52 protein-coding genes (2 of these 52 cut by a window edge) are annotated in these 56663 nt (G+C 65.2%); 21 read left to right on the top strand and 31 right to left on the bottom strand.

The window, feature by feature from the left end:
- The 5 genes from ACVWYP_RS18585 to ACVWYP_RS18565 all read left to right on the top strand — a co-directional run.
- A protein-coding gene (locus ACVWYP_RS18585) for a 5-carboxymethyl-2-hydroxymuconate Delta-isomerase (protein ID WP_304499329.1) crosses the window boundary here: on the top strand, positions 1 to 128 show its final stretch. The gene continues 271 nt to the left of window position 1, outside the view; the window shows 128 of its 399 coding nt (coding positions 272-399); its start codon lies beyond the left edge, outside the window; the stop codon is at positions 126 to 128.
- On the top strand, positions 121 to 1665 hold the full coding sequence (gene hpaE / locus ACVWYP_RS18580; RefSeq protein ID WP_453946096.1) for a 5-carboxymethyl-2-hydroxymuconate semialdehyde dehydrogenase: 1545 nt from the start codon (positions 121 to 123) through the stop codon (positions 1663 to 1665). Before ACVWYP_RS18585 ends, hpaE begins: the two co-directional genes overlap by 8 nt.
- 109 nt (positions 1666 to 1774) lie before the next feature.
- Positions 1775 to 2758, top strand: coding sequence for a 3,4-dihydroxyphenylacetate 2,3-dioxygenase (gene hpaD / locus ACVWYP_RS18575; protein WP_304499328.1), 984 nt, complete (start codon positions 1775 to 1777; stop codon positions 2756 to 2758).
- 176 nt (positions 2759 to 2934) lie between these two features.
- Positions 2935 to 3804 carry a fumarylacetoacetate hydrolase family protein gene (locus ACVWYP_RS18570; RefSeq protein ID WP_304499327.1) on the top strand — a complete coding sequence of 290 codons (870 nt, stop codon included), beginning with the start codon at positions 2935 to 2937 and terminating at the stop codon, positions 3802 to 3804.
- 24 nt (positions 3805 to 3828) lie between these two features.
- Positions 3829 to 5457, top strand: coding sequence for a thiamine pyrophosphate-dependent enzyme (locus ACVWYP_RS18565; protein WP_304499326.1), 1629 nt, complete (start codon positions 3829 to 3831; stop codon positions 5455 to 5457).
- A 5-nt stretch (positions 5458 to 5462) separates the two neighbouring features.
- Here the strand turns inward: ACVWYP_RS18565 and ACVWYP_RS18560 are convergent, their stop codons facing one another.
- The 11 genes from ACVWYP_RS18560 to ACVWYP_RS18510 all read right to left on the bottom strand — a co-directional run bounded on the left by ACVWYP_RS18560 (position 5463) and on the right by ACVWYP_RS18510 (position 15059).
- Complete coding sequence (locus ACVWYP_RS18560) at positions 5463 to 6677, bottom strand: MFS transporter (protein ID WP_304499325.1); 1215 nt, start codon at positions 6675 to 6677, stop codon at positions 5463 to 5465.
- 42 nt (positions 6678 to 6719) lie between these two features.
- Positions 6720 to 7373 (bottom strand): DNA oxidative demethylase AlkB, encoded by a 654-nt coding sequence (gene alkB, locus ACVWYP_RS18555; protein ID WP_304499324.1) that lies wholly within the window; start codon positions 7371 to 7373, stop codon positions 6720 to 6722.
- Positions 7374 to 7386: 13 nt separating this feature from the next.
- Entirely contained in the window at positions 7387 to 8130 is a 744-nt protein-coding gene (locus ACVWYP_RS18550) for a 2OG-Fe(II) oxygenase (RefSeq protein ID WP_304499323.1), read from the bottom strand.
- Positions 8131 to 8379: 249 nt separating this feature from the next.
- Positions 8380 to 9066, bottom strand: coding sequence for a DUF2848 domain-containing protein (locus ACVWYP_RS18545; RefSeq protein ID WP_304499322.1), 687 nt, complete (start codon positions 9064 to 9066; stop codon positions 8380 to 8382).
- A complete protein-coding gene (locus tag ACVWYP_RS18540) occupies positions 9059 to 10408 on the bottom strand; it encodes an amidase (protein WP_304499321.1) in 1350 nt (449 codons plus the stop codon). The genes ACVWYP_RS18545 and ACVWYP_RS18540 overlap by 8 nt, the downstream gene beginning before the upstream one ends.
- A 93-nt stretch (positions 10409 to 10501) precedes the next feature.
- Positions 10502 to 11221 carry an ABC transporter ATP-binding protein gene (locus ACVWYP_RS18535; RefSeq protein WP_057015727.1) on the bottom strand — a complete coding sequence of 240 codons (720 nt, stop codon included), beginning with the start codon at positions 11219 to 11221 and terminating at the stop codon, positions 10502 to 10504.
- Positions 11211 to 11939: an ABC transporter ATP-binding protein gene (locus ACVWYP_RS18530; protein ID WP_038386390.1), complete on the bottom strand. Its 729-nt coding sequence runs from the start codon at positions 11937 to 11939 to the stop codon at positions 11211 to 11213. The genes ACVWYP_RS18535 and ACVWYP_RS18530 overlap by 11 nt, the downstream gene beginning before the upstream one ends.
- Positions 11929 to 12849: a branched-chain amino acid ABC transporter permease gene (locus tag ACVWYP_RS18525; RefSeq protein WP_038386389.1), complete on the bottom strand. Its 921-nt coding sequence runs from the start codon at positions 12847 to 12849 to the stop codon at positions 11929 to 11931. The genes ACVWYP_RS18530 and ACVWYP_RS18525 overlap by 11 nt, the downstream gene beginning before the upstream one ends.
- Positions 12842 to 13765 (bottom strand): branched-chain amino acid ABC transporter permease, encoded by a 924-nt coding sequence (locus ACVWYP_RS18520; protein ID WP_092083307.1) that lies wholly within the window; start codon positions 13763 to 13765, stop codon positions 12842 to 12844. The genes ACVWYP_RS18525 and ACVWYP_RS18520 overlap by 8 nt, the downstream gene beginning before the upstream one ends.
- Before the next feature lie 45 nt (positions 13766 to 13810).
- Positions 13811 to 14446, bottom strand: a complete 636-nt coding sequence (locus tag ACVWYP_RS18515) for an ABC transporter substrate-binding protein (protein ID WP_456684309.1) — start codon at positions 14444 to 14446, stop codon at positions 13811 to 13813.
- The gene (locus ACVWYP_RS18510) at positions 14430 to 15059 is read right to left on the bottom strand and encodes an ABC transporter substrate-binding protein (protein WP_456684125.1); all 630 of its coding nucleotides are present in this window, start codon (positions 15057 to 15059) and stop codon (positions 14430 to 14432) included. Before ACVWYP_RS18510 ends, ACVWYP_RS18515 begins: the two co-directional genes overlap by 17 nt.
- Positions 15060 to 15289: 230 nt before the next feature.
- Here ACVWYP_RS18510 and ACVWYP_RS18505 point away from each other — a divergent pair, with 230 nt between their 5' ends.
- From ACVWYP_RS18505 to ACVWYP_RS18490, 4 genes are all read left to right on the top strand, one after another.
- A complete protein-coding gene (locus ACVWYP_RS18505) occupies positions 15290 to 15703 on the top strand; it encodes a Zn-ribbon domain-containing OB-fold protein (protein WP_016841161.1) in 414 nt (137 codons plus the stop codon).
- A 4-nt stretch (positions 15704 to 15707) separates the two neighbouring features.
- A complete protein-coding gene (locus ACVWYP_RS18500) occupies positions 15708 to 16847 on the top strand; it encodes a thiolase C-terminal domain-containing protein (protein ID WP_304499320.1) in 1140 nt (379 codons plus the stop codon).
- A 109-nt stretch (positions 16848 to 16956) separates the two neighbouring features.
- Positions 16957 to 17871 (top strand): SDR family oxidoreductase, encoded by a 915-nt coding sequence (locus ACVWYP_RS18495; protein WP_028338734.1) that lies wholly within the window; start codon positions 16957 to 16959, stop codon positions 17869 to 17871.
- 170 nt (positions 17872 to 18041) lie between these two features.
- A complete protein-coding gene (locus ACVWYP_RS18490) occupies positions 18042 to 19154 on the top strand; it encodes an SMP-30/gluconolactonase/LRE family protein (protein WP_141339454.1) in 1113 nt (370 codons plus the stop codon).
- A 139-nt stretch (positions 19155 to 19293) separates the two neighbouring features.
- Here the strand turns inward: ACVWYP_RS18490 and ppc are convergent, their stop codons facing one another.
- From ppc to ACVWYP_RS18475, 3 genes are all read right to left on the bottom strand, one after another.
- Positions 19294 to 22101 (bottom strand): phosphoenolpyruvate carboxylase, encoded by a 2808-nt coding sequence (gene ppc, locus ACVWYP_RS18485; RefSeq protein ID WP_304500248.1) that lies wholly within the window; start codon positions 22099 to 22101, stop codon positions 19294 to 19296.
- 243 nt (positions 22102 to 22344) lie between these two features.
- Entirely contained in the window at positions 22345 to 23889 is a 1545-nt protein-coding gene (locus tag ACVWYP_RS18480; protein WP_304499319.1) for an acyl-CoA synthetase, read from the bottom strand.
- Positions 23890 to 24032: 143 nt separating this feature from the next.
- On the bottom strand, positions 24033 to 24845 hold the full coding sequence (locus tag ACVWYP_RS18475) for a crotonase/enoyl-CoA hydratase family protein (RefSeq protein ID WP_028338738.1): 813 nt from the start codon (positions 24843 to 24845) through the stop codon (positions 24033 to 24035).
- A 100-nt stretch (positions 24846 to 24945) separates the two neighbouring features.
- On the opposite strand from ACVWYP_RS18475, the gene ACVWYP_RS18470 reads away from it, so the two are divergent.
- Positions 24946 to 25821 (top strand): SDR family oxidoreductase, encoded by an 876-nt coding sequence (locus tag ACVWYP_RS18470; RefSeq protein ID WP_225641612.1) that lies wholly within the window; start codon positions 24946 to 24948, stop codon positions 25819 to 25821.
- 252 nt (positions 25822 to 26073) lie between these two features.
- The gene (locus ACVWYP_RS18465; RefSeq protein WP_304499318.1) at positions 26074 to 27654 is read left to right on the top strand and encodes a fatty acid--CoA ligase; all 1581 of its coding nucleotides are present in this window, start codon (positions 26074 to 26076) and stop codon (positions 27652 to 27654) included.
- Positions 27655 to 27847: 193 nt separating this feature from the next.
- Here the strand turns inward: ACVWYP_RS18465 and ACVWYP_RS18460 are convergent, their stop codons facing one another.
- Positions 27848 to 28321 (bottom strand): GFA family protein, encoded by a 474-nt coding sequence (locus tag ACVWYP_RS18460; RefSeq protein WP_304499317.1) that lies wholly within the window; start codon positions 28319 to 28321, stop codon positions 27848 to 27850.
- A 27-nt stretch (positions 28322 to 28348) separates the two neighbouring features.
- Positions 28349 to 29623: an acyl-CoA dehydrogenase family protein gene (locus tag ACVWYP_RS18455; RefSeq protein WP_028338741.1), complete on the bottom strand. Its 1275-nt coding sequence runs from the start codon at positions 29621 to 29623 to the stop codon at positions 28349 to 28351.
- 220 nt (positions 29624 to 29843) lie between these two features.
- Between ACVWYP_RS18455 and ACVWYP_RS18450 the strand changes: the two genes are divergently transcribed.
- Positions 29844 to 30623, top strand: a complete 780-nt coding sequence (locus tag ACVWYP_RS18450; RefSeq protein WP_028331766.1) for an enoyl-CoA hydratase-related protein — start codon at positions 29844 to 29846, stop codon at positions 30621 to 30623.
- A gap of 273 nt (positions 30624 to 30896) precedes the next feature.
- Here the strand turns inward: ACVWYP_RS18450 and ACVWYP_RS18445 are convergent, their stop codons facing one another.
- Genes ACVWYP_RS18445 through ACVWYP_RS18435 form a run of 3 tightly spaced genes read right to left on the bottom strand, consistent with a single transcriptional unit; the run spans position 30897 to position 33103 of the window.
- On the bottom strand, positions 30897 to 31271 hold the full coding sequence (locus tag ACVWYP_RS18445) for a DUF6285 domain-containing protein (protein ID WP_304499316.1): 375 nt from the start codon (positions 31269 to 31271) through the stop codon (positions 30897 to 30899).
- A 60-nt stretch (positions 31272 to 31331) separates the two neighbouring features.
- Positions 31332 to 32315 carry a phosphotransferase family protein gene (locus ACVWYP_RS18440; protein WP_304499315.1) on the bottom strand — a complete coding sequence of 328 codons (984 nt, stop codon included), beginning with the start codon at positions 32313 to 32315 and terminating at the stop codon, positions 31332 to 31334.
- A complete protein-coding gene (locus ACVWYP_RS18435) occupies positions 32312 to 33103 on the bottom strand; it encodes an enoyl-CoA hydratase/isomerase (RefSeq protein ID WP_018270541.1) in 792 nt (263 codons plus the stop codon). Before ACVWYP_RS18435 ends, ACVWYP_RS18440 begins: the two co-directional genes overlap by 4 nt.
- 151 nt (positions 33104 to 33254) lie before the next feature.
- Here ACVWYP_RS18435 and ACVWYP_RS18430 point away from each other — a divergent pair, with 151 nt between their 5' ends.
- The 5 genes from ACVWYP_RS18430 (at position 33255) to ACVWYP_RS18410 (ending at position 37499) form a co-directional block, all read left to right on the top strand.
- Positions 33255 to 34037: an SDR family NAD(P)-dependent oxidoreductase gene (locus ACVWYP_RS18430; protein WP_035630930.1), complete on the top strand. Its 783-nt coding sequence runs from the start codon at positions 33255 to 33257 to the stop codon at positions 34035 to 34037.
- A 451-nt stretch (positions 34038 to 34488) separates the two neighbouring features.
- Entirely contained in the window at positions 34489 to 34866 is a 378-nt protein-coding gene (locus ACVWYP_RS18425; RefSeq protein WP_035630932.1) for a VOC family protein, read from the top strand.
- A gap of 160 nt (positions 34867 to 35026) precedes the next feature.
- On the top strand, positions 35027 to 36301 hold the full coding sequence (locus tag ACVWYP_RS18420) for an acyl-CoA dehydrogenase family protein (protein ID WP_304499314.1): 1275 nt from the start codon (positions 35027 to 35029) through the stop codon (positions 36299 to 36301).
- Between the two features lie 296 nt (positions 36302 to 36597).
- A complete protein-coding gene (locus ACVWYP_RS18415; protein WP_304499313.1) occupies positions 36598 to 37212 on the top strand; it encodes a flavin reductase family protein in 615 nt (204 codons plus the stop codon).
- An 11-nt stretch (positions 37213 to 37223) separates the two neighbouring features.
- Positions 37224 to 37499 carry a GNAT family N-acetyltransferase gene (locus ACVWYP_RS18410; RefSeq protein ID WP_304499312.1) on the top strand — a complete coding sequence of 92 codons (276 nt, stop codon included), beginning with the start codon at positions 37224 to 37226 and terminating at the stop codon, positions 37497 to 37499.
- A gap of 68 nt (positions 37500 to 37567) precedes the next feature.
- Here the strand turns inward: ACVWYP_RS18410 and yghU are convergent, their stop codons facing one another.
- Entirely contained in the window at positions 37568 to 38443 is an 876-nt protein-coding gene (gene yghU / locus ACVWYP_RS18405; protein WP_028338750.1) for a glutathione-dependent disulfide-bond oxidoreductase, read from the bottom strand.
- A 278-nt stretch (positions 38444 to 38721) separates the two neighbouring features.
- Between yghU and ACVWYP_RS18400 the strand changes: the two genes are divergently transcribed.
- Both ACVWYP_RS18400 and ACVWYP_RS18395 read left to right on the top strand, forming a co-directional pair.
- Positions 38722 to 39855, top strand: a complete 1134-nt coding sequence (locus ACVWYP_RS18400; RefSeq protein ID WP_304499311.1) for a nitronate monooxygenase — start codon at positions 38722 to 38724, stop codon at positions 39853 to 39855.
- 147 nt (positions 39856 to 40002) lie between these two features.
- Positions 40003 to 41517, top strand: coding sequence for an acetyl-CoA acetyltransferase (locus tag ACVWYP_RS18395; protein ID WP_304499310.1), 1515 nt, complete (start codon positions 40003 to 40005; stop codon positions 41515 to 41517).
- A 183-nt stretch (positions 41518 to 41700) separates the two neighbouring features.
- Here the strand turns inward: ACVWYP_RS18395 and ACVWYP_RS18390 are convergent, their stop codons facing one another.
- The 6 genes from ACVWYP_RS18390 to ltnD all read right to left on the bottom strand — a co-directional run bounded on the left by ACVWYP_RS18390 (position 41701) and on the right by ltnD (position 51322).
- A complete protein-coding gene (locus tag ACVWYP_RS18390; RefSeq protein ID WP_304499309.1) occupies positions 41701 to 42903 on the bottom strand; it encodes an efflux RND transporter periplasmic adaptor subunit in 1203 nt (400 codons plus the stop codon).
- On the bottom strand, positions 42890 to 46069 hold the full coding sequence (locus ACVWYP_RS18385; RefSeq protein WP_225160710.1) for an efflux RND transporter permease subunit: 3180 nt from the start codon (positions 46067 to 46069) through the stop codon (positions 42890 to 42892). Before ACVWYP_RS18385 ends, ACVWYP_RS18390 begins: the two co-directional genes overlap by 14 nt.
- Positions 46070 to 46450: 381 nt before the next feature.
- The gene (locus ACVWYP_RS18380) at positions 46451 to 48142 is read right to left on the bottom strand and encodes a methyl-accepting chemotaxis protein (protein ID WP_304499308.1); all 1692 of its coding nucleotides are present in this window, start codon (positions 48140 to 48142) and stop codon (positions 46451 to 46453) included.
- Positions 48143 to 48311: 169 nt separating this feature from the next.
- Positions 48312 to 49601, bottom strand: a complete 1290-nt coding sequence (gene otnK, locus ACVWYP_RS18375; RefSeq protein ID WP_304499307.1) for a 3-oxo-tetronate kinase — start codon at positions 49599 to 49601, stop codon at positions 48312 to 48314.
- Positions 49598 to 50380, bottom strand: coding sequence for a 2-oxo-tetronate isomerase (otnI, locus tag ACVWYP_RS18370; RefSeq protein ID WP_304499306.1), 783 nt, complete (start codon positions 50378 to 50380; stop codon positions 49598 to 49600). The genes otnK and otnI overlap by 4 nt, the downstream gene beginning before the upstream one ends.
- A gap of 12 nt (positions 50381 to 50392) precedes the next feature.
- Entirely contained in the window at positions 50393 to 51322 is a 930-nt protein-coding gene (ltnD, locus tag ACVWYP_RS18365; RefSeq protein WP_259171330.1) for an L-threonate dehydrogenase, read from the bottom strand.
- 178 nt (positions 51323 to 51500) lie between these two features.
- Between ltnD and otnC the strand changes: the two genes are divergently transcribed.
- Both otnC and ACVWYP_RS18355 read left to right on the top strand, forming a co-directional pair.
- Positions 51501 to 52157: a 3-oxo-tetronate 4-phosphate decarboxylase gene (gene otnC / locus ACVWYP_RS18360; RefSeq protein WP_304499305.1), complete on the top strand. Its 657-nt coding sequence runs from the start codon at positions 51501 to 51503 to the stop codon at positions 52155 to 52157.
- Positions 52158 to 52190: 33 nt separating this feature from the next.
- Positions 52191 to 52472 (top strand): hypothetical protein, encoded by a 282-nt coding sequence (locus ACVWYP_RS18355; protein ID WP_304499304.1) that lies wholly within the window; start codon positions 52191 to 52193, stop codon positions 52470 to 52472.
- A 217-nt stretch (positions 52473 to 52689) separates the two neighbouring features.
- Here the strand turns inward: ACVWYP_RS18355 and ACVWYP_RS18350 are convergent, their stop codons facing one another.
- The 5 genes from ACVWYP_RS18350 to ACVWYP_RS18330 all read right to left on the bottom strand — a co-directional run.
- A complete protein-coding gene (locus ACVWYP_RS18350) occupies positions 52690 to 53394 on the bottom strand; it encodes an ABC transporter ATP-binding protein (protein ID WP_018270525.1) in 705 nt (234 codons plus the stop codon).
- Positions 53378 to 54109 (bottom strand): ABC transporter ATP-binding protein, encoded by a 732-nt coding sequence (locus tag ACVWYP_RS18345; RefSeq protein ID WP_028338762.1) that lies wholly within the window; start codon positions 54107 to 54109, stop codon positions 53378 to 53380. Before ACVWYP_RS18345 ends, ACVWYP_RS18350 begins: the two co-directional genes overlap by 17 nt.
- Positions 54106 to 55083 (bottom strand): branched-chain amino acid ABC transporter permease, encoded by a 978-nt coding sequence (locus tag ACVWYP_RS18340; RefSeq protein WP_038387989.1) that lies wholly within the window; start codon positions 55081 to 55083, stop codon positions 54106 to 54108. The genes ACVWYP_RS18345 and ACVWYP_RS18340 overlap by 4 nt, the downstream gene beginning before the upstream one ends.
- Positions 55083 to 55961, bottom strand: a complete 879-nt coding sequence (locus ACVWYP_RS18335; RefSeq protein WP_453946098.1) for a branched-chain amino acid ABC transporter permease — start codon at positions 55959 to 55961, stop codon at positions 55083 to 55085. The genes ACVWYP_RS18340 and ACVWYP_RS18335 overlap by 1 nt, the downstream gene beginning before the upstream one ends.
- A gap of 129 nt (positions 55962 to 56090) precedes the next feature.
- Positions 56091 to 56663 carry the 3' portion of an ABC transporter substrate-binding protein gene (locus ACVWYP_RS18330; protein ID WP_304499303.1) on the bottom strand. Its footprint extends 675 nt past the window's final position, so only the last 573 of its 1248 coding nucleotides appear in the window; its start codon lies off the right edge, out of view; it ends in the stop codon at positions 56091 to 56093.

Raw genomic sequence — 56663 nt, 5'->3', positions numbered from 1 at the left:
ATCTCGATCCGGTCTTCGCCAACAGCAAATTCGCATTGTCGTTCGACATGCAGATCAACGACAAGGACACCAGCTGGAAACGCAACAACATCCACGACGCACTGAAGGTGGAGACGGTCAATGGATAAAGCCGCCCCGAAATCGTCAGCCGACGCATTCCAGGCCAACCGCGATCGCGCCGGCCCGCTGCTTGCAAAGCTGAAAGCCGAAGGCATCGGCCATGTGATCGACGGCAAGATCGTGCCTGCGGCCTCCGGGCAGACTTTCGAGACGAAATCGCCGATCGACGGCACGGTGCTGGCGACGGTCGCGCGCGGCAATGCCGAGGATATCGACCGTGCTGCGACCGCTGCGTCCAAGGCCTTCAAGGCCTGGCGCGACATGCCGGCGGCGCAGCGCCGCAAGCTGCTGCATCGCGTCGCCGATGCGATCGAGGCGCGCGCTGACGACATCGCCGTGCTCGAATGCATCGACACCGGCCAGGCGCACCGCTTCATTGCCAAGGCCGCGATCCGCGCCGCGGAGAATTTCCGCTTCTTCGCCGACAAATGCGGCGAGGCCCGCGACGGCCTCAACACGCCCTCGGAAGAGCACTGGAACATCTCGACCCGCGTGCCGATCGGCCCGGTCGGCGTGATCACGCCGTGGAACACGCCGTTCATGCTCTCGACCTGGAAGATCGCACCCGCCCTCGCCGCGGGTTGCACGGTGGTGCACAAGCCGGCGGAATGGTCGCCGGTGACCGCCGATCTGCTGGTCAAACTCGCAAAACAGGCCGGCATCCCCGACGGCGTGCTCAACACCGTGCACGGCTTCGGCGAGGATGCCGGCAAGGCGCTGACCGAGCACCCCGCGATCAAGGCGATCGGCTTCGTCGGCGAGAGCTCGACGGGCTCGGCGATCATGGCGCAGGGCGCGCCGACCCTGAAGCGGGTGCATTTCGAGCTCGGCGGCAAGAACCCGGTGATCGTGTTCGACGACGCCGACCTCGACCGCGCGCTCGACGCCGTCGTGTTCATGATCTACTCGCTCAACGGCGAGCGCTGCACGTCGTCGAGCCGCTTGCTGGTTCAACAAGGCATCGCCGACAAATTCATCGAGAAGCTGACCGCTCGCGTGAAGGCGCTCAAGGTCGGTCACCCCCTCGATCCCGCCACCGAGATCGGGCCGCTGATCCATGAGCGGCATCTCGCCAAGGTGTGCAGCTATTTCGACGTCGCCAAGAACGACGGTGCGACGATCGCGGTCGGCGGCAAGCCGCACGACGGCCCCGGCGGTGGTCACTATGTGCAGCCGACGCTGGTCACCGGCGCGAGCGCAAAGATGCGCGTCGCGCAGGAAGAAGTGTTTGGTCCGTTCCTGACCGTGATCCCGTTCAAGAACGAGGCCGAGGCGATAGAGATCGCCAATGGCGTGCAATACGGCCTGACCGGCTATGTTTGGACCGGCGAGATGGGCCGCGCGCTCCGCGTCGCCGATGCACTGGAAGCCGGCATGATCTGGCTCAACTCGGAAAACGTCCGCCATCTGCCGACCCCGTTCGGCGGCATGAAAGCCTCCGGCATCGGCCGCGACGGCGGCGACTACTCGTTCGACTTCTACATGGAAACCAAGCACGTCTCGCTCGCGCGCGGGACGCACAAGATTCAGAAACTGGGAATTTGATTGCACGTCGTTCCGGGGCGGCGCGTAGCGCCGAACCCGGAACCTCGAGATTCCGGGTCTGGTCCTTCGAACTATCCCGGAATGACGGACACAAATTGAGGAAACACCGATGCCCGTTCCGACGCATGTTTTCGATCCGCCGTTCAATATCATCCGCTGCAGCCATGCCGTGCTCGACGTCACGGATCTCGACAAGAGCGCCGCCTTCTACGAGAAGACGGTCGGCCTCCACATCGAGGACCGCGACGACAAGTCGGTGTATCTGCGCGCCAGCGAGGAGCACCAGCATCACTCGGTGGTGCTGCGCAAGGCAGCGAAGGCGGCCTGCAACCGGCTTGGCTTCAAGGTCGGCAATGACGGCGACCTCGACAAGGCGGCGACCTTCTTCTCCGAAAACGGCATCACCTACGCTTTCGTCGACCAGCCGTTCCAGGGCCGCACGCTGCAATTCACCGATCCGTTCGGCTTCCAGATCGAGCTTTACACCACGATGGAGAAGCGCCCGCATCTGCTGCGGCGCTACGATCTCTACAAGGGCTGCCATCCGCAGCGGCTCGACCATTTCAACGTGTTCGCCGCCGAGGTGCAGGACACTGTCGATTTCTACGCCCGGCTCGGCTTCCGCCTCACCGAATATGCCGAGGAGGACGGCGACAACGGCCGCATCGCAGCCGCCTGGATGCACCGCAAGGGCAACGTCCACGACTTCGCCATCACCAACGGCCGTGGCCCGCGCCTGCACCACATCGCCTATTGGGTGCCGACAGCGATGAACATCGTGCATCTCTGCGACGTGATGGCCTCCTCCGGCTTCCTCAAGAACATCGAGCGCGGCCCTGGCCGGCACGGCATCTCCAACGCCTTCTTCCTCTACATCCGCGACCCCGACGGCCACCGCATCGAGCTCTACACCAGCGACTATTTCACCGGCGATCACGACCATGAGCCGCTGCGCTGGTCGCTGCGCGATCCGCGCCGCCAGACGCTGTGGGGCGCGCCGGCGCCGCGCTCCTGGTTCGAGGAAGGCTCGACCTTCGCCGGCCAGGCGGTGCGCGAGCCGCGCTTCGTCGCCGACGTGCTGGTTGCGGACTAGTGAACAAGATTCCATCCCCTCGTCGTCCCGGCGAAAGCCGGGATCCATAACCACCGAATAGGGTTGCCGAAAGAATGTCTGGCCGCGTACCCATTCCGATGGCCGCGGCGTATGGGTCCCGGCCCCCGTGCGCAACTGCGCACTAGGCCGGGACGACAGCAATGAATGGATCGCCGATGTCAGCCCCTCGCCTCGCCACCTATTCCGTCAACGGCGCCACCAGCTATGGCGCCGTCACCGACACCGGCATCGTCGACCTCTCGTCGCGCTTCAAGGACTATCCGACGCTACGCGAAGCAATCGCCGCCAGCGCGCTGAGCAGGCTCGTGGAGGATGCCGCCAGGCGCGCGCCCGACCATGCGCTCGACGCAGTCGCGTGGCAGCCGCCGATCCCGGCGCCGGAAAAGATCATCTGCATCGGCGTCAACTACCCGGACCGCAATGCCGAATACAAGGACGGCTCGGACGCGCCGAAGTATCCCAGCATGTTTCTGCGGGTGCCGCGTTCCTTCGTCGGCCACAACACGCCGGTGGTGCGGCCGCGCATCTCGCCGCAGCTCGACTATGAGGGCGAACTGGTGCTGGTGATCGGCAAGGCCGGCCGGCACATCGCGGAGAGCGCCGCGCTCGATCACATCGCCGCGATCACGCTCTGCAACGAAGGCACCATCCGCGACTGGGTGCGCCACGCCAAGTTCAACGTCACCCAGGGCAAGAACTTCGATTCCACCGGCAGTCTCGGCCCGTGGATCGTGCCCTATACCAGCGAAGCACAGATCGCCGATATCCACCTGACCACGCGGGTGAATGGCGAGACCCGCCAGGACGACCGCACCTCGCGCTTGATCTTCGGCTTTCGCTACCTCATCAACTACATCTCGACCTTCACGACGCTGGTTCCCGGCGACATCATCGTCACGGGCACCCCGACCGGCGCAGGTGCGCGGTTCGATCCGCCGCGCTATCTGAAGCCCGGCGATGTCGTCGAGGTCGAGGCCGAAGGCGTCGGCATTCTGCGCAATAGCGTCGTCGACGAAGCTACCTAACCTCACCAGCAAGTGGACAGTGCCATGACCTCAACATCCGGCGGCGAAGCGATCGTCAACGGCCTCGTCGCCCACGGCGTCGACACCGTGTTCGGCCTGCCCGGCGCGCAGATCTATGGCCTGTTCGATGCGTTCCACCAGGCCCAGCTCAAGGTGATCGGCGCCCGGCATGAGCAGGCCTGCGGCTACATGGCGTTCGGCTATGCCCGCTCCAGCGGCAAGCCCGGCGTGTTCAGCGTGGTGCCCGGCCCGGGCGTGCTCAACGCCTCGGCGGCGCTGCTCACCGCATTCGGCTGCAACGAGCCGGTGCTGTGCCTGACCGGTCAGGTGCCGACGCAGTTCCTGGGCAAGGGCCGCGGCCACCTGCACGAGATGCCTGACCAGCTCGCGACGCTGCGCACCTTCGTGAAATGGGCCGACCGGATCGAATATCCTGATAACGCGCCCGCGCTGGTGTCGCGCGCGTTCCAGGAGATGCTGTCGGGCCGGCGCGGCCCGGCTTCGCTGGAGATGCCGTGGGATGTCTTCACCCAGCGCACTCAGGTCGCTCCCGTCAACCCGTTCGATCCGTTGCCGGCGCCGCAGCCCGATCCGGACCGCATCAAGGCCGCCGCCGACCTGATCGCCGGCAGCAAGGCGCCGATGATCTTCGTCGGCAGCGGCGCCATCGAGGCGCGCGAGGAGATTCTCGAATTGGCCGAGATGATCGACGCACCGGTCGTCGCATTCCGCAGCGGCCGCGGCATCGTCTCCAACGCGCATGAACTCGGGCTCACCATGGCTTCGGCCTACAAGCTTTGGCCGAAGACCGATCTGATGATCGGCATCGGCACGCGCCTCGAGCTGCCGACGATGTCGCGCTGGCCCTATCAGCCGGCCGGACTGAAATGCGTGCGCATCGACATCGATCCCATCGAGCTGCGGCGCTGGCCGGCCGATGCTGGTGTGATCGCGGACGCCAGGGCCGGCACCGCCGATCTCGTCGCCGCCGTGCGCAAGGTGGGCTACCGCAAGACCTCCGGCCGCCGCGCCGCGATCCGCGAGGCAACGGCCGCGACGGAGCAAGAGATCCAGCGCATCCAGCCCCAGATGGCCTATCTGAAGATCCTGCGCGAGGTGCTGCCGGCCAACGCCATCGTCACCGACGAGCTGTCGCAGGTCGGTTTCGCCTCCTGGTACGGCTTTCCGATCTACGAGCCGCGAACCTTCGTCACCTCGGGCTATCAGGGCACGCTCGGCTCGGGCTTCCCGACCGCGCTCGGCGCCAAGGTCGCCAACCCGGACAAGCCGGTGGTCGCGATATCAGGCGACGGCGGCTTCATGTTCGGCGTGCAGGAACTCGCCACCGCGGTGCAGTTCAAGATCGGCGTGGTGACGCTCGTCTTCAACAACAACGCCTATGGCAATGTCCGCCGCGACCAGCGCGAGCGCTTCGACGGCCGCGTCGTCGCCTCCGACCTGGTGAATCCGGATTTCGTGAAGCTTGCAGAATCCTTCGGCGTCGGCGCCGCGCGCGTCACCTCGCCCGATCACTTCCGCCCCGTGCTGGAGAAGGCGCTGGCCGACGGCGGGCCTTACGTAATCTCGGTGGAAGTGCCGACGGATTCGGAAGTCAGCCCCTGGGCGTTCATCCACCCGGCGCGGAACAACTAGTCTAGCTAGGCGGCTTTCGCGCCGCGTTGCAGCCGTGACGCGGCGATCACGAGCAGGCCGGCGCCGGCGACCGACCAGCAGGCTACCGGCGCCCAGTGCACCAGCGGCGCATAGTCCGGCATCTTCTGCAGGCCGCCCGCGACCGCCGCCATCCGCGCAAAGGTCGCAAGCGCCAGCGCCGAGAAGACGAGGCCGGTGACCTTGCCTTCCGCGCCGGTCTCTCCGATCGCAAGCGCCGCCGACACCGCGCTCATCAGCATGCAGCCCCAGGCGGCCCCCGCCATGAATTGCGCCACGATCAGGCCATTGAGGCTTCCGGCGATCTCCGCGGCGACGATCGCGAATGCGCCAAGCAGCCCCGCCATGCCCATCACGATCAGGCCGCCGCGATGCTTGACGACAATGCTCGCCGGAAACATCGCGATGTTGAAGCCGATCCAGAACACCGGCATCAGCCATTGCAGATCGCCCGGCTTGGCAAAGCGCAAATAGAACGGCGCGCTGTTGATGTTGAAGTGCAGCTGATAGCCGAGCGAGAGCAGCACCATCGATCCGATCAAAAACATCGGCACCGCGCCGAGCCGCTTGGCCGGGGTCGCTAGCCGCGCTGGCTGCGCCTCCGCCGCGATGCGGCGCTCGATCCCTGAGAAGGCCAGCGCGGTCAGCAGCAGCACGGCGCCTGACAGCACGAACGGCAGCCGCGCATCCTGGTTGCGCAGCACGACGCCAAGATAGGGCGAGACCGCGCCCGCGATGCCATAACCCAGCATCGCCAGTGCCGCGAGGAACGGGACCGAGGGTTGCGCACGATACTTGCCGAGCAGCGTCAGCGGCGGCGCACGCAAGGCCGACGACGTCGCGGCCCAGATCACGATCAACACGATCAGCCAGACCTTCGCACCCGGCCCGGTGCCGGCCACGTAAGGCAGCGCGATGAAGGCGGCGCAGGAGATCGCGGCGAGGATGCCGACGAACACGCCAAGGCGGCCGACGAGGCTCGAAATCCTGTCGGCGGCCATGCCCATCGCAGTGTCGGTGATGGTGAAGATGCCCTGATCCATCATCAGGATCAGGATCACGGTCGCCGGCGCGATGCCGACATCGGCGCACAGCTTCGGCAGATAGATCAGATAGGTGGTCCAGCCCAGCGTAAACACGAGCTGCAGCACGGCGAGATAGACGCCGGTGCGATTGACGGCGCGGTCGGCCTTGGTGGTCATGAGCCAAGTCTAGACCACCGGCCCGATTTGCGGGAGGGGGAGTCAGCGCACCTTGCGGAAGGTCAAATTGATGCGCTGGCGGCCGAGCACGCTGTGCTCGCCGTCGGCGAGCGGTGCCACGCCGTGATAAAACAACCGTGACGAGCCGCCCCACACCGCAACGTCGCCATGTTCGAGTCGATAGCGGCGCGGCGTATCGCTGCGCTTCAGGCCGCCGAACAGGAAGATCGCCGGTAGCCCGAGCGAGATCGACACGATCGGTGCGCGGTAGTCGAGTTCGTCCTTGTCCTGATGTAGCGACAGTTTTGCGCCGGGGACGTAGCGATTGATCAGGCAGGCCTGCGGCGCGAAGCCATTGAAGCCGGCTTCATCAGCGGCGCCGACGGCAAGCCTGCGCAGCACCTCCGGCATTTCAGGCCAGGTTTGTCCCGAGTCGGGATCGATCGGATCATAGCGATAGCCGCTGGGATCGGAGACCCAGCCGAGGCTGCCGCAATTGGTCATCGCCACCGACATGCGGTGGCCGCCCGGCGTGATCAGATGCCGGAACGGCGCCTGCTTGACGATGACGCGCAATGCCGGGATCAGCTCGGCCTCGAACGGCCGGACAAAGCCGCGCAGCAGCACCGCCCCATCCGCGATCGTCTCGCGCGACGGCCGTGCATCGCCAATTGTCTCGAACAGGTCAGCGGCCACGCCTCTCTCGCACTCACTTCGCGTCGTGGAAGATCACACCAACGGTGTGGCGGTGGCCGGAGCGAATCCGGCTGACGCCGTGGCGCAGATTGACACGATACGGTCCGCGCGTCCCCTGCACCGGGCGATGATGCACGGCAAAGGCCACCGCATCGCCCTTGGTCAGCGGCACCACCTCGGGCCGCGACTGCAGCCGCGGCCGCTGCTCGGTCAGCACGAATTCGCCGCCGCTGAAATCGCGCCCCGGCTGCGACAGCAGGATCGCCACCTGGATCGGAAACACATGCTCGCCATAGAGGTCCTGGTGCAGGCAGTTGTAGTCGCCTTCGCCATATTGCAGCAGCAGCGGCGTCGGCCGCGTCTGTCCGGCGTCGTGGCAGCACTTCAGGAACGCCGCATGCGACGGCGGGTAGCTGATCTCGATCCCCATCGTCTCGTTCCAGCGATTGGCTGTCGCGGTCAGCCGCGAATAGAGCGTGGGCCGCAGCTCCGCGATCAGGTCCGGCAGCGGATAGGAGAAGTATTTGTACTCGCCGCGGCCGAAGCCGTGGCGGCCCATCACGATCCGGCTGCGGAACCGGCTGTCGTCGGGATACAGCGCCGCGATGGCATCGCATTCCTCAGGCGTCAGCAAGCCGTTGAGGACGGCGCAGCCCTGCCCGTCGAGATCGGTCGTGATCCGGTCCCAGTCGAGCGCGTCGACGCGGGCCGGAATGCCGGTGGGTGGACGCGTGATGGTCTTGGCTGTTGCTGTCATGGGACGGAATCTGGCCCCTGATCGCGGCCCGCGCCACCCGATTTCCGATCGAAATATGCCGAGAACGCCGCCACAATTGCGGTGTCGTCCCGGCGAAAGCCGGGACCCATAACCACAGCTGCTGGTTGTTCGAAAGCCGTCTGGCCGCGTGCCCTTTCCGAAGGCCGCGGCGTATGGGTCCCTGCTTTCGCAGGGACGACGCGTGGAGAGGTCTCGGTCGGCTCTGACGCAACGGCGCGCGGTGAAAGGTCAACCCCTGACCGGCAGCGTCACCACGTCGTAGCCGTGGCTGATCTTCCGCTTCAGCACCGGGTCTTCGAGCTCGAACTCGAAGCGGCTGGCCGGGCGGATGCCGCCCTTGGCGGCGAAGGTGCCGCCGAACATGGCGCAGCCATCGGGCAGCGCGCCCTGGTCGAAGCCGCGCACGATCAGGTCCTTTACCGTCAGCATGTGATCGAGCGTGCCCTCCTGGTAGAGCACGCGCTGGCCACCGATCACCGCCCAGGAGCGCAGGATAAGCTGGTCCCAGTGATCGATCACATCCTCGAGTTCCCACAGCTCCGACGCCATCGGCTTGTCGCACATCTGCTTCGACACCGTGACGCTGTAGCTCTCGACCTTGCGGTCGGTATGGTCGGAGCCGCAGCCGACGAAGATGCGGCCCTGCCAGCCGATCAGCACGAACTCGACCTCGCCGCTCGAATCCTCGCCGCAGACCTCGATGGCATCGGCGAAGGTGAGCCGGCGCGCCGAGCAGCGGTAGTAGATCGGCGTGGTCGCGGGCCGTGCGATGCCGAGCGCCTCGAGCTCGGCGATGTGCTTGTCGCGCGCCACCGGATCGCGGCCGGTCCAGCCGGCGATCACGGCCTGCCTGATTTCCAGCGTGAGCGGAGTGGCGACGCCCTTGTCGTCGACATTGAAGGTGAGATCAAACACGGATCGCGGTCTCCATTCCGGCAGCGAGCTCGAAAATGCGTCGATCCGAACCGCCCGCGGCGGCGAGCATCAGGCCGACCGGCGCCTCGCCCTCGCGATGCGCGGGCAGCGAGATCGCGCAGCCGTCGAGCACATTGATCAGCGTGCAGTTGCGCAGCGCGCGCAAATTCTCGGTGGCGAACGCCTTGTCGTCGGCGAGGCTGGCGATCGTTGGCGGCAGGTTGGCCGTGGTCGGCAGCACCATCGCATCGTAGGGCGCGATCCGCTTCTCGGTGCGCGCGATGAAGGAGCGGCGCGCGTTGAGCAGATCGATATAGTCGGCGGCCGGGAAGCCCTCGCCGCGCTGGATGCGCACCGCGACGCGCGGATCGTAGATGTCGCCCTTGCTGGTCAGCAGGAAGCGGTGCCAGGCATAGCTTTCGGCGGCGGCAAAGCCGCCCTTGGTGTTCATGACGCCGACATCGAGCAATTCGGGCACCTCGATGCGATCGATCAAGGCGCCGGCGCGCGACAGCGCGCCAAGCGCGCGCTCGAAGGTTTTCGCGACGGCCTCATCGAGGTCGTCGAGCGCGACCGTGGTCGGCACCGCGAGCCGCATGCCCTTGACCGGGCGCGGCGTGAGCGGCGTCACCGGCTGGTCGGCGAGCACCGCGTCGAGCGCGGCGCAGCAGGCCACCGAATTGGCCAGCGGGCCGTAGCTGTCGAGCGTGAACGACAGCGGCACGCCGCCATCGAGCGGAATCCGGCGTTGCGTCGGCTTGTAGCCGACGATGCCGTTGAAGGCGGCCGGAATCCGGCAGGAGCCGCCGGTGTCGGTGCCGAGCGCGCCGAACGCCATGCCGTCGGCGATCGAGACCGCCGCCCCCGAGGACGAGCCGCCCGGCACGTGGCCGACGCTCCGGTTCCAGGCGCTCTTCGGGGTGCCGTAATGCGGATTGATACCGATGCCGGAATAGGCGAACTCGGTCATGTTGGTGCGGCCGATCACGACGAAGCCGGCGCGCTTGAGCCGCGCCACCACCGGCGCATCGACATCCGCCGGTGCCGAATCCTCCAGCGCCCGGGAGCCGGCGCGCGTCACCTGCCCCTTGATATCGAACAGGTCCTTGATCGAGACCGGGATGCCGGCAAAGGGCGACGGCGCCGCATTGGCCTTGCGCAGCCGGTCCATGGCGTCGGCGGCCTCCAGCGCGGCCTCGCGGTCGACATGGATGAAGGTGCGCTGGCCCTCGCCTGAGGGATCAGCGATCCTGGCGATGCACTGCTCGACGAGCTTGCGGGCAGAGGTCGTGCCGCTGGCGAGATCGGCGGCAAGGGAGGCGAGTGTCGGATTCTTGGGCATGGCTTTCACTTCACGGCTTGCACTTCATGGCTTGCAGCTGATTGTCGCCCGAACCGAGGTCGATTTCCAGTGTGCGTGGCCCCTCACCTCGCATCACTTCAGCCCGAAATAGGCGCGGTGCAGCTCTTCATTGCCGCTCATCTCGGCAACCGTGCCGGAGAAGCGGATCCGCCCGCCTTCCAGCACGAATACGCGGGTGGCAATCTCGAGGAAACCGATATTTTGCTCGGCGATCAAGAGTGCCAGCCCGCGGCCCTGCAGGCTCGACAAGGCGCGCAGCACCTCCTTGACGAACAGCGGCGACAACCCGGCCGAGGGCTCATCCATCACCAGCAGCTTCGGCTCGGCCGACAGCGCCTTGGCGATGCCGAGCATCTTGCGCTGACCGCCGGACAGGCTGGACGCGGGATCGCGGCGCTTGTCGCGCAGCACCGGGAACAGGCCGTACAATTCGTCGACCCGCGCCCCCGGATTGGCATGGCCCAGCGCCTGCGCGCCGACGCGGATATTTTCCTCGATCGACAGGTCGGGAAACACCGCAAGCTCCGACATGTAGGTCATGCCGCGCTTCATGCGGTCCGACGAGCGCATCCTGGTGATGTCCTCACCGCCGAGCTTGATGTGGCCGCTGCGGGCTTCGATCAGGCCGACCAGCGACTTCAGGAACGTGGTCTTGCCCGCGCCGTTGGCGCCGAGCAGCAGCACGGTCTCGCCGGGGCGGACGTCGAGATCGACGCCCCACAGCACCTGCATGGTGCCGTAGCCGGCATCGACGCCCCTCGTGTCCAGAAGCGACACCGCATCAGTGGGCATGCTCGCCTCCCAAAAACACCTCGATCACTTGCGGCTCGCGCACCGCGGTCGCCAGCGTCCCCTCGAAGATCTCCTTGCCCGCATTGAGCACGATGACGCGGTCGGTGATCTGCTCGATAAAGCCCATCAGATGCTCGACCACGATGATCGCCATGCCGGTCGCGGCCAAGGCCTTGATGCGGCCGGCGATCCAGTCGAGCTCCGCCGGGTTGAGGCCGGCGGCGAGTTCGTCGAGCAGCAACAGCCGCGGCCGCGTGGCGAGCGCGCGGGTCAGATCGAGCATCTTCTGCTGGGCGCTGTTGAGATCGGCGGCCGGACGGTCGGCAACCTCCTTCAGCCTGAAATCCTCGAGCAGTTCGGCGATCGACGGCGCACCGGTCGCGCCGCCATAAGCCAGCGCCACCTGGATGTTCTCGCGTACCGTGAGCGACAGGAACGGCTTCGGCACCTGGAAGGTGCGGTTGATGCCGCGGTGAACGAGCTTGTGCGAGGCGACGCCGCCGGCGGACGCGCCGTCGAACACAACCTCGCCGCCATCGGGCGCATAGAGGCCGGAGATCACATTGATCGCCGTGGTCTTGCCGGAGCCGTTCGGACCGACCAGACCGAGGATCTCGCCCGGCACGACGTGAAAGCTGAGGCCGTCGAGCGCATGGAAACCGCCGAAGCGCTTCACCAGCTTCGAGACCTTGAGGATCGGGGTTTTCTCAGGGGACATGCCACCCCCTGCGGGTTGCCAGCGACACCAGTCCTGCGGGCAGGAACAGCACCAGGCCCATGATCAGGAGGCCATAGATCAGCTGGAAATATTGCGGCGTGGTAAAGCCGATCAGATTGTAGATGCCGTAGAGGATCAGCACGCCGACGATCGGGCCGGTGATGGTGGCAACGCCGCCGAACAGCGCGAACACGATCGCGAAGATCGAGAACTCGCCGGAGAACACGTTGTCGGGATAGAACACCGAGACGTACCACGCGTAGATGCCGCCGGCGAGGCCCGCGACCAGCGCCGAGGCGAGCCAGGCAATCACCCGCATCTTCACGATATTGACGCCGGCCATCGAGGCCGACACCGCATCCTCGCGCACCGCCTGCAGCGCCAGCCCGAACGGCGAGTTCTTCAGATAGACCACCGCGCCGACCGTCAGCGCCATCACGACGACGGCGGCATAGTAGGCGTGGGTCGGGTTGAAGGTGCCGGTGAGCGAGACGCCGTAGGGGCCTTTGGTAATGCCTTCCAGCGCCGGGTTGGCGACGAAATGCAGCACCGCGAGCGAGGCCGCGAGATTGGCGATCGCGAAATACGCGCCCGACAGCCGCAGCAGCGGCGTCAGCAACAGGCCGAGCGCAACCGCCACGACGCCGCCGACCAGCACGGCGAGCGGTGCGGGCGTCTGCAGATGCATCACCATGATGGCGAAGCCATAGGCGCCGGCGCCGAAGAAGCCGACATAACCGAACGGCAGATAGCCGGTGAAGCCATAGATGATGTTCACGCCCTGCGCGAGGATCAGGAAGATCACGAAGTTGAACAGCAGCAGATGGTTTTGATAGACGCCGGGCAGCAGCGCGAACACCACCACCAGCGGCGCCAGGATGAACAGCAGGTGCTTCGATGCATTATGCAACGCGCACCCGCCTTCCGAGCAGACCGCTCGGGCGCAACAACAGGATCACGATCAACAACACATAGGGCAGCAAGTCGGCCCAGGAACTGAGATAGGTCTGCACCAGCATGTAGCACAGGCCGTAGACGACGCCGCCGAGCGCGGTGCCGAGCGGATTGCCGAGCGAACCCAGCACGACGATCGCAAACGACGTCACGGTCGCGTCGGCGCCGAACGCCGGCGTCACCGAGCCGAACATGAAGGGCGCGAACACGCCGGCGACCGCCGCGATGCCGAGCCCGATGCCGAACGCCGCCGCCGAGACGCGATCGACATCAATGCCGGTCGCCAGCGCCTCGTCACGGCGCGACATCACCGCGCGGGTCAGGGTGCCGAGCCGGGTGTGGTAGAGATAGAGGTAGACCAGCGCGATCGCGATCAGGCTGGTGATCGCCGCGATCACCCAGGGCGCAGGAAAGCCCTGGCCGAAAATCTGGATCGGCCCTGCGCCGCCGGCCTTGCCGCCGAACCACTTCACCTTGATGGTCGTGAACACGGTGCCGAGCAGCCGGCTCTGGATCGATCGTTCGCTGGTCCCGGCGAAGATCGTGGTGACGGCCTCGATCACTTGCGACAGGCCGAAGAACAGGATGATCGACAGCATTTCCGGATTGGCCGAGCCCTGCAGCCGCGGCACCAGCACCCAGTACAGCAGCACGCCGACCAGCACGAACACCACGAAGGCGAGCGGCACCGCGAACAGCGGGTCGACGCCGGCGATGCCGACCACGCCGAGCGCGATGAAGGCGCCGAGCATCAGGATGTCGCCATGCGCAAGGTTGACGATGCGCATGACGCCGAACACGAGATTGAGACCGATGCCGACCAGGCTGAAATACAGCCCGAACAGCACGCCGGCAACGAGCGCATAGGTCATGCTACCGCTCGCCGCCGAAGGTTACGCCCGCCGCACTCACCTGCATCACGGCGCCGGATAGATCGGCTTGCCGGTGGCGGTCTCGTGCGGATAGATCGAGACGAACTTGATGTGATCGTGCTCGTCGACCGTGAGCTGGCCGAGCGGCGTCAATTCACCGATCTGGCCGCCCGTCTCGTCCAGCGCGAAGGTGCCGTCCAGCGTCTTGAGCTGGCCGCTGAGCGAGAACACCGCGCGGCGCAGCTCCATCTGCTCGAGACTGGTCGCAACCGACAGCGTCTTCTCGATCACCAGCGCGGTGGTGTAGCCGGCCACCGCGTTGAAGCCGAACTCCATCTTGCCGTCGTTGTATTTCTTGGTCCAGGCGGCGCGGAAATCCTTCATGTTCATCCCGAAATTGACGGGATAGTCCAATTCGGACGGCGGCACATAGGTCCAGATGTGCTCGAGGCCCTTGGCGCCGACATTCTTCTCGAGCAATTCGGTCTCGAGGCCGGCATAGATCGCGAACAGCATCTTGAACTTGGTGCCGACGTCCTGGACGTTGCGCAGGAAGGCGATGTCGTTCGGCGCATAGCCGAAATGGATCACCGCGTCCGGATTGGCGTTGCTGATGTTGTTGATGATGACGTTGTAGTTGGTGGTCTCGGTCGGAACGCCCTGGTCATAGACGATCTCGATCGGCGCGCCGGACTCCTTGACGAACTTGCGGAACGCGTTGGCCTGGGGTGCCGGTGAACTCGTTGGTCGAATAGAGGATGGCGACCTTCTTGATGCCGAGGCCCGGGCCGTCATGGCTGATGAAGTCAGCGACCGGCTTCGGCCACACCGTCGACACCGGATCGGCCATCAGCGCGATGTAGGGATTGTCCTTGGAGAAGAAGCTCGCGCCGGTACCGGTCTGGTCGAACAGGAACATCTTGTGGTCGCGCGCGATCGCGACCGCGGGCGCCGTCAGCACCGATCCGGAATCGGCGACCAGAAGGTCGACCTTATCCTGGGTGACGAGCTGATTATAAAGCGTCGCGGCGGTCGCGGTGTTGCTCTGGTCGTCATAGGAGACGAGCTTGATCGGGATCTTCTTGTCGAACGCCTTCACGAACACGCCACCCTCGGCGTTCTTCTGTTCGACCCACAATTTCAACGAGCTGTAGACCGGCATCGAGATCGAGGCGTAGCGCCCCGACGACGCATAGAGCGTGCCGATCTTGATCTCCGACGGTGCGTCGGCGGCCATTGCCTGCGTAGCAAATGCGAGGCTGGCAGCGAGTGCCGCGCCGATGATCCTCAGCATGATATGTTCCTCCCGGCTATCTTGAACGTGTCTTGACGTATCTTGGACGCGGCCCTTCTACGCGCCGGATCGGAGCGACACAAGCATCGCGGCCTTAGCAATTGTGCGAGGGGCGGAATATGCGGCATGCGCGGGACACAGGCCGCTGCGCGGAGCATGGATGGACCGTTGACGGGCCTTGGTTCAATGTCGCATCAAGATCGTAACAATTTCGGGAGGAGACATCAGACATGGCCGAGCCCGCGCGCGCGAAACCAAAGCCGACACCGGAGACCCAGCATTTCTGGGATGGCACGAAGGCCGGCGAGCTGCGCCTGCAGCGCTGCGATGCCTGCGCCAATGTCTACTTTCCGCCGCGGCCGTTCTGCCCCTCCTGCGCCTCGCGCAAGGTCTCGATCTTCAAGGCCAGCGGCAAGGGCAAGCTCTACAGCTACGTCATCAACCACCGTCCCGCAGCGCCCGGCTTCACGCCGCCTTATGCGATCGCGGTCGTCGAGCTCGACGAAGGCCCGCGCATGATGAGCAACATCATCGATTGTCCGCAGACGCCGGAAGCGCTCGAGCTCGACATGCGGCTCGAGGTCGCCTTCGAGGCGCTCGACGACAAGATCACCCTTCCCTTGTTCCGTCCGGCAAAGGGGTAATGTGATGCGCAGGAACCAGGTTGCCGTCGTCGGTGCGGCCGAAACCACCGAACTCGGCGTCATCCCGAACATGTCGCAGATCCAGCTGCACGCGGACGCGGCGCTGAATGCGATCGCGGATGCCGGCCTGAAGCTGTCCGACATCGACGGCTTCGCCACCGCGGTCGAGACCCCGCAGCAGATGGCGCATTATCTCGGCATCACGCCGACCTGGGTCGACGGCACCTCGGTCGGCGGCTGCTCCTTCATGCTGCATGTCCGCCACGCCGCCGCCGCGATCGAGGCCGGCCTCTGCAAGACCGTGCTGATCACCCATGCCGAGAGCGGCAAGTCGATGATCGGCAAGCAGCCGCGCTTCACGCCGGCCGACAGCCTCAACGGCCAGTTCGAGGCGCCGTTCGGCGTTTACGGGCCACCGAGCATGTTCCCGATTCCCGTGCTGCGCTTCATGAAGACGCACGGCATCACGCATGAGCAACTTGCGAAGGTCGCCGTGGTGCAGCGCGAATGGGCGGCGAAGAATCCGCGCGCGACCATGAAGGATCCGATCACGGTCGCCGACGTCCTGAACTCGCGGATGATCGCCTATCCGTTCCGGCTGCTGCAATGCTGCCTCGTTACCGACGGCGGCGGCGCGCTGATCCTCACCTCGGCCGACCGCGCCAAGGATTTCCCGAACAAGCCGGTCTACATCCTCGGCACCGGCGAGAGCGTGGAGACGCCGATGGTCAGCCAGATGAAGACGTTTGACTCATCGCGCGCCTTCAAGGTGGCGGGCCCCCTCGCCTTCAAGGAGGCCGGCATCACCCACAAGGATGTCGATCATCTGATGATCTACGACGCCTTCGCGCATCTGCCGCTCTACGGCCTCGGCGATCTCGGCTTCATGCCTTATGAGGAGACCGGCAAGTTCATCGCCGACGGCAATACCCGCCCCGGCGGCAAGCTGCCGCTCAACACCAATGGCGGCGGCCTCAGCTACATGCACTCCGGAATGTACGGCATGTACGCGCTGCAGGAGAGCGTGCGGCAGATGCGCGGCATCGCGCCGGCGCAGGTGCCGAACGCGAAGATCTCGGTCTGTCACGGCGTCGGCGGCATGTTCGCCGCAAGTGGCACGATCATCTTTACGAACGAGAAGTAACAACTCCGTCGTTCCGGGGCGCGCGAAGCGCGAACCCGGAACCTCGAGATTCCGGGTCTGGTGCTTCGCACCATCCCGGAATGACGGAGAGCAAACCAGGAGAAGCGACATGGCAAAATCACTGCAGGATAAAGTCATCATCGTCACCGGCGCGGGCCGCGGCATCGGCCGTGAGATCGCGCTGCTCTGCGCGGCGGAAGGCGCCAAGGTCGTGGTCAACGATCCCGGCGGCGCCGCTGACGGCGGCGGCTCGAGCGCCGCGCCCGCCGAGGAGGTGGTCGAGGAGATCAAGAAGCGGGGCGGCACCGCGGTCGCCAATTTCGAGTCGGTGGCGGAAGCGATCCCCGCCAGCAAGATCGTGAAAACCGCGACCGACCATTTCGGCCGGCTCGATGGCGTCGTCAACAATGCCGGCATCCTGCGCGACATGATCTTCCACAAGATGAGCGTGGAAGCCTTCGAGGCCGTCATCAAAGTACATCTGATGGGCTCATTCTATGTCAGCCACGCCGCGGCACGCATCTACCGCGAGCAAGAGTCAGGCTCGTTCGTGCACTTCACCTCGACGTCCGGCCTGATCGGCAATTACGGCCAGGCCAACTACGCCGCCGCCAAGCTCGGCATCGTCGGCCTGTCGAAATCGATCGCGCTGGACATGGGCCGCTTCAACGTGCGCTCGAACTGCGTGTCGCCGTTCGCCTGGACCCGCATGATCGGCACCATCCCGACCGAGACCGACGCCGAGAAGGCGCGCGTCGAGAAGATCAAGCAGATGGGCCCGGAGAAGATCGCGCCGGTCTGCGCCTATCTGCTGTCGGACGCGGCCAAGGACGTCACCGGACAGATCTTCGGCGTGCGCATGAACGAGATCTTCCTGTTCGGCCAGCATCGTCCGGTGCGCTCGGTTCATCGTGGCGAAGGCTGGACGCCCGAGACCATTGCCGAACACGGCATGCCGGCGCTGAAGGGATCGTTCGCCAAGCTCGACCGCTCGGCCGACGTCTTCACGTGGGATCCGATCTGAACTTGATCTGATCGTCCGATCTGATCTGACAGTTTTATGAACCAGTCGCCTCCGCGTAACAGCGGGGGCGACACACTCTTTGGTTGTTTCATCATGGCGTGCCCGCATTGTGCCAGAATTGCGGGGGTATGATCGTCCTCCCGATAACAAAAAAGCCTGGGAGGACTTTCGTGACAAATCCAAGCAACATTCAGAAACACGAGGGCGACGGTGCGAAGGCGTTCGACCGTCGGACAATCTTGCGCGGCGCAACCGCGCTTGCTGCAACCGCGATGGCCGCATCCGATGCCGCAGCGCGCGACTTCGGCCCCAACGCGGAACCGCAGCGCTATCCCGATCCAGACATCGTCGTGATCGACGACAAGCGCTTCAAGGCCAAGGTCGGCAACACCGCGATCAAGCGGCTCTACACCGGCTGCCTGTGGGCGGAGGGCCCGGCCTGGAACGCGCAGGGCCAGTATCTGGTCTGGAGCGATATCCCGGCCAACCGGCAGTTGCGCTATCTCGACGACGACGGCCACATCTCCGAGCAATTCCACAAGCCGTCGAACGAGGCCAACGGCTCGACCTTCGATTTCGAGGGCCGCCAGATCACCGCCGAGCGCACCCGGCTGGTGCGCTACGAGCACGACGGAACCGTCACGCCCTTGGCGGAGCAGGCCAATGGCAAGCAGCTCAACGGGCCGAACGACATGGTCGTGCATCCCAACGACAAGTCGATCTGGTTCACCGATCCCGGCTATGGCGCGATCTCGATCTATGAGGGCCAACTGGCCAACACCGGATCGAAGCAGCCCTACCAGAAGGAAGCCGTCTATCGCATCGATGCTGCGACCGGCCAGATCACCAAGGTCGCCGACGAGCCGTTCAAGCCGAACGGCATCGCCTTCAGCCACGACTACAAGAAGGTCTATGTCTGCGACACCGGCACCACGCATTACCCGAACGCCAAGAACATCGTCTGGCAGTACGACCTCAACGGCGACAAGCTCTCCAACCCGCGCACGCTGATCGACATGACGCTGGACGGCAAGTCAGGCTTCCCGGACGGCCTGCGTGTCGACGTCGACGGCAATATCTGGGTCGGCGCCGGCTGGGTCGGACCGGGCTATGACGGCGTGCAGGTGTTTGCGCCCGACGGCCAGCGGATCGGCCAGATCCTGCTGCCGGAGACCTGCGCCAACCTCACCTTCGGCGGCAAGAAGCGCAACCGCCTGTTCATGACGGCAAGCCAATCGCTCTACGCGGTCTATGTGGAGACGAAGGGCGCGCACAACTGTTGATGCAAACACGCTGTCGTCCCTGCGAAAGCAGGGACCCATAACCACCGGTGCCGATTGTTTGAAAGGCTGGGGCTCCAGCTTCTCGCAACACAACCGGTCGTGGTTATGGGTCCCGGCGTTCGCCGGGACGACGCTGTGGCTATCCGCTGTTTCTCAACCCCGCCGAGATCCCGTTGATCGTGATCTGAATCCCACGCAGCACCTGCTCGTCCGGGTTCTGCGCGCGATACTCCTTGAGCAGCTCCACCTGCACGTGATTGAGCGGATCCATGTAAGGGAAGCGGTTGCGGATGCCGCGCTCCAGCAGCGGGTTGCCCTGCAGCAGCCGGTCGTGCCCCATGATGTCGAGCAGCGTCTCGATCGACAGGTGCCATTCGCGGCGGATCTGGCCAAAAATCTTCTCGCGCAACGCGACGTCGGGCACCAGCTCGGCATAGCGCGAGGCGATCGCGATCGAGCTCTTCGCCAGCACCATGTCCATGTTGGACAATAGCGTGCGGAAGAACGGCCATTCCCGATAGAGCTCCTGCAGGAACGCCATGCCCTGCTCGGGATGCCCGGATATCCAGCTCTCGACCGCGCTGCCGAAGCCATACCAGCCCGGCAGCATCAGCCGGCATTGCGCCCAGGAGAACACCCACGGGATGGCGCGCAGGTCCTCGATCTCGCGGGTCTTCTTGCGCGAGGCCGGGCGGCTGCCGATGTTCAGCGTCGCGATCTCGTTGATGACGGTCGAACCCCAGAAATAATCGGCGAAGCCTTCCGTCTCATAGACGAGGCCGCGATAGGCCTTGAAGGCCAGCGCGGAAATCTCCTCCATCGCCTTGAGATATTCGGGGCGCGGCGCGCTCTGCCGCGGCTGCAGCAGGCTGGTTTCCAGTGTCGCCGCGGCGAGGATCTCCAGATTGCTGCGGCCGACCTCGGCATTGGAATATTTCGACGAGATGATCTCGCCCTGCTCCGTGATGCGGATCTGGCCGTTCACGGCGCCGCCGGGCTGCGCGATGATCGCATCATAGCTCGGGCCGCCGCCACGGCCGACCGAACCGCCGCGGCCATGGAACAGGCGCAAGCGCACGCCGTGGCGCTCGAACACCTCGACGAGGCCGATCTCGGCCTTGTAGAGCTCCCAACCCGAGGTGACGAAGCCGCCATCCTTGTTGCTGTCGGAGTAGCCGAGCATCACCTCCTGTACGCTGCCGAGACTGTCGACCAGCTTGCGATAATCGTGCAGCACCAGCATGCGGTCCATGATGCCGCTGGAGGCCTGCAGATCCTCGATGGTCTCGAACAGCGGCACGATGTTGACGGCGCTGCGGCCGGACGGATTGACGAGCCCGACCTCCTTCAAGAGCACCGCGACCTCGAGCATGTCGGACATGCCCTGGCACATCGAGATGATGCATTGGGAGATCACCTCCGGCCCGAACCTGGCATGCGCCTCGGCCGCGGCACGGAACACGGCGAGCTCGCTTTGGGTCTCCTCGGAATATTTCACGAAGGGCGAGGCCAGCGGCCGTGCATTGCGCAGCTCGCCGAGCAGCAGGCTGACGCGGGCGTCCTCGCCGAGCGCCAGATAGGACATCCCCGGATTGGCGGTATCGAACAGCTCGGCGATGGTGCGCTCGTGCACCGCCGAGTTCTGGCGGATGTCGAGCCGCGCCAGATGGAAGCCGAAGCAATCCACCGCCCGCCGCAACAGCCGCAGCCGGCCGCGCGCGATCACGCTGGAATTGTTCGCAATCAGCGAGCGGTTGAGCACGTCGAGATCGGCCTGGAATTCCCTGGCGCTCGCATAGGGCTCGGCCTTGCCGACCGGCGGCCGGGTGGTCTCGACCTCGAGCCGAGAGGCGGTCGCCGCAAGCCTCGCATAGATGCCCGATACGGCCAGACGATACGGTTCGCCGCTGCGATGCGGCGAGGTGTCGGGCGAGCGCTCGGCGAGGCTCCGCAGCTCGTCCGAGACGTCGGCGAGATGCGCCGCCAGCGACAATTCGGCGCCAAGCGCATGCAGCTCCTCGAGGTAGAAGTTGAGTGCCTGTCTCGACTGCAGGCGCAGCGTGCCGCGCATCACCTCCGCGGTGACGAAGGGATTGCCGTCGCGATCGCCGCCGATCCAGCTTCCCATCCTGAGAAAGGATGCGAGTTCACCGGCCTCGCCGCCCTCCTTGTTCAGGCGGTCCTCCAGCGCGCAATGCAGCCGCGGCACTTCCTGCAGGAAGGTGTAGTCGTAGAACGAAAGGCCGTTGGCGACCTCGTCGAGCACGGTCAATTTGGTCCGGCGCAGCAGATTGGTCTGCCACAGCGTCACCACCGCGCGGCGCAGCTGCTCGTCGCTGGCCTCGCTCTCGTCCGGCGTCATCTGCAGCCGCTCGCGGCGGTCGAGCAGATCCGCGATCTCCATCTCGCGGTCCATCGTGCTCTTGCGGCGGACCTCGGTCGGATGCGCGGTCAACACCGGGCTGACGAGTGCACTCCTGAAGAAGCTGCGCAGATCGGCCGGGCTGATGCCGGCGTGGCGGGCATGCACCAGCGTCTGTTCCAGCGTGCTCGGCCGCGGCGCCCCGCTCGGGCCGCGGCTGCGCATCTGGCGGATGTTGTTCTGATCCTCGGCGATGTTGGCGAGGTGGGAGAAATAGCTGAAGGCGCGGACGATCTGCAGCGTCTCGGCAATCGACATGCCGTCGAGGATGCTCTCCAGTTCCCGCCGCGCCAGCTTGTCCTCGTCGCGATGGAAGCGAACCGAGGTCTGGCGGATGCGCTCGACCAGGTCGAATACATCGGCCCCTTCCTGGTCGCGCACGGTGTCGCCGAGGACGCGCCCCAAAAGGCGGATGTCGTTCCGCAGCCGCGCATCCTCCTCCTGCGCAGTAGCTTCCAGAAGGCTGGCCTCCGCGGCACGCTTGGCGCGGATTTCCGTCTCGGACGGCATGGTCTGGGGAGGCATTACCTGGGGAGACATGGCTTCGCTACTCCGGAGGCTGCCCGGCTCCCCCCGAGTGTGCGCTTTTTTTGCCGCAGCGCAAGATGAACTTGGTGGCGGTGCACCACTGCCGTCGTCCTTGCGAAAGCAGGGACCAATAACCACAGGCGGCTGTGGCATGGCCGGTTGCGGCCGCAGCGTTGCACAACACTGCCACTCGTGGTTATGGGTCCCGGCCTTCGCCGGGACGACAGCGAGTTTGCGGCCCTAAATTCTCCGCCCCGCCCGCTCCCAATACGGATCGCGCAGCCGGCGCTTGAAGATTTTTCCGGAATCCTCCCGCGGCAGGTTGGTCTGGATCTCAATGTGCTTGGGCACCTTGTAATCTGCGAGCGCAGTCTTAAGCTGGGCGCGGACGGAGGCAATGTCGAGCACGACGCCGGGCTGCGGCTCGACCACCGCCATCAGCGCCTCGCCGAACTCGGCATCGGGAATGCCGAACACCGCGCAGTCGTGCACGCCGGGGACGGCATGCAGCACCGCCTCGATTTCGGCCGGATAGATGTTGACGCCACCCGAGATCACCATGTCGCGCTTGCGATCGCAGATGAAGACATAGCCGTCGGCATCGATATAGCCGACGTCACCCGAGGTGATGAATCCCTGGCGGTCGATCTCGGCGCGCTTCTCGGCCTTGTTGTGATAGGTGAAATCGGGATTGCCCTTGATCCGCGAATAGATCTCGCCGATCTGGCCTTGCGGCACCTCCTTGCCGTCGTCGCCGACGAAGCGGAGCTCGGCACCGGGCGAGATCTTTCCGACCGTGCCGGGCTTCTTCAGGGCGTCCTCGGAATTGGCGAAGGTGACCGCGCCTGACTCGGTCGAGCCGTAGAATTCATAGATCACCGGCCCCCACCATTCGATCATGGCGCGCTTGACATCGGGCGGACAGGGCGCGGCGGCATGGATGATATGGCGCAGCGACGAGACGTCGTACTTCCGGCGCACGTCCTCGGGCAGCTTCATCAGGCGGATGAACATCGTCGGCACCATGAAGATGGTGTCGATCCGCTCGCGCGCGATCAGCTGCAGAAACTCCTCCGCGTCGAAGCGCGGCATCAGCACCAGCGCGCCGCCGAGCTTGCCCGAGCGCAAGCCGAAGGAATTCGGCGCGGAATGATAGAGCGGTCCCGGCAGGATCGCGCGTGCGCCGGGCTTCAGGCCGTAGATCATCGCGCGCATCGCTTCCGCATTGGCGGTCTGCTCCGGCGTCGGCGCGAAGCGGCGCACGCCCTTCGGATGGCCTGTCGTGCCCGAGGTGTAGATCATGTTCTGCGGCTCCGGCACCACTGGGCCGTCATAGCGCGGGAATTGCGCCAGCCAGGCTTCGAAATCGATCGCGAAATCCGGCGTCGCCAGATGGTCGGGATTGATCTTGTAGTTGGCGAGGATTTCCGGCGGCGTCGGCACGCTGAGCACGATGACACCGGGCGGGATCGCACTGCGCAGCGGATGCAGCATGTCGGCATGACCGATCAGGACGCGCGTGCCGGAATCCGTCAACACATAGTTGATCTCCTCCGGCTTGAAGTGCCAGTTGATCGGCACGCCATAGGCGCCGAGCCGCATCGCGGCATAGGCAGCCTCGATGAAGGCGATGTCGTTGCGCATCAGCATGCAGACGCTGTCGCCCGGCTTGACGCCGAGCTCGTTGAGGCCGCTGGCAATACGGTCGGCGCGCTCGGCCACCGCAGCGTGATCGCGCCGGCGACCGCCGCTGACGATGCCGAGGAAGGGCTGGGACGTTTCCATTGTCGTTGTCCGATCTTTCGTCGGGTTGGAGGTGTTATTCCGGGGCGCGCAAAGCGCGAACCCGGAATCTCGAGATTCCCCGATGCGCAGTACGCATCTGAGGTCTGGTGCTAACGCACCATCCCGGAATGACGCGGTGGTCGCTACCCCGCATCCGCAAACCTTGGCGCGCGCTTCTCCAGATTGGCGCGCACGGATTCGGTCTGGTTCGGACTGCCGAGCAATTTCTGCTGCTCGACCGACTCCGCGAGCAGCGCGGCCGCCGGATCGACCGACAGATTGTTGAGCATGCGCTTGGCGGCACGGATCGCATCCGGGCTCTTGCCGGCGATCTCGCGCGCGACCTCGAGCGCCGCGGCGCGCGGGTCGTCGCAGACGCGGGTGGCAAGGCCGTAACTTTGGGCCTCCTGCGCCGAGAAGATACGGCCGGTATAGGTGAGCTCGCGCAGGATGTCGTCGCGCACGAGGCTCGCGAGGATCGGCGTGCCCGCCATGTCGGGCACAAGGCCCCATTTGATCTCCATGATCGACATCCGTGCATCCTGCGAGAGGAAGCGCATGTCGGCGCCGAGCGCGAGCTGGAACCCGCCGCCGAACGCGACGCCGTGGACCGCGGCAATCACGGGCACCGGAAGCTGGCGCCAGCCCCAGACCGCCTGCTGCGGGAAATTGGCCTTGCCGTGGGTGCGGATGGTGAGATCGCGCTTCTCGCCGCCCGGCACTCCGTTACCGCCATCCTTCATGGCGGCGAAACGGCCCATGTCGAGGCCGGCGCAGAACGCCCGGCCCTCGCCGGACAGCACCACCACCCGAACGGCTTTTTCCCTGGAAAGCCGGTCGGTTGCGGCCACCAACGCCTCGAACATCGCGGCATCGAGCGCGTTCATCTTGTCCGCCCGCACCAGGCGGACATCGGCGATACCGTCCGAAATCGATATCGAAACGCGATCTTCCATTGAAATCTCCTCCGCTGTTCCTTGTTGGCGCTTTACAGAAAGGCCGTTGTCCGCTTTTAGTCAATCGACCAATTAACTGACAACCCCCGTGGAGGAAACGATGTTCTCTGATCAGCTTCTTGCCGGGCGGCGCATACTGGTAACCGGTGGTGGCACCGGCCTCGGCAAGTCCATGGCCTCGCGGTTCCTGCAGCTCGGGGCCGAGGTGCATATCTGCGGCCGCCGCAAGAGCGTCTGCGATGAAACCGCGACCGAGCTGATGGCCGAGTATGGCGGGCGCGTGGTCAGCCACGGCGTCGATATCCGCAACGCCATGGCGGTCGACGAGATGATCGAGGCGATCTGGACCACCAGCGGTCCGCTCACCGATCTCATCAACAACGCCGCCGGCAATTTCATCTCGCGTTCGGAGGAGCTCTCGCCGCGCGGCTTCGATGCGGTCGCCAACATCGTGATGCACGGCACCTTCTATGTGACGCACGCGGTGGGCCGGCGCTGGATCGCCGGCGGGCATCGCGGCAACGTGGTGTCGATCACCGTGACCTGGGTGCGCAACGGCTCGCCCTACGTGGTGCCATCGGCGATGAGCAAGTCGGCGATCCACGCCATGACCATGTCGCTCGCGATCGAATGGGGCCGTCACGGCATCCGCCTCAACACCATCGCGCCCGGCGAGATCCCAACCGAGGGCATGAGCAAGCGTATCAAGCCCGGCGACGAGGCCGGCGCGCGGACCAAGGCGATGAACCCGATGGGCCGCGTCGGCACCATGGAGGAATTGCAGAACCTCGCGGTGTTCCTGATCTCCGGCGGCTGCGACTGGATCAACGGCGAGACCATCGCCATGGACGGCGCGCAGGCGCTCGCGATGGGCGGCAATTTCTATCAGCTGCGCGACTGGAGCGACGACGACTGGACCAAGGCGCGCGAGTCGATCAAGGCCCAGAACGAGAAGGACCGCGCGGCGCGGGGCTGAAGCCCGCGCTTGCTCCTCAATCACTACTGTCGTCCCTGCGAAAGCAGGGACCCATAACCACCGCTCAAAGCTACCGAGCACGCTGGGGCCACAGCGCACTCGACAACTCGATCCTGTGGTTATGGGTCCCGGGTCGCGCTTCGCTTGCCCGGGACGACGATGTGGATGGATCGTGGACGCCCCTCCGTATTGTCTTTGCTGCCGGATGCCGCCACACTCCGCGCAATCAAAACAAGACGTCACGGGGGAAACATGTCCGACGCGCCGAAACTGACCAACCTTGCCGACATGGTGCGCGACCGCGCCAGGAGTCGCGGCGCTGCGCTGGCCTATGAATTCGAGGGACGGCAAACCAGCTTCGCCGAGTTCGACATCAAGACCAACCGCGTCGCCAACGCGCTGATCGCGATGGGCGTCAAGAAGGGCGAGCGGATCGCCTATCTCGGCAAGAACAGCGACTTCTATTTCGAGCTGTTGATGGGCGCGATGAAGGCCGGCGTGGTGATGGCGCCGGTGAACTGGCGCCTGGCAGGCCCCGAGGTCGCCTTCATCGTCGACGACTGCAAGGCCCCCGTGCTGTTCGTCGGCCCCGAATTCGTCACGCAGGCGCGCAACATCCGCGACAAGCTGCCGAGCGTCCGCACCATTATCACGACCGAAGGCGGCGCGCCGGAATGGCCCGACTTTCTCGCCTGGCGCGATGCGCAGGGCGGCGACGACCCGCGCGTTGCGATCGAGCCAAAGGACATCGCAATCCAGCTCTACACCTCGGGCACGACGGGCAAGCCGAAAGGCGCGATGCTGTCGCACGCCAATTTCCTCAACCTCGTGCAGAGCGGCAACGAGGCCGAGAAGCCGGAATGGAACCGCTGGACCACCGACGACGTCTCGCTGGTCGCGATGCCGATCTTCCACATCGGCGGCTCCGGCTGGGGCGTGATGGGGCTCTATCACGGCGCCCGCGGCGTGATCGCGCGCGAGTTCGACCCGACCAAGGTGCTCGACTTCTTCGAGCAGTCCGGCATCACCAAGCTGTTCATGGTGCCGGCCGCGATGCAATTCGTGGTGCGGCAGCCGCGCGCGCGGCAGGTCGACTTCTCCCGCCTGAAATACATGCTTTATGGCGCCTCCCCGATTCCGGCGGCGCTGCTGAAGGAGTGCATCGAGGTCTTCAAATGCGGCTTCGTGCAGATGTACGGCATGACCGAGACCACCGGCACCATCGTCGCGCTGCCGCCGGAGGATCACATCGAGGGGCTCGATCGCATGCGCTCGGCCGGCAAGGCGTTGCCCGGCATCGAGCTTGCGATCCTCGACGGCGACGGCAAACCGCTGCCGCCGGGTGAAGTCGGCGAGATCGCGACCCGCTCCGGCTCCAACATGGCCGGCTACTGGAATCTGCCCGAAGCCACCGCGCACACGATCAATAGCGACGGCTGGCTGCGCACCGGCGATGCCGGCTACATGGACAAGGATGGTTATCTCTACATCCACGACCGCATCAAGGACATGATCATCTCCGGCGGCGAGAACATCTATCCGGCCGAGGTCGAGAGCGCGCTGTGCGACCACCCTGACGTGGCGGAAGCCGCCGTGATCGGCATCCCCGACGACAAATGGGGCGAGGCGGTGAAGGCCGTGGTGGTGATGAAGCCGGGCAAGAGCGCAACGGCGACCGACATCATCAACTTCACGCGCGAACGGATCGCCGGCTACAAGACGCCGAAATCGGTCGACTTCATCCCGGCGCTGCCGCGCAACCCGTCGGGCAAGATTTTGCGGCGGAGCCTGCGTGAACCGTATTGGGCGGGCAAGGACCGGCAGGTGAATTAGCCCTCTCTGTCGTCCCGGCCAAGCCAACGGGTCGGCGCGAAGCGCCGCCCGATGACAGGCTCCGCGCGAGCCGGGACCATAACCACCGCTGTTCGTGGTGGTGCGATACTGGCGCCACATCCCTCTCCATCAACGGCCACTTGTGGTTATGGGTCCCTGCTTTCGCAGGGACGACGATGGAGCGAGATACGCATCACGCCTTCTTCATCTTCTCCCGCAAGATGCCCCAGCGCTCCTGCGCCTCTTTCGGCCAGACCTCTTTCCGATCGTAATACTCGGCGAACACTTTCGCGCCCGGCGGGAACGTCACCCAGGGCTGCTTCGACGACGTGAAGATGTGGACATCCGGCGGACACTGGCTCGGATCGTCCAGCGTGCCGACACGGACGAAGCGCACCGCCGGTCCCGCGCCCGGATAATTGCTCCACACCGCGACCTTGCAGATGGGGCAGCGCGCGATCTTCTGCCCCTTGCCGCTCGCCGACGGCGTGTCGACGATCTCGGGCTCGGCCGCGATGTGTGCGACCCGTTCGGCCTCGTACATCGCGTTGAGCGCATGCACGGTGCCGGTCTCGCGCTGGCACCATGTACAATGGCAGGCGTGCACGATCAGCGGCCTGCCGGTCAGGCGGTAGCGGACATTTCTGCAAGTGCATCCACCTTCCATGTCGTACCGCCTCCTTTGTTTAATTCCCTAGTGCTTGCCGGCTCCCATGTAACCGAACAGGAAGCCCGCCACCTTGCGCTTCTGGATTTCCTCGCTGCCTTCGGTGATCCGATAGCGGCGGTGATGGCGGTAGATGTGCTCGAACGGCTTGTGGCGCGAATAGCCCATGCCGCCATGCACCTGCATCGCGCGGTCAGCGGCCTCGCAGCACAGACGGTTTGCCCAGAAATTGCACATCGAGACCCGGTCGGACAGCGTGTGCTCGACCTGCGCCTGGGTCAATTGATCCATCTCCCAGGCGGTCTTGCGGATCAACAGCCGCAGCATCTCGGCCTGGGTCGCGAGCTCGACCAGCGGCCACTGGATCGCCTGGTTCTCGGCCAGCGCCTTGCCGAACGGCTTGCGCTCGCGGGCATATTTCACGCTCTCATTGATGCAGTAGACCGCAGCGCCAAGCGAGCTCGCCGCCTGGCGGATGCGGTTCTCGTGCACGAAGCATTGCGCCAGCGACAGCCCGCGGCCGACCTCGCCGAACTGTGCATCCTCTGGCACGAACACGTCGGTGAAGCTGACGCGCGGATGATCGGTCGGCATGTTGAAGGTCCACATATACTCCTCGACCTTCACGCCCGCCGATTTCGCCGGCACCAGGAAGCAGGTGATGCCGCGCGCATCGCCGTCATTGCCCGAGGTGCGGGCAAACAGCGCGCAGTGCGTCGCGACATGCATGCCGGTCGTCCACATCTTCTCGCCATTGATGATCCAGCCCTTGACGTTGTCACGTGTGGCCTGCACCGCCCTGGTCTCCATATGCGTGGCGTCGGAACCATGCTCGGGCTCGGTGAGACCAAATGTGATGCGGTACTTGCCGGTGATCGAGCCGTCGATCATCGCCTTCTGCTCGTCGGTTCCATAGCGGTCGAGCATGGTGACTATCGGCAAATTACCGACGATCGAATGCTCGTTCTGCAAATCGTTGTGCAGGCCGAGACCCTTTGAGGCAAAGTGTTCGCGGATGACGGCCATCCAGAGGTTGGAGCCGTCCTTGCCGCCGTAACGCTTCGGGATCGCGAAGCGCAGATGGCCGGCCGCATCGGCCAGGTTCTTGGCCTTGCGCAGCAGCAGCTCCCATTCATGGCGCGGCAGGCCGCCCTTGTCGAAATCGGTGCGCGCCCATTCACGGCGATGGTCGAAGAAGCGGATGTTGTCATCAGCCTCTTCCAGCGGCTTGATCTCGCGTTCGATGAAGCGATCGAGCTCGGCGAGATAGGCTGTCAGGTCAGCCGGCAGATTGAAATCCAAGGCGGTCTCTCCCGGAAATATTGTTGATTCTGATTTTGCGTCTAGACGCTGTCGCGCATCCGCGTTCGGATCGATTAAGGTGAGAAGCGCGCGGCCAAGTCAAGCAGGCCATTGAGGCTTGCACGCGCGGTCGCGTTGCGTAATTGGATGGCACGGAACGACGCGCAGGCGCTAGGATAGTGGCCATATTCTTCGCGGCAGAAAATCGACGGGAGCAAACATGGATCTGAAATTCTCCAAGGTGACGCGCAAGGGTCCCATCACCATCGTGACGCTGTCGCGGCCCGAGGTTTACAACGCGCTGCATATCGATGCGCATTTCGAGCTCAACAAGGTGTTCGACGACTTCTCCGCCGACCCGGAGCAGTGGGTGGCGATCGTCACCGGCGCCGGCGACAAGGCGTTCTGCGCCGGCAACGACCTGAAATGGCAGGCCGCCGGCGGCAAGCGCGGCTGGGACAAGGGCGGCTTTGCCGGCCTCACCACCCGCTTCGACTGCGACAAGCCGATCATCGCCGCCGTCAACGGCGTCGCGATGGGCGGCGGCTTCGAGATCGCATTGGCATGCGATCTGATCATCGCTTCCGAGAATGCGACCTTCGCCCTGCCCGAGCCGCGCGTCGGCCTCGCGGCGCTGGCTGGCGGCCTGCACCGGCTGCCGCGCCAGATCGGGCTGAAGCGCGCCATGGGCATGATCCTGACCGCGCGCCATGTCAGCGCCAAGGAAGGCCTCGAACTCGGCTTCGTCAACGAGGTGGTGCCGCAGGGCGAGGCGCTGGCAGCCGCCGAGCGCTGGGCCGAGACCATCACCAAGAACTCGCCGATGTCGATCCGCGCCTCCAAGCAGGCGATCCAGAAGGGCCTCGAAGTCTCGCTCGAGCAGGCGTTGGCCGAGCAGCGCGACTATCCGGCGGTGAAGGCGATGGCCGCCTCGCAGGATTACATCGAGGGACCGAAGGCGTTTTCGGAGAAGCGGCCGCCGAAGTGGCTGGGGCGGTAAAGACTTCGTCCGCACCTCAATGGCGGGGAGGTGAGCGCATGGCTGTCTCCCCTGTCGTCCCGGCGAAGGCCGGGACCCATTACCACCTATGTGAATTGTGGATGAAAGGCTGTAGCCCCAGCATCGCACCACAAGTGAGATTTGGGGTTATGGGTCTCGGCCCCCGTGCGCAATTGCGCACTAGGCCGGGACGACGGTGAGGTTATTGGAGCGCAGCGAAACCCATCAGCGCTCTCGCCGCGTCGTGATGGGTTTCGCTTCGCTCTACCCATCCTACTTGGTCTCCAGTTCCCGCTTGTAGGATGCGTAGTTCGGCTGGTCGACGGCGAGCTTGTCCAGCGTGGTCTGCCACAGATGCTCCGATAGCCCCGGCGTTTTCAGATCGACCTCGCCACCTGCGATCTTGTCCGACAGCACGCGGTTCAGCTCCATCAGCGTCCCGTCGGTACCCAGCAATTGCTTCAGCCGCGCGGCCTCGGTCGCATCGCCGGCCTCGGCGAGCGCGAGCTGCCGCGTCACCAGATCGAGCGCGTTGATGCCGACGCGCAGCTTGAAGCCGTTGTGCCCCTTGATCACGGGCGCGATCTCGCTGCGCAGGAAATCGGCGACGGCCTTGATCAGCTCCGTGGGTGTCGGTTCGTCCTGCATGTCACTTGCTCTCTTTCTTGCGCATGATCGATTCCGAAAACCGGCCTCCACTTTTCGGGATCATGCGCGCGGCGCCAGCAAGCGCAACAGATCGATCTCGGTTTCCGACGCGCGCCGCCCGATCATCGCGCGCTCCATCGAGTGGTCCGGGCCACTTCGGAAGCGCTGCATCATGCCGCAGCACATCACGCCCCAGCGCAGCGTGCCCATCACTTCCCAGAACATCACGCGGTCGGGGTCGGCCTTGCGGCCGGCTTCTGCATAGCCTGCGAACAGATCTTCGCGTGTGCCGAAGCCGCCGACCGGCTTGTCGATCTCGCCGAAGCGCCAGGAGTTCACGCAGATCCAGCCGAGATCCTCCATGGGATCGCCGGTATGCGCGAGCTCCCAGTCGAGCACCGCGCGCACCCCGTCGGGGCCGATGATCAGGTTGCCGTGGCGGAAATCGCCGTGCACCAGCGTCACCTCGGACGACGGACCGGGATCGTGATCGCGCAGCCAGCGCAGCGCCAGCTCGAACACCGGCCGCGGCCAGTTGAAGCTGTGATACTCGCGGGCGAGATCCTCGATCTCCTTGGTCGCCGTCAGGCCGCGCAGCTTGGGCAATTTCGCCTGCGGCAGGCCATGGATGCCGGCGATGACGCGGCCGAGCTGGCGCGCGAGGATCGGCCGCGCGCCGGCGAATTCCTCGTCGCGCAAAATTTTCCGCGCGATGGTCTCGCCTTCGACCCGCGCCATGATAAAGCCGCGGCCAAGGCCGTCCTCCGGCCTCAAGACATGCATCACCTTCGGCGACGGCAGGCCCGCGTCATGCGCGAGCTGCATCAGCGTCGCCTCGGCATCGAGGCCGGCGGCGCGGCCCGGCGCGGCACCGTAGCCCGGCGGCGCGCGGCGCAGGATCGCGCCGACATTGCCGTTCGGGTGCACGATGTCGAACGTCCAGGTCTCCTGGCTGGCGCCGCCGGAGAGCTTTGCGGCGCCGGTGACGCCGGTTGCGCCTGGATGAAACGAGGCGACGCAGCGGGTGAGCTCGGTCTCGATCATTTGCCCTTGAACTTCGCCGGCCGCTTCTCGAGGAATGCGGTGACACCTTCCTTGAAATCCTCGGCACTACCTGCAAGGCGCTGCGACTCGAATTCCAGATTGAGCTGATCCTCGAGGGTATTTTCCGGGCTGTCCCAATAGAGCTTTCGGATCAGCGACAACGCCACCGTCGGGCCGTTGGCGAGATCGTGCGCGAGCTTCATGGTTTCTTCCATCAGCGCGGCGTCGTCATAGACGCGGTTGACGAGACCCCACTCCAGCGCCTTCTCGGCCGGCAGCCGCTCGCCGAGCAGCGACAGCTCGACCGAGCGCGCCTTGCCGATCAGCCGCGGCAACAGCCAGGTCGAGCCGCAATCCGGCACCAGGCCGATGCGGCGGAACGCCTGCAGGAAATAGGACGAGCGCGCGCACAGGATGAGGTCGCCCATCAGGGCGAAGCTCATGCCGGCGCCGGCGGCCGGACCGTTCACCGCCGTCACGATCGGACAGTGCAACTTACGCAATCGGCGCAGGAACGGATGGAACGCGGTCTCCAGCGCCGCGCCGGCATTGCTCTTGCCGGGCTTCTGCTGGTTGCGGCCCTGCAGATTGGCGCCGGTGCAGAAGGCGCGGCCGGCACCCGTGATCACCAGGCAGCGCACCTCGTCGCGCTTGTCGTCGATCGCATCGAGTGCCTCCGCAAGCCCGCCGAGCATGTCGATCGAGACCGCGTTCATGACTTCCTGGTGGTCGAGCCTGAGGATCGCGACCGATCCGTCGAAGTCGAGCGTGACGTGTTTGAACTGCATGGTTTCCTCTTCACGTTGTTTCGGCGGTTGGTACCGCGGTAGGTCGATGCTTCGACCCATATTTGATTTTTGTGCCGGGCTTGTCCATGGTCGGCGGCAAGCCCATCCGTGAACGCGTGATTAGCGCGCACCAAACCAAATGGAAACCCCAATGAGTGGCATCTTCGATCTCACCGGCCGCGTCGCTGTCATCACCGGCGGCAATGGCGGCATCGGCCTCGGCATCGCGCAGGCGCTGAACGCCGCCGGCTGCAACGTCTCGATCTGGGGCCGCAACGCGGAAAAAAACGCCAACGCCGCGGCCTCGATGAAGGCCGGCCCCGGCAAGGTCGCGACGCAATTCTGCGACGTCAGCGATCCCGGCTCGGTCAAGACCGCGATGAAGGCAACCCTCGACACCTTCGGCCGCGTCGACGGCTGCTTCGCCAATGCCGGCATCGGCGGCGGCGGACGAAGAGCCTTCATCGACCGCACTGAGGAAGAATGGCGCAAGATGTTCGCGACCAATCTCGACGGCGTGTTTCACGTATTCCAGGCTGCGGCACGCCACATGACCGACCGCGCCGAGGCCGGCGACAAGTTCGGCCGGCTGGTCGCGACCTCGAGCCTCGCCTCGCTGTTCGGCACCGCGCGCAACGAGCACTATGCCGGCACCAAGGCGGCGCTGAACGCGCTGTGCCGCGCACTCGGCGTCGAGCTCGCGCGCCACGGCGTCACCGCGAACGCGATCCTGCCCGGCTGGATCAAGAGCGACATGACCGCCGGCATCATGGCCAACGACAAATTCGTCGCCAATGTGATGCCGCGAATCCCGGTGCGCCGCTTCGGCGAGCCGAGCGATTTTGGCGGCATCGCCGTCTACATCATGAGCAAGGCGTCGTCCTATCATACGGCGGATTGTTTTGTGATCGACGGCGGGTACACGGCGTTCTGAGTTGGCTCTTGCCGCAACACTGATGTCGTCCCTGCGAAAGCAGGGACCCATAACCACAGGGCGCGGTTGTCGAAGCAGGCTGGGGCCATAGCGTCTCACCCAATGTGCAACGGTGGTTATGGGTCCCGGGTCGCGCTGCGCTTGCCCGGGACGACAGCGAGTATGTGGCGCGGCCTGTGAATCATCATGCATCCACATCCTTGCGGCGCTGCTGCGTCCAAGTCTTGCGTCTACTTGCCTCCTCCAAAGCAGAGGGCACAGGGAAAGCCCGGCGCCGATCGCAGCGTCGCGCGGGGATGCGCAGTTGCGTGGCGCGGAATGACGGCCGCAGAGTGACGGGTAGAGCAACGCGCGACGCAGCGTTGCTTCCGTCGTGGCAAAACTGCTGCTAGCGTTTGAGCCGCAAGGGACGCAATGAGGCGGCTTTTAACAAGCAGGGAGGATATTTCAGATGTTTTCACACGTGATGGTTGGCACCAACGATCTGGACAAGGCCAAGGCGTTCTATGATGCGCTGCTTGGCACGCTCGATGTCCGGCCGGCCCGGGTCGACGGTCACCGCATCATGTACCTCACCAAGGCCGGCATTTTCATGGTGTCCAAGCCGATCAACGGCGAACCGGCGACGCATGCCAATGGCGGCACGATCGGCTTTGCCTGCTCTTCGCCGGAGCAGGTCGAGGCTTGGCACGCGGCCGGCGTCGCCAATGGCGGCAAGCCTTGCGAGGACCCGCCGGGTGTACGGGAAGGTTCTGGCGTGAAGCTCTACCTTGCCTATCTGCGCGATCTCGACGGCAACAAGATCTGCGCGATGCACCGGATGGTCTGACGATCCGAGCGTCGTCCGCGGCGGCGTTCAAACAACGTTTGAAACGCCGTCGCGAAATTCCGCGATGCGGTAGGGGCGATCGAAAAATCGGTGCTCGCGCTTGGCGCCGCGCGCGTCTATTGTCCGCCGCGAAACGCGCCTTCGCGAGGGAGAAAAGACAGTGAAACATGCCTATGTGCCGCGCACCACGAACTACACGCTCAATCCGGGCGACGAGCTCAATGACCTGCGGATGTCGGACAAGGTCCGCCCGCTCTACGATCATGTGAAGCAGTTCATCCGCGACACGGTCGACCCGATGTCGGTCGAGTTCTATCGCGCCGGCGAGAAGAAGACCAACCGCTGGAGCTTCACGGACGAGCAGCTCGCGATCCTGCAGAAGGCCAAGGACAAGGCCAAGGAAGTCGGCCTCTGGAACTTCTTCCTGCCCGACGCCGAAACCGGCGACGGCCTCAACAACCTCGACTACGCCTACATCGCCGCCGAGCTCGGCAAGAGCCCGCTGGCCTCCGAGACCATGAACTGCTCGGCGCCGGACACCGGCAACATGGAGGTGCTGGAGCGCGTCGGCACCAAGGCGCAGAAGGAGAAGTGGCTGAAGCCGCTGCTCAACGGCGAGATCCGCTCGGCCTATGCGATGACCGAGCCGAACGTCGCCTCCTCCGACGCCAAGAACATCTCGACCACCGCGAAGCTGGTCGGCGACGAGTGGGTGATCAACGGCGAGAAGTATTACATCTCCGGCGCCGGCGATCCGCGCTGCAAGATCATGATCGTGATGGTGAAGACCAATCCCGACGCCGCGCCGAGCAAGCAGCAATCGCAGATCCTGGTGCCGATCGACACCCCCGGCGTCGAGATCCTCGGGCCGATGCACGTGTTCGGCCATGACCATGCGCCGCGCGGCCACATGCATCTGCGCTTCAACAATTGCAAGGTGCCGAAGGAGAACATGCTGCTCGGCGAAGGCCGCGGCTTCGAGATCTCGCAGGTCCGCCTCGGACCGGGCCGCATCCATCACTGCATGCGCACCATCGGCAAGGCCGAGAAGGCGCTCGACATGATGGTGCAGCGTGGCCTGACCCGCGAAGCCTTCGGCAAGAAGATCGCCCATCTCGGCGGCAACATGCAGATCATCGCCCAGGCGCGCTGCGAGATCGAGGCGATGCGGCTGATGGTGCTGAAGGCGGCCAAGGCGATGGACGTGCTCGGCAACAAGGAAGCCCGGGTCTGGGTCTCGATGGTCAAGGCCATGGTGCCCGAGCGCGCCTGCAAGGTGATCGACCAGGCGATCCAGATGCACGGCGCCACCGGCATCTCGCAGTGGTCCCCGCTCGGCGAAATGTACCAGGACGTCCGCCATCTGCGCTTCGCCGACGGTCCGGACGAGGTGCACTGGATGGTGGTCGGCCGCCACGAGCTGAGCATGTCGTAGCTTCTCCTCCTCCCTCTCCCCGCTCTTCGCGGGGTCGAGACGAGCGCAGCTCGCTCTTAGAGGGTTGGGGTGAGGGGCTGCCTCCTCGAAGACGGTGAGAGAAGGACTCGCGGAGATTCCCCCTCACCCATATCGCATCTTCGATGCGATATGACCTCTCCCCGCAAGCGGGGCGAGGTAAGGAAGCAAGTCTGCAAGGCGGGTGCGCGCAAGCGTAACCCGCCTTTTGCTTTCCGAACCGTCGGCGGCAGGTTACCCTTGCGCTAACCCGCCCTACGCCTTTCGGAATGACCATTATGGAATATTCCCCCAGCGACCTGAGCCAGCGCGAACGCTACAAGGTGCTGACCTCTTTCGTGCTGCCGCGGCCGATCGCCTGGGTGACGAGTCTCGGCGCCGACGGCGTCGTCAATGCGGCGCCGTTCTCGTTCTTCAACGTGTTCTGCGAGGATCCGCCGCTCTGCATGTTTGCGGTCAACCGCAGGCCGGACGGCCGCGAGAAGGATACCCTGGTCAACATCCAGCGGCTGGGCGAGTTCGTGGTCAACCTCACCGACGAGTCGCTGGCGCGCGCGATGCACGAGACGAGCGGCGACTTCCCACCCGAGATCGGCGAGCCCGATTATCTCGGCCTGAAGCTCGCGCCCTCAAGCAAGATCGCAGTCCCTCGCCTCGCCGAGGCGCCGTTTGCGATGGAGTGCAAGACCTGGAAGCTGATCGACGTCAATGGCGACCGCCAGCTGATCATGGGCGAAGGTATCCATTTCCACATCGGCGACGAATTGTGGGACCGAGACGCGATGCGCGTCCACATGGAGCGCTACCACCCGATCGGCCGCATGTTCGCCGACCGCTACTGCCGCACCGACGACCGCGTGGTGTTTCCCGCGGCCGGGGGCGCAAAGAAATAGAGGATCAGACAATGAGCGAAGCATTCCGCGACAACGAAGCGCAGAGCCGGTTCGAGCTCGCCGTCGACGGCTCAACCGCCTTCGTGGTCTACCGCAAGACGCCGGACACGATCACGCTGGTTCATACCGAGGTGCCTTCGGAGCTCGGCGGCCGCGGCATCGGCTCGAAGCTCGCCCGCGCCACGCTGGATGCGGTGCGCGCGCAAGGCATCAAACTCGTGGTGAAGTGCGAATTCATCCAGGGCTTCATGAAGAAGCATCCGGAGTATGACGATCTGTTGGGGTGATCGCAGGGCGGCTTGGCAAAGCGTGTCATTCGTCATGGCCGGGCTTGTCCCGGCCATGACGCGTTTCGTCACGATGCCGCCTGCTCGACCTTGTCCTGCGTCTTCGTTTCGAAATCGCTGGCCTCATGGCGCTCGTGGAGCTGGCTCGACGGCTCGCCCCAGGTGCGGTTGACCATCCGGCCGCGCTTCACCGCCGGCCGTGCCGCGATCGCATCGGTCCAGCGCTGCACGTTCTTGTAGTCCTGCACCGAGAGGAATTCGCCGCCGCCGTACAGCAGCCCCTTGGCGAGGCTGCCGTACCAGGGCCACACCGCCATGTCGGCGATGGTGTAGACATCGCCCGCGAGATACTCGTTGTCGGCGAGCCTGCGGTCGAGCACGTCGAGCTGGCGCTTCACCTCCATCGCGAAGCGGTCGATGGCATATTCGATCTTGGTCGGCGCATAGGCATAGAAATGCCCGAAGCCGCCGCCGAGATAGGGCGCGGCGCCCATCTGCCAGAACAGCCAGGAGAAGGTTTCGGCGCGGGTCTTGACGTCGGTCGGCAGGAACGCGCCGAACTTTTCCGCGAGGTACACCAGGATCGAGCCCGACTCGAACACCCTGACCGGCTCCTTCCCGCTGCGGTCCATCAGCGCCGGGATCTTCGAGTTCGGATTGACCGCGACGAAGCCGCTGCCGAACTGGTTGCCGTCGATCTTGATCAGCCAGGCGTCGTATTCCGCGCCCTTGTGACCCGCCGCCAGCAGCTCTTCGAGCATCACGGTGACCTTCACGCCGTTCGGCGTCGCCAGCGAGTAGAGTTGCAGCGGATGGCGGCCCACCGGCAGTTCCTTGTCGTGGGTGGGACCCGCGATCGGCCGGTTGATGCTGGCGAAGCGCCCGCCGCTTTCCTTGTTCCAGGTCCAGACTTTCGGCGGCTCATAGGCAGAAATGTCATTCACGTCGTTGGCTCCCGATTCATGTTCTTGCCGGGTGGCGCGGCGGCCGCCGTGCCCATCCCATGTCCGCACTAGATGGTGCGCAGGCTGCGCTTTGCCCACCCCGCGCGATCGCATTTTCTATCCAGCGGAATGCACCGCGAGGGATGCAGCCGGAGCAGCGCCTGCACGCAAGATCGCCGTGGCCGAAACCCGCTTGGCTTCGCTGACCGTGATGCGCTAGCGTTGCAGGGGCTGACGCCAACAAGCACAAGAAGCAGCCGCCGGGAGAGAACCAGTCCATGAAATCACCGATCTGCGACATGCTGGGGATAGACTTTCCCCTGCTCGCCTTCAGCCATTGCCGCGACGTGGTGGCGGCGGTCAGCCGCGCCGGCGGCTTCGGCGTGCTCGGCGCAACCGCGCATTCGCCGGAAACGCTGGAGCAGGAGTTGAAGTGGATCGACGCGCATGTCGACGGCAAGCCCTATGGCATCGACGTGCTGATCCCTGAAAACATCTCGACCGCGGGCGAGAAGAACGTCACCTGGAAGAGCCTCGAGGCACGTGTCTCGCAGGAGCATCGCGACTTCACCCGCAATCTGCTGAAGAAATACGATATCGAGCTGACCAGCCGCAACGTCGCCGACAACCAGCCGCAGCCGTTCGACGCCGAGACCGCGCTGCAACTGCTTGAGGTCTCGTTCCGGCATCCGATCAGGCTGATCGCGAATGCGCTCGGCGTGCCGCCGAAGGCGATGATCGAGATGGGACGCAAACATGGTGTGCCGGTGGCGGCATTGATCGGCTCCAAGGAGCACGCGCTGCGCCAGGTCGCGGCCGGCGTCGATATCCTCGTCGCGCAGGGCACCGAGGCCGGCGGCCATTGCGGCGAGGTCTCGACCATGGTGCTGGTGCCCGAGGTGATCAAGGCGGTCAAAAAGATCCGCGACGTCCCGGTGCTGGCCGCCGGCGGCATCATGACCGGCAGCCAGATGGCGGCCTGCATGGCGATGGGCGCGGCCGGCGCCTGGACCGGCTCGGTGTGGCTCGCCACGGTGGAATCGGAGACCTCGGAGATCTTCCGCGAAAAGATGATCGCAGCCTCCTCGCGCGATGCGGTGCGCTCGAAGGGCCGCACCGGCAAGCCGGCGCGGCAGCTCCGCTCGGTGTGGACTGACGCGTGGGACCGCTCGCCGGAAAGCCCCGGCGCGCTCCCGATGCCGCTGCAAAGCATCATCAGCCGCGACGCTTTCAACGCCATCGACCGCGCTGCTGCGGCCGGCAATGAGAAGGCGCGCGATCTCGTCAGCTATTTCGTCGGCCAGGGCGTCGGCCTGGTCGACAGCGTGAAATCCGCCGGCGCCGTGGTGCAGGAGTTCAAGGAAGAATTTGTCGAGGCCGTCGAGCACATGAATGCGCTGGTGGCGGAGTGATCGAATGCGTCTCATCCTTCGAGACGCGGCCAAGTGGCCGCTCCTCAGGATGACGGTGTGCCCGTAGCCGTCACCCTGAGGTGCGCGCCCTTGCGCGCCTCGAAGGTGACGGCGTGGCGAAGACCTAGAAAGTGAAGCAAGAAAAAAATGACCACATCTCACATCCCGGAAGACCGCATTCCCGTCATCGTCGGTGTCGGCGAGATCGTCGATCGTCCAAAGGACATCGCCGCCGGCCTCGAACCGCTCACCTTGCTGGAAGAGGCGCTGAAGCGCGCCGAGGCCGACAGCGGCGCCAGGCTGCTGTCAGACGTGCAGTCGCTCGACGTCGTCAACTTCCTGAGCTGGCGTTACCGCGATCCCGAGAAGCAGCTGGCGCAGCGGCTCGGCATTCAGCCTTCGCATCTCTATTACGGCCCGGTCGGCGGCGAGAGCCCGATCCGCTATTTGCATGAGGCTGCGCAACGCATCGCGCGCGGCGAATGCAGCGTCGCCGCGGTCTGTGGCGCGGAGGCGCAGTCGACCGCGACCAAGGCGCAGCGCGCCGGCGTAGAGCTGCCGTGGACGCCGTTCGCGCACGACGTGGAGGAGCCGAAGCGCGGCGCCGCGTTCCAGAAACCGATGGCTGTTGCGCTCGGCGTGTTCCGGCCGATCACGGTCTATCCGCTCTATGAGTCCGCAACATCGGCGCATTGGGGCCAGACGCCGCGCGAGGCGCTGAAGGAATCGGGCGAGTTGTGGTCGACCTATGCGCGCGTCGCCGCCGACAATCCGAACTCGTGGCTGAAGAAGACGTTCACCGGCGAGGAGATCACCACGGCCACGCCCTACAACCGGATGATCGCCTGGCCGTATACAAAACTGATGGTGGCGAACCCGACGGTGAATATGGGCGGCGCGCTGATCCTGACCAGCCTCGCAAAAGCGCGCGCGGCCGGCGTGCCGGAGGACAGACTGATCTATCCGCTCGGCGGCGCCTCGGCGGAAGAGCCGCGCGACTATTTGATCCGCGATCAGTTCGTCGAAAGCCACGCGCAGACCGCGGTGCTGAAGGCGGTGATGGATCTCGTCGGCGGCGATGGGAAAAAGTTCGACGCGATCGAGCTCTACAGCTGCTTCCCCTGCGTGCCGAAGATGGCGCGCCGGACGCTCGGCCTCGGGTCCGACGTGCAGCCGACCGTGACCGGCGGTCTCACGTTCTTCGGCGCACCGCTCAACACCTACATGACGCATTCGGCCTGCGCGATGGTGCGCAAGCTCCGCAGCGGCGGCACGCTCGGCCTGCTCTACGGCCAGGGCGGCTTCGTCACCAAGCATCATGGCCTCGTGCTGTCGCGCGCGGCGCCGAACGTCGCGCTCAAGCAGGACACGTCCGTGCAGGCGGAGGCCGACCGCAACAGGCGCAACGTGCCCGACTTCACCGCCGAGGCTGCGGGCAAAGGCAAGGTCGAGGCCTTCACCGTGATCTATCGCGCCAATGGCGAGGTCGAGCACGGCGTCACCATGCTGCGCACCGAGGACGGCCGCCGCACGCTCGGCCGCATCCCGGCGAGCGACACGGCAACGCTGGCCTATGTGCAGGACATGGACCGCACGCCGGTCGGCACTACAGGCGACATCGTCACCGCCGGCGATGGCATGCTGGAATGGCGGGTGGGGTAGCAATTCCTGCCACGCCGCAAAATCCGCCGTCATCCTGAGGTGCGAGCGGAGCGAGCCTCGAAGGATGGGCTGCGAACACCGTCGTGATCCCATCGTTCGAGGCGCGCAAGGGCGCGCACCTCAGGATGACGGCAGAGCAAGCGGCTTGAGGTGAGAGGCAGGAACGAACTTACCCGTCCTCCCCTACCCTTTCACGTCCTGCTTTTCGGACGCCGTGGTCGGTTTGCCCTTGGCGCCGGCACCGGTGACGCGCACATGGTCGCCATCGGCAAGTCCGTCCGGCGGGGCGGTGATGATGCGGTCGTCGGGCGCGAGACCGGTGGCGATCTCGATCTCCTTGCCGAGGTCGCGGCCGATCTTCACGGTCTTGAACAGCACCTTGTCGTCAGGACCGACGGTTGCGACCCGCAGGCCGCTGCTGTTGAAGATCAGCGCGCTGGCGGGAATGCTGAGCGGCGTGGATTCACGCTGCAGGTTGAGCTTCACGCTGGCATAGCTGCCCGGCATCAATTCGCCGGAGGAATTGTCGAGCCCGAGTTGCATCCGCGTCGTGCCGGAGGCGACATCGACCGCCTGCGAGGAGGCCTCCACCGTCGCCTGGAAGGCGCGGTTCGGGTAATCCGGCAGTGCCAGCGTGGCCTTGGCACCGATCTTGATCGCCGGGACGTAATTCTGCGGCACGTTGACATAGACGCGCAGCTTGGTGATGTCCGAGATCGTGAACATCGCCGGGCCCGAGTTGCCGCCGGCGTTGATCAGCGCGCCGACGTCGGTGTCGCGCGAGGTCACCACGCCGTCGAACGGCGCCGTGATCTTCTTGTAGCCTGCGAGCGCTTCCAGCCGCTCGACATTGGCCTGGCCGGCCTTGACCGCACCGTTCTTGTTGGAAAGGTCGGCAGTACGCTCGTCGATCTCCTGGGCGGAGACGAAGTTCGAGGCCACCAGCGTCTTGCGCCGGTTCAGCGTGGCCTCGGAGAGCTTGGCCGAGGCCTGGGCGCTGGCGAGATCGGCGCGCGCCTGCAGCAATTGCTGGTCGAGGTCGGGCGCCTCGATCTCGGCGATCACCTGGCCGGCCTTGACGCGGGCGCCGATGTCGGCGTCCCAGTTCTTGAGATAGCCGGACACCCGGGCATAGATCGGCGCGCGGGAATAGGCCTCGAGCCGGCCCGGCAGGTCGATCGTGGGGCTCAGCGTCTTGGCATTGGGCAGCGCCACCGCGACGGTCGGAATGGCCTGGTCGTCGGTCCATTCCTTCAGCCGTGTGTCCTGTTCCTCACGGGCGCGGATCCCGGTGCCGACGATCAGACCCGCGCCGACCAGGGCCACCACGCCGAAGATGCCCAGCTTCCGGCGTGAGACCGGGGGGCGCTGTTCAGTGGGCGGCATGCGGAATCTCCGATGAGGCGGCGGCTTTGGCGCCTTGCTTCTTGTGTACCATACTGAATACCACGGGAACAAACATCAGGGTCGCGAAGGTGGCGAAGATCAGGCCGCCGATCACGGCCCGGCCCAAAGGCGCGTTCTGCTCGCCGCCCTCGCCGAGCCCCAGCGCCATCGGCGCCATGCCGATGATCATGGCAAGTGCGGTCATCAGCACCGGGCGGAACCGGACGAAGCCGGCCTCCAGGGCCGCCGCAACGGGATCGCCGAGTTCCTCATAGCGCTCGCGGGCGAAGCTGATCACGAGCACGCTGTTGGCGGTCGCCACGCCCATGCACATGATGGCGCCGGTGAGCGCCGGAACCGACAGCGTGGTCTCCGTCGTGAACAGCATCCAGACGATGCCGGCGAGCGCTGCGGGCAGCGCCGTGATGATCACGAACGGGTCCGACCAGGACTGGAAATTCACGACGATCAGGAAGTAGATCAGCACGACCGCGCCGAGCAGGCCGAACAAGAGGCCGGTGAAGGCCGAGTTCATGGTCTGCACCTGGCCGAGCAGCACCACGGACGAGCCCTTCGGCACCTCCTTGGCGGTGTCGGCGATCAGCTTGCGCACGTCGGTCGCGACGCCGCCGAGATCGCGGCCTTGCGTCGTGGCGTAGATCTGCACCAGCGACTGGATGTCATATTGCGACACCACCGCGCTCGAGGTCGCGCGCTTGATGTCGGCGATGCCGCCGAGGATCGGCGCCTGGGTGTTGCCGGTCGCGGTGATCGGCAGGGTCTGCAGCGCGCTCAGCGAGTCGATCTGGTATTGCGGCGTCTGCATCACGATCGAATACGACACGCCGTTATCGGGATTGAGGTAATAGGTCGGCGCCACCTGCGAGGAGCCGGCGAGGTTGACCACCAGCGAGTTGGTGACGTCGCGCTCGGTCAGGCCGACATATTGCGCGCGGGTGCGGTCGACATCTATGTTGAAGGTCGGGTTGTTCGGCGACTGCTGGATCCGCGCATCGGCGATGCCGGGGATGCGCTTGATCCCGGCCAGCAGCTTGTTGGCATAGGCGAAGTTGGCATCGAGATTGGCGCCGCGGATCTGCAAATCGATCGGCGCCGGCGCGCCGAAGTTCAGGATCTGGCTGACGATGTCGGCCGGCAGGAACGCGAAGCTGGTGCCCGGGAACAGCCGCGGCAATTGCTCACGCAGCGTGCGGACATGCTGCTCGGTCGGCTTGTGGCCTTCCTTCAGGCGGATCTGGATGTCGCCGTCCTGCGGACCGATCACGCCGGTGTTGTTGTAGGTCATGTTGATGCCGGAGATCGGCATGCCGATGTTGTCGGTCATGGTCTCGATCTCGCCGGGCACCAGCTTGCGGATCGCCTTCTGGATGTCGGCGAGCTGGTTGGCGGTCTCCTCGACGCGGGTGCCAACCTGGGTGCGGACATGCATCAGGATGTTGCCGGCATCGACCGACGGGAAGAAGTTGCGCCCCAGGAACGGCACCAAGAGGAACGACGCCGCGACCACCGCGAGGAAGCAGCTCACGAACACCGTGCGGTGACCGAGCGCCATCGCGAGCAGGCCGCGATAGCCGCTGCGGATGCGCTCGAACCGCGCCTCGAAACCACGCTGGAACCAGACCAGGGGATTGCGCGACTTCGGCGGCGCGCCCTCATGATGCACATGCGCCTGCAGCAGATAGTTCGCCATGGTCGGCACCAAGGTGCGCGACAGGATGAACGACCAGATCATCGCGAACATCACCGCTTCGGCCATCGGCACGAACAGGAAGCGCGCCACGCCGGTCAGGAAGAACATCGGCACGAACACGATGCAGATACAGAGCAAGGAGACGAAGGCCGGCGTCACGATCTGGTTGGCGCCGTCGAGGATCGACTGCTCGACCGGTTTGCCCTGCTCGAGGTGATAATTGATGTTTTCGATCGTCACCGTGGCGTCGTCGACCAGGATGCCGACCGCGAGCGCGAGGCCGCCGAGCGTCATGATGTTCAGCGTCTCGCCGATCAGGGACAGCATGATGATGGCCCCGAGCACCGACAGCGGGATCGACACCGCGATGATGACGGTCGAGCGCCAGCTGCCGAGGAACAAGAGGATCATGATGCTTGTGAGCAGCGCGGCGATCACGCCCTCGAAGGCGACTCCGGTGATCGCGCCGCGGACGAACACCGACTGGTCGCCGATGAAGCCGATCTTGAGCGCGTCCGGCATCTGGTCCTTGACCTCGATCACCTTCTGCTTGATGCCGGAGATGATATCGAGCGTCGAGGTGGCGCCGGCCTTCAGCACCATCATCAAGACCGAGCGGTTGCCGTCGACATGGACGATGTTGGTCTGCGGCGGGTTGCCGTCGCGCACCGAGGCGACGTCGCGCACATAGACCATCGCGCCGTTGACCTGCTTGATCGGCAGGTCGCCGAGCTCCTCGAGCCGCAGCGGCGAGTTGTTGAGGTTGATGGTGTATTCGAAATTGCCGATCTTCTGCGTGCCGACCGGGGTGATCAGGTTCTGCGCGGCGAGCGCGTTGGCAACGTCCTGGCCCGACAGGCCGCGCGCCTGCAGCGCGGTCGAATTGAGGTCGATCTGGACCTGGCGCTGCTTGCCGCCGAACGGATACGGGATCGCCGCACCGGGCACCGTGACCAGCGGCGTGCGCAGCTGGTTGATGCCGATATCGGCGAGGTTCTGCTCGGTCAGGCCCTCGCCCGACAGCGCGACCTGGATGATCGGAACCGTCGAGGCGCTGTAGTTCAGGATCAGCGGCGGCGTCGCGCCTGGCGGCATCTGCTTGAGCAGGGTCTGCGAGATCGCGGTGACCTGCGCATTGGCGGTGCGGATGTCGACGTTGGGCTGGAAAAAGATCTTGATGATGCCGACGCCGTTATAGGAATTGGCGACGATGTGCTCGATGTCGTTGACGGTCGTGGTCAGCGCGCGCTGGAACGGCGTGGTGATGCGGCCGGACATCTGGTCCGGCGGCAAGCCGGTGTACTGCCAGACCACGCCGATCACGGGGATGCGGATGTCCGGGAAGATGTCGGTCGGCGTGCGCAACGCCGCCAGCGGTCCGATAATCAGCAGCAGGATCGCGAGCACGACGAAAGTATATGGCCGGCTCAGCGCGATACGGACCAGTGCGATCATAAAACAAGCATTCCCGAAATGAAGCCCGCCCAGGCAGAGGAATCGACATTGCAAAAGTCGTTCCGCAGCGGCCGATTTACCCGATGGCGGGCAAAACGCCAACCCGCGGAGCCGCGGCGGCTTTCACTTCCTCGGCATAGTGCGTGAGGCTGCGCGCTCCGATCGGCCATGCCGGGCGCTGTGCCGCCGATCGCGCGCGGATCGTCGTCAAAAAGAGACGGCTCTGCTGCGAATGCGAGCCGGCTGAGGACGCTATTTCGGCCGACGCGAGCTTAACGCATCGCTGCTCTGCGAAAATGTAAAACGTGGTGGGCCGGGTCAGCCCACCACGTCGGCATCGGTTACGCGAAGGATGGCGCCCGCCCCGGCGGCGCCGCCGGATCAGGCGGCGCGGACGGCGTCGAGGAACTTGCTGACCTCGAGCTTGAGACGGCTGCTGTCGCCCGAGAGCGATTGGGCCGCCGACAGCACCTGGCTCGACGCCGAGCCGGTTTCATTGGCGCCATGCTGGACGTCGGTGATGTTGGCCGAGACCTGCTGGGTGCCCTGCGCCGCCTGCTGCACATTGCGGGAGATTTCCTGCGTCGCCGCGCCCTGCTCCTCGACCGCGGCCGCAATGGTGGACGAGATCTCCGACAGCCGTTCGATGGTCGAGGAGATTTCCTTGATCGCGCCGACCGACTCCTGGGTCGCGGTCTGGATGCCGGCGATCTGCTGGCCGATCTCGCCGGTCGCCTTGGCGGTCTGCTCGGCCAGCGCCTTCACCTCGGACGCCACCACGGCGAAGCCGCGGCCGGCCTCGCCAGCGCGCGCCGCCTCGATGGTGGCGTTCAGCGCCAGCAGATTGGTCTGGCCGGCGATGGTGTTGATCAGCTCGACGACGTCGCCGATCCGCGCGGCGGCCTTCGACAGCTCGCTGACGCGATCGTTGGTGGTGCGCGCCTGGCCGACGGCATCGCCGGCCATCCGTGCCGACTCCTGGACCTGGCGGCTGATCTCGGTCACCGACGACGACAGCTCCTCGGTCGCCGACGCCACCGACTGAACATTGGTCGAGGCCTCCTCGGACGCCGCGGCAACCGACGTGGTCAGCTCCTGCGAACGCCGGGCGGTCGACGACAGGGTGCCGGCGGAGGCTTCGAGCTGGGTCGAGGCCGACGACACGGTCTGCACGATCTCGCCGATCATCTGTTCGAAATTGCGGGTGATGGTATCGACCCGGCGGCCGCGCTCGATCTTGGCTTCGGCGTCGGCAGCCGCGGCTTCATCGGCCGCCTTCTTGGCGACCAGGGCTTCCTTGAACACCTGCAGCGTATCGGCCATCGCGCCGATCTCGGTCTTCTCGCCCTGATGCGGCACGTTTGCGGTCAGGTCGCCGCGGCCCAGCGCCTGCATCGGGCTCACGATCGAGGCGATGCCGGCCGAGACGTCGCGGATCATCAGGAAGCTGACGCCGACGCCGACGATGATGGCGGCGCCGAGGATCATCGCAAGCAGCATGACGGCAGACGCGTAGCTGTTTGCCGCCTCCTGCGCCGCCTTGTCGGCGCCGGCATTGTTAAGCTCGATGTCCTTGCGCAGGATCTCGTCGGCCTCGAGGCCGATCTTGTTCACGGTCTTGGCGTTCAGCTCATGCGCTTCGTGCTGGGTCTTGCCGACATCCCTGCGCGACAGCGCCATCACCTCCTCGGTGCCCTTCTTGTAGCGGGTCCAGGCATCGACCCATTGATTGTAGAGCGCGCGCTCCTCGGGGGATGCGATCAGGGGTTCATAGGTCGCGCGGACCTTGGTATTGGCTTCGACCACGGTCGCAAGGGTCTTTTCCTGCGCGAGCTTGTCCTCCAGCGTCTCGGACAGCATGTGCTCGCGGATCACGTTGCGATAGGTGATGACGCCGGCGCGCAGATCGCCGAGCGCACGCACGCTCGGCAGCCAGCTCGTCGTGATGTCGACGGTGTTGGCGTTGATCGACCGTAAATTCACGACCGCGAGCAGGCCCATGCCGGTCATCGCGACAAGCAGGAACGCAACCACGGCAATAATCTTGGCGCGGATCGAGAATTTGGCGAACATCGTGGGGTCTCTTGATATCGGGCTCGCGAAGCCCGATCGAATGGCTGGGGGCGCGGCGGGACGCCGCAGACATCAAAGCCAGCCCCCCTCCTTAAGTAGGGTTAATTTGGTCCCCCGTTGAACTACTGAGACGCTGTTCGACGCCGTGGCATGATGCGCGCCAGCCGCATCAAGGCATCAATGCCAGCGCATCCGAGAAAAACTCCGGCCCGCCGAAATTGCCTGATTTCAGGGCAAGCACCATCTCGCCTCTCCCGGCGCCGACTGCTCGCAGAACCGGCACGCCGGCGGCGATTTCCGCACCGACCAGGAATCCAGGGATGCGCAGGCGATCGACCACGGCGCCCGAAGTTTCACCACCGGCGACCACCAGCCTGTGCACGCCCGACTGCACCAGACCATCCGCGATGTCGGCCATCGCCTGTTCGATGGCATGCCCGGCTGCATCGCGACCATGACGGGATTGCACAGCTGCCACCTCATCCGGGGTCGAGCTGCTCGCAATCAGGATCGGCCCCGCCCCGAGCCGGTCCCTGGCCCAGGCGAGCGCGCGCTGCGCCTCGTCCTTGCCGGCGACCACCCGCTCGGGATCGAGGTGCAGGACCGGCATCACCTTCTCGGCGTTGGCGATCTGGCGCAAGGTCGCCTGCGAGCAACTGCCGGCAAGGCACGCCGCCGCGCCGCCGACCGGCGTCGCCAGCATCGCATCCGCGGTGTCCGGTTTGGCCTTGCTCGCGGCGACCAGCGCCCGCGCCAGGCCAAGCCCGATCCCGGAAGCGCCGACCGAAAGACGGTGTTCCAGCGCGACCTGCCCGATAGTCTCGAGGTCGCGGTCGAACACCGCATCGACGATGGCGGCGCCGATGCCGCTTTGCGTGAGCTCGGCGAGCTTTGCCCGGACGGCGTCCGCGCCACGGCTCAGCGTCACCAGATCGACCAGGCCGACCTTGGTCGTGCTTTGCCGCGCCAGCACGCGAACCAGATTGGAATCATGCATCGGGTTGAGCGGATGGTCCTTCAGCGGACTCTCGTTCAGCGGCACCGCGCCGACGAACAGATTGCCCTGGTAGACGGTGCGGCCGGTCTCCGGGAATGCCGGCGTCACCAGCACGATGGCATCCCTGGAATCGGCGCGCAGCGCGTCCATCACGGGGCCGATATTGCCGGCATCGGTTGAATCGAAGGTCGAGCAGATCTTGAACAGGATGTGTTTGGCGCCGCGGCCGCGCAGCCAGGCCTCCGCTGCGCGCGAACGCGTCACGGCGAGGCCGGCCTCGATCGAGCGGCTCTTCAGCGACACCACGACGGCGTCGACCTCGGGCAACGCGAGATCGTCCGCGGGCACGCCGATGGTCTGCACCGTGCGCAGGCCGGCGCGGGTCAGCGTGTTGGCGAGATCGGAGGCGCCGGTATAGTCGTCGGCGATGCAACCGAGAGACAGGTTTCCGGCTGATGTCACGGCTTCACTCCGGCATAGGGCTTGAACCAGGCGAGACCGTCGGTGGTCTTGCCGCGCGGATTGTATTCGCAGCCGACGAAGCCGCCATAGCCGAGCCGGTCGAGCTCGCCGAACAGGAACGGATAGTTCAGCTCCTCGCCGTCGGGCTCGTTGCGCGAGGGGATCGACGCAATCTGGATGTGGCCGATGATCGGCATCATTTCGCGCAGCCGCATGGTGACGTCGCCATGGATGATCTGGCAGTGGTAGATGTCGAATTGCAGCTTCAGGTTCGCAATCTTGAGCTCGTTGATCAGATCGCGCGCGAAGATGAAGTCGTTGAGGAAGTAGCCGGGCACGTTGCGCGGATTGATCGGCTCGATCACGAGGTCGAGGCCGTGCGGCGCGAAGAACTCCGCGGCATGGGCGACTGATTTGCGAAACGCGGCGACCGCCCTGGCATCGCTGCGCTCGGCTATTCCCGCCATCAGATGCACCCGCTTGACGCCGGTCGCCTGCACATAGGGCAGCGCGGTCTTCAGGCTTTGCTGGAGGTCGGCGAAGCGATCGGGCAGCGCGGCAAACCCTTTCTCGCCGGCGTTCCAGTCGCCCGGCGGCAAGTTGAACAGCGCCTGCGTCAACCCATTGCCTTTCAACCGCTTGTCGACCTCCTCGGCCGGATGGTCGTAAGGAAACAGGAACTCGACCGCGGTGAAGCCCGCTTTCGCCGCCGCCTCGAAGCGGTCGAGGAACGGGACCTCGTTGAACATCATGGTGAGGTTGGCGGCAAAACGGGGCATTGCAGGATCCTCTTATTTCTCGCCTGGAAGCTTGGTGCCGGTAACCTGCGCATACATCCGCGCCACCGACGCATCGTCGTCGCGGCCCATGCCGGCGGCCGCGGTCATCAGGAACATCTGCAAGGCCGCGGCCGAGACCGGCACCGGGAAGCGTGCATTGCGCGCCATGTCCTGGATGATGCCGAGATCCTTGACGAAGATCTCCACCGCGCTGCGCGGCGCATAGTCGCCGTCGAGCACATGCGGCATGCGATTCTCGAACATCCAGGAATTGCCGGCAGAGGCGGTGATCACCTCATAGACCTTACGGATGTCGAGGCCCTGCTTGGCGGCAAAGGCGATCGCCTCCGAGGCGGCCGCGATATGCACGCCGGCCAGCAGCTGGTTGATCATCTTGAACGCAGCGCCCTGCCCCGCGGCATCGCCGAGCTCGTAGAGTTTTGCCGCCATCGCATCCAGCGCCGGCCGCGCCTTCGCAAACGCCGCCGCGCTGCCGGAGGCGAGAATTGTCAATTCGCCCTGCGCCGCGCGTTGCGCGCCGCCGGAGATCGGGGCGTCGAGATAATGCCGGCCGGTCGCCTCGAGCTGTTTTGCGAGGCGCCGCGCGATATCGGGGTCCATGGTCGCCGACGAGATGAAGACCGCGTCCTTCGCCAAGGTCTCGGCGACACCGTCCTTGCCGAACAGGATCCCTTCAGTCTGCGCGGCATTGACGACGACGCTGACGACGATGTCGGCATCCCGGGCCGCCTCGGCCGGCGACCTGGCGCCCTTGCCGCCGTCGGCGACGAAGCGCGCCACCGCATCGGCCGACACGTCGCAGCCGGTCACCTCGAAACCGGCCCGCCTGAGCGAGGTCGCCATGCCGTATCCCATCGAGCCCAGCCCGATGACGGCGACACGTGATGTTGCGGAACTGGACATGTGGCGATCCCTGAACATTTTTAGTTGTTTGAGCATGATCTTTTCGGAAAACCGGCTGCCACTTTGCGCCAGCGCGGCCTTCCGGGCCCGGTTCATGCTCGTTGCTGCTTGCCTATCACGGCTTGGCCGCGCTGCCAAAGCATGAGACAAAGCGGAAAACGGATAGCGCCAAAGCTGGCGCCACGAGCGAAACCGGATGAACGAAACAAAGCTTCGTGAGGACATCTGCCGCTTCGGCCGTTCGCTGTTCGAGCGCGGCCTGACGCCGGGGTCCTCGGGCAATATCAGCGTCCGGCTCGCGGACGGCGGCTGGCTGGTGACGCCGACCAACGCCTCGCTCGGCTTCCTCGATCCGGCGAAAATGTCACGGCTCGACGGCAGCGGCCGGCTCGTCTCCGGCGACGCCCCGACCAAGGAAGTGCCGCTGCACACCGCGCTCTACCAGACGCGCGCCTCCGCCGGCGCCGTGGTGCACCTGCACTCGACCCATTCGGTCGCGCTCTCGATGCTGCCCGAGATCGACCCGCGGGCCGCGCTGCCGCCGATGACGGCCTATTACGTCATGAAGTGCGGCCGGACCGCGCTGGTGCCCTATTATCGCCCCGGCGATCCCGCCGTTGCCGACGCGATCCGTGGGCTGGCCGGGAAATATTCATCGGTGCTGCTCGCCAACCATGGGCCCGTCGTGTCGGGCGATACGCTGGAAGCGGCCGTGTTCGCGACCGAGGAGCTCGAGGAAACCGCAAAGCTCTATCTGCTGCTGCGCGGGCTGAACCCGCGCTATTTGTCGCCCGACCAGGTGGCGGATTTGACCAGGACGTTCGGGCTCGTGCTGCCGGATCACCCTCACTAGATCAAGCGGAGGATCGATATGCGGAAGACAGTCATGATGAGGTTCACAGGCTTGGCGTTAGCGGTTCCGTTCGCCGTTGGCCTTGCGGCGTCCGACGCACGGACCGAAGAGACCTTGCAAGGCATGCTGGCAACCCAGCTGCGCGCGCAGGGCTATCCTTGCGACAAGCCGCTCAAGGCCGAGCGGGACGACAAACTCTCCAAGCCCGACAACGAGGCCTGGACGCTGACATGCAGCAACGCGACCTATCGCGTCAGCCGCGTGCCGGACCTCGCCGCCAAGGTCGAGAAGATCGACGAGGGCAAGGACAAGTAGGATCAGTGGGCTGGATCGGTAGCCAGGCATCAACCATGGCTTCCCGCCGCAAACACTGACGTCATCCTGAGGTGCGAGCGCAGCGAGCCTCGAAGGATGGGCCACAAGCGCGCCTGCGGCCATCCTTCGAGGCGCGCCGAAGAGGCGCGCACCTCCAGCGACAAAGGCTTTGCCTTTGCGCGGGGATGACGGTTGCGTGCGTGGAGATATTCCGTCGCTACAGCCCCAGATACGCCTTGCGCACATCCGGATTGCCGCTGATCTCGGCGGCGGTGCCCTGCATCAGCACGCGGCCGGTCTGCAGGATGTAGGCGCGGTCGGCGATCTCGAGGCATTCAGCCATGCGCTGCTCGACGATCAGCACCGTCATGCCGGCGTCGCGGATGCGCTTCACGGCCTGGAAGATCTCGTCGACCAGTTTCGGCATGATGCCCTGCGACGGTTCGTCGAGCATCAGAAGCCGCGGCCGCGTCATCAGCGCGCGGCCGATCGCGAGCATCTGCTGCTCGCCGCCGGACAGCGTCTCGGCGCGCTGGTCGAGCCGTTCGCCGAGCCGTGGAAACAGCTTGAATACCAGATCGAGCGGCGCGTCGCGGTCGGATTGGCTGCGGTAGAGATAGCTGCCGAGCCGCAGATTGTCGCGCACCGAGAGCCGCGGAAACAGCCGGCGGTTCTCCGGCACGTAGGCGATGCCGCTTGATGTGATGACGTGCTGCGGCTGGCCATCGATACGCTTGCCGTCGAAGGTGACGGTCCCTGCGCGCGGCCGCTCGGCGCCGGCGATCGATTTGAGCAGCGTCGACTTGCCCGCGCCGTTGGCGCCGGCGACGCAGACGATCTCGCCCTTGGTGACGTCGATCGACACCGAAGAGATCGCGACCAGCCCCTGATAGGCGGTGGTGACTTCACGCACCGACAGCATGACGATCCCCGAGATAGGCAGAAATGACTTCCGGATTGCGGACGACCTCAGTCGGCTTGCCCTCGACCAGCACCTTGCCGAGATTGAGCACGATGGCGCGATCGACCAGCGGCATCACGATCTCCATGACGTGCTCGACCATCAGCACGGTGACGCCGGTGGCGCGGACCTTGCGCACCAGCTCGACGCCGGTCTGTGCCTCGACCGGCGTCAGTCCGGTGAGGACTTCGTCAAGCAGCAGCAGCTTCGGCTCGGTGGCGAGCGCGCGGGCGACCTCGAGCCGGCGCTTCTCCGACGGCACCAGATCGGCGGCAAGCTTGTCGGCGCGCGCCGCAAGTCCGCAGAACTCCAGCACCTCATAGGCCTTCTGCCGCGCGATGCGCATCTTGGTGTTGCGGATCAGCGCGCCGACGATGACGTTGTCGATCACGGTCATGGTCTCAAAACTCTTGACCACCTGGAAGGTGCGCCCGACACCGCGCTGGCAGCGTTCCGCCGCCGGCAACTTTGTCACGTCCTCGCCGTCGAAGATGATCGAGCCCTGGGTCGGCGGCAGCACGCCCGCGATCAGGTTGAACAGCGTCGACTTGCCGGCGCCGTTCGGGCCGATCAGGCCGACGATCTCGCCGCGCCCGACCGAAATCGAGACGTCGCTGTTGGCGACGAGGCCGCCGAAGCGCTGCCAAACTCCGCGCGTTTCCAGAAGCGCCGTCATCGTGCCGCTCCCTTGCGCAGGGAGAACACGCTGACCAGGCCGCGCGGCAGCGCAAGCGAGATCACGACAATCAGCGTGCCGTAGACGATGAGGTCGACGCCGCGCCCGGAGCCGCCGATGAACGAGCGCGTCAGCTCGGTGAGCGGGATCAGGATGACCGCGCCGAGCACCGGCCCCCACAGGGTGCCGATACCGCCAAGCACCGCGGGCAGCGCCATCAGCAGCGAGAATTGGAAGCCCATCACGCTTTCAGGATCGATGTAGGAGACGAACTGGGCGTAGAAGCTGCCGCCGACCGCAACGAGAAAGGCCGAGACCGCCGCCGCGCCCATCTTGGAATTGAACACCACCACGCCGAGGCTTTCGGCCGCGTCCGGGTTGTCCTTCACCGCGCGCCACCAATAGCCCCATTTGGAATCTTCCAGCCACCAGGTGACGAACCAGGCGACGCAGGCCAGCGCCAGCGCGAAATAGAAGTAAGGCAGCTTCGAGCGCGTGAACTGGAATTTCAGCCAACTGTCGCCGCGCACCGGGATGTCGATGCCGAGCGCGGCGCCGGCCCAGTCCCAGTTCTGGATCAACAGCAAGGCGATCTCGGCGATCACGATGGTCGCGATCACGAAGTAATGCCCGCGCAGGCGGAAGCAGGGATAGCCGAGCGCCATCGCGATCAATGCGGAGATCGCCCCGCCGGCGAGCATGCCGAACCACGGCAGCACGCCGAACTTGGTGAACAGCAGCGCGGTGGTATAGGCCCCGAGCCCGAAATACAGCGCGTGGCCGAGCGAGATCTGTCCGCAATAGCCGGACAGGATGTTCCAGCTCTGCGACAGCGCCGCATACATCAGCGTCAGCACCATGATGTTCTGGACGTAGACGTCCTTGACAAACAGCGGCACCAGCGCGGCGATCACCGCGAGGCAGGCCGCCACGATCAGGTCACGCCTGCGGCGTTGGGCGAACTGGGTGTCCATCACATCGATCCGAACAGGCCACGCGGGCGGATGAAGACGACCAGCAGGTAAACGGCATAGATGCCGACCGATTTCAGCGACGGCGGCAGGATCAGCGCGGTGGTCGCCTCCACCAGGCCGACGATGATGCCGCCGGCAAAGGCGCCGAACACGCTGCCGAAGCCGCCGAGCGCCACGGTGACGTAGGCGATCAGGGCGAACGACGCGCCGACATCGGGATAGACGTAGAAGAAGATCGCCATGATGGCGCCGGCGAGGCCGACCAGCGCCGCACCGAGGCCCCAGCCGAGCGCGAACACCCGGTTCTTGTCGATGCCGACCAGCGCCACCGCGCCGGCGTCCTCGCGCGTCGCTTCGAGCGCGCGGCCGAAATCGGTGCGATTGATGAAGAAGTAGAGCGCGACGAAGGCCGCGATCGACAGCATCGCGCCGATCAGCTGCGGCTCCGGCAGATAGATGCCGGCGATCGACACCGTCTTGCCGCCGACCCAGGAGTTGGTGACGCTGCGGTAGTCGGGCGTGAAGAAGAACTGGGCGAGCCCCCGCATCACGATCGCCAAGCCGAAGGTCGAGAAGATCTGCACCATGCCGGCATTGGCCTTGGCGCGCATCGCGAAGCGGACGATCAACAGATAGACCACCGCGCCGAACACGAACAGCGCCGCGGCGACCAGCGGCGCCGAGAGCAAGGGATCGATCGCGAACAACGCGAACAGGAAGAAGGTCGCGTACATCGCGATCATCAGGAACTCGCCGTGCGCGAAATTCACGACGTCCATCAATCCGAAGATCAATGCGAGGCCTGCGGCGATCAGTCCGTAGAGCAGCCCCATCAACAGGCCGCTCGCCAAACTCTGGATAATGGTCTCGGCTGTCACCGCCGTCTGTCCCCTCAATAGCGTTTTCGAGCGAAGTAAATACCGGTTCGCGCTAGGAAAACGCGTCGCAACAAGAATCCAGAGCTCCGTTCCGATACAATCGGAACGGACGCTCTGGCGCCCGACCGATCAGCTGTTCATCGGCCAGATCGCCTCGGAGACGGCGGCCTGTTCCGGGAAGATCGTCACGAAGTTCTTCGCGGAGTACTGCAACAGCACCGGATCGGCGAAGTTGTTCTGCCCCATCTCGTCGAACTTGACGCGCCGCCACGGCATGATGGTCTGATCGCCCGGCATGTCGGTCGCGACCAGCGCCTCGCGGATCTTCTCGCCGTCGGTCGACTTGGCGCGGTTGATGGCGTCCGCCATCACGATCAGGCCCATGAACTGGCGCGACGAATAGTCGTTGAAGTCCTTGCCGGACTTGGCGCGGTACATCTCGTTGATGAGACCGACCATCGGACGCTTCTGCGCCAGGTCGAGCGAGAAGCTGCCGCGCGAGATCACGCCCTCGAGCTTGTCGCCGACCGCGTCGTAGGTCGCCTTCTCGGAGAAGCCGGCGTCCTGCGCCATGATGTTCTTCGGCTTGTAGCCGAGCTCGGCCATGGTCTTGACCAGGAGGATCGCGTCGGTGGTGTAGCTCGACGGCATCAGCACGTCGGCATTCGCCGCCTTGAGCTGCTGCACCTCGGCGGTCAGCGA

The sequence above is a fragment of the Bradyrhizobium sp. USDA 3262 genome (assembly GCF_054060035.1).
This window is presented reverse-complemented; position numbering and strand designations above follow the sequence as displayed.

What these genes read in the sequence shown, in the direction of transcription:
- hpaE (WP_453946096.1), top strand. Translation starts at nt 121, where the DNA reads ATGGATAAAGCCGCCCCGAAATCGTCAGCCGACGCATTCCAGGCCAAC.
- hpaD (WP_304499328.1), top strand. Translation starts at nt 1,775, where the DNA reads ATGCCCGTTCCGACGCATGTTTTCGATCCGCCGTTCAATATCATCCGC.
- ACVWYP_RS18570 (WP_304499327.1), top strand. Translation starts at nt 2,935, where the DNA reads ATGTCAGCCCCTCGCCTCGCCACCTATTCCGTCAACGGCGCCACCAGC.
- ACVWYP_RS18565 (WP_304499326.1), top strand. Translation starts at nt 3,829, where the DNA reads ATGACCTCAACATCCGGCGGCGAAGCGATCGTCAACGGCCTCGTCGCC.
- ACVWYP_RS18560 (WP_304499325.1), bottom strand. Translation starts at nt 6,677, where the DNA reads ATGACCACCAAGGCCGACCGCGCCGTCAATCGCACCGGCGTCTATCTC.
- ACVWYP_RS18550 (WP_304499323.1), bottom strand. Translation starts at nt 8,130, where the DNA reads ATGACAGCAACAGCCAAGACCATCACGCGTCCACCCACCGGCATTCCG.
- ACVWYP_RS18540 (WP_304499321.1), bottom strand. Translation starts at nt 10,408, where the DNA reads ATGCCCAAGAATCCGACACTCGCCTCCCTTGCCGCCGATCTCGCCAGC.
- ACVWYP_RS18535 (WP_057015727.1), bottom strand. Translation starts at nt 11,221, where the DNA reads ATGCCCACTGATGCGGTGTCGCTTCTGGACACGAGGGGCGTCGATGCC.
- ACVWYP_RS18530 (WP_038386390.1), bottom strand. Translation starts at nt 11,939, where the DNA reads ATGTCCCCTGAGAAAACCCCGATCCTCAAGGTCTCGAAGCTGGTGAAG.
- ACVWYP_RS18520 (WP_092083307.1), bottom strand. Translation starts at nt 13,765, where the DNA reads ATGACCTATGCGCTCGTTGCCGGCGTGCTGTTCGGGCTGTATTTCAGC.
- ACVWYP_RS18510 (WP_456684125.1), bottom strand. Translation starts at nt 15,059, where the DNA reads ATGCTGAGGATCATCGGCGCGGCACTCGCTGCCAGCCTCGCATTTGCT.
- ACVWYP_RS18505 (WP_016841161.1), top strand. Translation starts at nt 15,290, where the DNA reads ATGGCCGAGCCCGCGCGCGCGAAACCAAAGCCGACACCGGAGACCCAG.
- ACVWYP_RS18500 (WP_304499320.1), top strand. Translation starts at nt 15,708, where the DNA reads ATGCGCAGGAACCAGGTTGCCGTCGTCGGTGCGGCCGAAACCACCGAA.
- ACVWYP_RS18495 (WP_028338734.1), top strand. Translation starts at nt 16,957, where the DNA reads ATGGCAAAATCACTGCAGGATAAAGTCATCATCGTCACCGGCGCGGGC.
- ppc (WP_304500248.1), bottom strand. Translation starts at nt 22,101, where the DNA reads ATGCCTCCCCAGACCATGCCGTCCGAGACGGAAATCCGCGCCAAGCGT.
- ACVWYP_RS18480 (WP_304499319.1), bottom strand. Translation starts at nt 23,889, where the DNA reads ATGGAAACGTCCCAGCCCTTCCTCGGCATCGTCAGCGGCGGTCGCCGG.
- ACVWYP_RS18475 (WP_028338738.1), bottom strand. Translation starts at nt 24,845, where the DNA reads ATGGAAGATCGCGTTTCGATATCGATTTCGGACGGTATCGCCGATGTC.
- ACVWYP_RS18470 (WP_225641612.1), top strand. Translation starts at nt 24,946, where the DNA reads ATGTTCTCTGATCAGCTTCTTGCCGGGCGGCGCATACTGGTAACCGGT.
- ACVWYP_RS18465 (WP_304499318.1), top strand. Translation starts at nt 26,074, where the DNA reads ATGTCCGACGCGCCGAAACTGACCAACCTTGCCGACATGGTGCGCGAC.
- ACVWYP_RS18460 (WP_304499317.1), bottom strand. Translation starts at nt 28,321, where the DNA reads ATGGAAGGTGGATGCACTTGCAGAAATGTCCGCTACCGCCTGACCGGC.
- ACVWYP_RS18450 (WP_028331766.1), top strand. Translation starts at nt 29,844, where the DNA reads ATGGATCTGAAATTCTCCAAGGTGACGCGCAAGGGTCCCATCACCATC.
- ACVWYP_RS18445 (WP_304499316.1), bottom strand. Translation starts at nt 31,271, where the DNA reads ATGCAGGACGAACCGACACCCACGGAGCTGATCAAGGCCGTCGCCGAT.
- ACVWYP_RS18440 (WP_304499315.1), bottom strand. Translation starts at nt 32,315, where the DNA reads ATGATCGAGACCGAGCTCACCCGCTGCGTCGCCTCGTTTCATCCAGGC.
- ACVWYP_RS18435 (WP_018270541.1), bottom strand. Translation starts at nt 33,103, where the DNA reads ATGCAGTTCAAACACGTCACGCTCGACTTCGACGGATCGGTCGCGATC.
- ACVWYP_RS18430 (WP_035630930.1), top strand. Translation starts at nt 33,255, where the DNA reads ATGAGTGGCATCTTCGATCTCACCGGCCGCGTCGCTGTCATCACCGGC.
- ACVWYP_RS18425 (WP_035630932.1), top strand. Translation starts at nt 34,489, where the DNA reads ATGTTTTCACACGTGATGGTTGGCACCAACGATCTGGACAAGGCCAAG.
- ACVWYP_RS18415 (WP_304499313.1), top strand. Translation starts at nt 36,598, where the DNA reads ATGGAATATTCCCCCAGCGACCTGAGCCAGCGCGAACGCTACAAGGTG.
- ACVWYP_RS18410 (WP_304499312.1), top strand. Translation starts at nt 37,224, where the DNA reads ATGAGCGAAGCATTCCGCGACAACGAAGCGCAGAGCCGGTTCGAGCTC.
- ACVWYP_RS18400 (WP_304499311.1), top strand. Translation starts at nt 38,722, where the DNA reads ATGAAATCACCGATCTGCGACATGCTGGGGATAGACTTTCCCCTGCTC.
- ACVWYP_RS18395 (WP_304499310.1), top strand. Translation starts at nt 40,003, where the DNA reads ATGACCACATCTCACATCCCGGAAGACCGCATTCCCGTCATCGTCGGT.
- ACVWYP_RS18390 (WP_304499309.1), bottom strand. Translation starts at nt 42,903, where the DNA reads ATGCCGCCCACTGAACAGCGCCCCCCGGTCTCACGCCGGAAGCTGGGC.
- ACVWYP_RS18385 (WP_225160710.1), bottom strand. Translation starts at nt 46,069, where the DNA reads ATGATCGCACTGGTCCGTATCGCGCTGAGCCGGCCATATACTTTCGTC.
- ACVWYP_RS18380 (WP_304499308.1), bottom strand. Translation starts at nt 48,142, where the DNA reads ATGTTCGCCAAATTCTCGATCCGCGCCAAGATTATTGCCGTGGTTGCG.
- otnI (WP_304499306.1), bottom strand. Translation starts at nt 50,380, where the DNA reads ATGCCCCGTTTTGCCGCCAACCTCACCATGATGTTCAACGAGGTCCCG.
- ltnD (WP_259171330.1), bottom strand. Translation starts at nt 51,322, where the DNA reads ATGTTCAGGGATCGCCACATGTCCAGTTCCGCAACATCACGTGTCGCC.
- otnC (WP_304499305.1), top strand. Translation starts at nt 51,501, where the DNA reads ATGAACGAAACAAAGCTTCGTGAGGACATCTGCCGCTTCGGCCGTTCG.
- ACVWYP_RS18355 (WP_304499304.1), top strand. Translation starts at nt 52,191, where the DNA reads ATGATGAGGTTCACAGGCTTGGCGTTAGCGGTTCCGTTCGCCGTTGGC.
- ACVWYP_RS18350 (WP_018270525.1), bottom strand. Translation starts at nt 53,394, where the DNA reads ATGCTGTCGGTGCGTGAAGTCACCACCGCCTATCAGGGGCTGGTCGCG.
- ACVWYP_RS18345 (WP_028338762.1), bottom strand. Translation starts at nt 54,109, where the DNA reads ATGACGGCGCTTCTGGAAACGCGCGGAGTTTGGCAGCGCTTCGGCGGC.
- ACVWYP_RS18340 (WP_038387989.1), bottom strand. Translation starts at nt 55,083, where the DNA reads ATGGACACCCAGTTCGCCCAACGCCGCAGGCGTGACCTGATCGTGGCG.